Origin of the sequence: Rheinheimera sp. EpRS3, from assembly GCF_001513785.1 — a bacterium.
Taxonomy (GTDB): Bacteria; Pseudomonadota; Gammaproteobacteria; order Enterobacterales; family Alteromonadaceae; genus Alishewanella.
Genome location: NZ_LNQS01000001.1, coordinates 1,495,314 through 1,552,984, shown reverse-complemented (window position 1 = coordinate 1,552,984; position 57,671 = coordinate 1,495,314). Strand labels below are relative to the sequence as shown.

The following is a 57,671-nucleotide window of genomic DNA, read 5'->3' as shown; positions in this document are numbered from 1 at the left end:
AGCAGTATGTCAGTGAGCGTTATGCCACAGCCTATCCACGAACAGCAAAACTGGCAGGATTTGCCGCAATGGCGCCAGTTACTGTATTGGTGGCAGCGTCAACCGGCACAGCGCCTGCAACAGCTGTATAGCGAATTGCAGCACCAGTTGCGGGAAAACGGCACAACCTTTGATCCCTGGCACCAGCAACAACGTCAGCTGGATTTAATGCCCTGGCTGATTAGTGAAGCCCAGTGGCAGCAACTTGAAGCCGGCATTGCCCAGCGCCATCAGTTGTTAAATGCAATTCTGCACGATTTATACGGCCCGCAGCAGTTATTACAGCAACAGGTTATTCCGCCAGAAGTAATTTTTTTAAATAAAGACTACCTGCTACCCTGCGCCAATTTAATTGATACCGCATCCTGGCTGCCTATGCTGGCCACTGATATTGGCCGCAACAGCGATGGCCAGTTTTGTGCCTACAGTGACAACACCCAGTTGCCGGCCGGTTTAGGTTATGTGCTGGAGCACCGACTGGCGTTTAACAACACCACAACGGAGCTGAACTCCAGCGTTAAAAAAAGCCAGCTGGCGGGGTTTTTCCGCCAGTTGCAACAGTTGTTGCAACAAGGCTGCCAAAGCGACAATGAACACAAACTGGCAGGCTTAATGACCCACAATAAGCGTGACGCAGCCTATTTTGAGCATGCCTTTTTAGCCAACTACCTTGATATTGCGCTGGTGCACGGTGCTGATCTGATGTTTAAAGACAGCAAGCTGTGGTTAAAAACCCTTAGCGGCCTGCAGCCCCTGCAAAGTTTGCTGCGCTATCTGCCAGACAGCAGCTGTGATCCGCTGGAGCTGGAACCCGGCAGCAGTGGCAGTGCAGGCTTACTGCAAAGCATCCGGCAAAACCAGTTGTTATGTGTTAACCCACCCGGCAGTGCCCTGCTCGACTCGGGTGCGCTGTTGCCGTTTTTATCCCGCTGCTGCGAATTTTTGCTGCAACAGCCCTTGCTATTGCCCACCGTACCGGCACTGTGGTGCGGTAACGCCGCTCAGCTAACACAAGTACAAACAGCCCGCCACGACTATTGCCTGCAGCATCTGTTAAGCGCCCAGCAATGGCAACTGGCCGACCTGGCCCCTGCTGAGCTAACAGCGTTATGGCAACAGGTAGCACAGCAACCCACGGCCTATATTGCCCGCCAACTGCTGCCGCTAAGCCAGTTGCCCTGTTGCGATAAAAAAGGCGAATTACAACCGCAGGCCGGTGTGCTGCGTATTTTCAGCCTGCTGACTGATCGCGACGGCGGCCAGGCCGACGTCGCGGTTATGCCGGGCGCTCTGGGCCGGGTAAGTACAAATAGCCAAACGCTGCAACGTTCTGACCGGGCAGGTTTTAGCGCCGGCTTTACCGCCAAAGACGTTTGGGTACTAGCTAATAAAGCTCAGGCAGTCAGCTTACTGCAAAGCGCTAAACATCAGGTGACGCTGTCGCGCCAATCCGGTTTGTTACCCAGCCGGGTGGCCGACCATTTATTCTGGCTTGGCCGTTATAACGAGCGGCTTAACCTGATTTGCCGCGCACTACGGGCCGCGTTGACACTGCTCAATAATAGCGATACCAGCGACACCGGCCAGCAGGATGCACGCTGTCTGTTGAGTTTTTGCTTGCGCGCCAACAGCAGCATGGATGACGGCGCAGAACAATCGTTACCAGGCTTGCAACCGGCGCTGGACAAACTCTTCAGTGCCGATAATGCCACCGGCGTGGTGGCAATACTGAAAAACCTGCTGTATAACGCCCAGTCGGTACGCGAATATTTCGGTGAAGACACCTGGTATGTGCTGGATAAACTGCAAAGCGCTATCTACCAGTGGCCAGCTCGGCCGCAGTGGCAGCAACCAGCAGCCTTATTACGCACCCTGGATGAAATAGTACTGTTGCAAACTGCCATTTACGGCCTGAACAACGAAACCATGAGCCGCACCCAAACGCTACGTTTTATGGATCTTGGCCAGCATTTAGAACGTGCCCAGCAAAGCTGCAGCCTGCTGCAGGCGGTGTTTGCCAATACCCCGCCAACCGATGCTCTGATGGAAGCCCTGCTGCGCCTGGCCGATACATTAATGACTTACCGGCGGCGCTATCACACCGAATTGCACCCGTTGGCGATTATGGATTTGCTGCTACTGGACGACAGCACGCCACGTTCAGTTAGCTATCAGTGTGCCCGCTTACTACGCCAGACCGAAAAACTGCCAGCGTTACATAATGACGCCAGCGTAAGCCTGAGCCGCGAGCAGCGCCTGGCTATGGAACTGGTCGCGTTGCTACAGCAAATTGACCTGCAACAGCTGTTTGACGCTCAGCAGCATGCACTGCCCGGCCTGAATTTGCTGTTGCACCAATTGCAACAAACGCTGCGCCAGCTGTCCGACAGCGTAACCTTGTCATACTTTAATCATGCTGATTTAAGCAGCCAGTGGCAGAGTTTTTAATGAAATATCAGCTTATTCACCAAACCGAATATCGTTACGCCCAGACAGTGGCAAACAGCTATAACCTGGCCTGGTTAACCCCGCGCCAGTTGCCTTACCAGCAGGTAGAACACAGCAGCTTAAGCGTAACCCCCGCGCCTTCGTCAATACAGCAACGCACCGACAGCTTTGGTAATACCCAGCACTTTATTCATGTACAGCCGCCACATAAACTACTCAGTGTCACGTCCCGCAGCACACTGCAGGTTGTGCCTCGGCATAATATTTTAAAAATACGTGATGCTACCGACAGCAACGGGCTATTTGCCCATTTACGCCAGCATACCGATGCAACAACCTTAGACGCCTTATTGTGTCAGCATGCCAGCCGGATGATCCCGCTGCTGCCCGCTGCTAAAGCGTTAATAACGCCATTAATGCAACCCGGGCAGAATATACTGCAGTTGGCACAGGCATTAAACCAGCTTATATTTACCGAATTTCAGTACGATCCGGAATTCAGTACCGTAGTCACGCCTTTATCTGAAGTGTTAGCGCATAAAAGAGGCGTATGTCAGGATTTTGCCCAACTGGCGATCAGCTGCCTGCGCTGTGTCGGTATACCGGCGCGTTACGTTAGTGGCTATCTGGAAACCCGGCCACCAGAGGGCCAACCGCGTCTGGTTGGCGCCGATGCCTCGCACGCCTGGTTTGCCGTGTTTGAGCCCACGCTGGGCTGGATAGACTTTGACCCGACCAATAATATTCTGGCCGACGAGCAGCACCTGACACTGGCCTGGGGCCGCGATTACGCCGATGTAGTGCCGCTAAAAGGCATACTACACGGCAACGGCGAGCATCAGCTTAGCGTAGCGGTAGATGTGGTACCGCTGGCTGACTAATATCAGCCGGCATCATTATTTGCCGCCACACTGCGCAGCCAGCGATAACCCAGCCAGGCCGCAGCCAGTATATAAGGCAGTGCGCCGGGTACCCACATCAGCAAACCGGCCAATTGCTGATCGCTGAGCTGATGTGTCGGGTAATACAGTAAGCTGTCGGCAAAGGTCAGAATCGCACCGAGAAAGCCGGTATGCATCAGCGTAAACAACAGCGCCAGCAACGCCCAGGAGCGGTTACGCTCGTTGCACTGCAACACCGCCCACCACAACATTGCCGCGGTGAACATAAAGCAAATATGCTCAACCAGATGCCACCACGGCTGTTCCAGCGCCAGCACATAAAAGTGTGGTGTATGCCAAAACCAGACAACGGCAGCATGCAAATAAGCCAGGCTAAGCGGATAATGGCTCAGCTTTAGCAAAGGTTGCCAGACTAGCCGGCCCCAACTGCCGGTGATAGCAGCAAACTGAGCTAACGGCTGGCTTAGTGCCCATAGCGGTGCTATTACCACCATAAACAGCATATGTTGCACCATATGGGCGCTGGCGCTGATTTCTGCCCAGTCATCCAGCGGCCCGGTCACGGCAAAAGCACACAAGATACAGCCAAGATGAAACAACAATGCCTGCCACAGCGCTGGCCGGCGCTTTACACTGCCAAGCAGATATAGCAGCCAAAATACTGCTAACAGCAGTATCGCAATCAGCGCAGCCCAGAATGATTCGCCGTCACTTTGTAGCACACTGTGCGCCTGTAACGGCAGGCTAAGGCTGCTAAGCGCCAACAGCCACACTAAACGCCAGCTATGTAAGCGCAGGCTTAAATACATGGCGGTAATACCAGCACAGGTAATGCACCGGCCAGTGTCGCCAGTGCAGCCATTAAATATAAAACGGTGCTAACGTAAGCAATAAAACGTTGCGGGCGGCTGTCTTGCTGCACGCTCTGGCAATAGCGCCAGCCCCGCCCTGCCAGCAGCAATAACAGTGTTATAACAATCAATGTTAAGCCGAAAAGTGCATAATTCAGCCAGTTGGCAGCGCCATCTTGCGGCGCAGGTGCTACAAACTGACACACTACCGATAACCCGGCATACATAGCAATAAACCAGATCCCCCAGAGATTAAGCCCCAGCACCAACTGGGCCGGGTGGCCCGGTTTACACCAGCGCCGCCAGCTCATAACAGCGGCCCCCAGCCAAGCGGTAAAATAAAAAACAGCCCAATGCTAAGCCAGTAAACACTCAGATAATAAAACCAGAAGGGTTTTACCACCTGAGGCTCGTAAGGCCGTTGCTTACTAACATAACCCCGCGCCACCCTTAGCGCCTGTAACATTGTTAATATTACAGCCAGGCCGGCATGGCCGAGCAAATACAGTAAAATAACCATAATCACTGCATCATGTGCGCTGCTGGTATAGGCCAGGGGCGCCATAATAAATAAGCTCAGTAACAATATAAAATGCGCGCTGCCGGTTAAAACACAAAGCCATAACTGCCTGTGTAAATGGCTGTCTTGGCCATCAGCCAGTTGCACACTCAACCGGTTAAACTGCCATACCGCAACACTTGCCAGGGCACCACACAGCAGCAATAGTGTTACCGGCAGTGGCCCATCCGCAGGCGCCGACCATTGCGGTGCCGCTGTCCACAGGTAAAACCAGCCAAACAGCAATGCCATAAACAGTGCGCCATTTGCCAGTAAGGTTACTACCATGCCCCAGCGGCCGGGCCCGTCTGTGCTTTGGCTCTCTAATGGCAAAGCCAGCTCAGCATCGCCAGGCGATGCTGTGGGTTGTAGATTGGCACCGTTGTCCCAGCTCCAGCACAGCAGCAATACCAATGCGCCGGCAGCAGCAAGCAATGCCAGCGGATACCAGCGGCATAGCAAGCTGATACAAACCATTGCCAGCGCCAGGGCACTGTACAGCGGCCACCACGAGTTGCCGGGCAGATGCAGTGTTTGCACTACGCGGGCGCTTACGGCCGACGTGCCCCAGTTTTCCCGGCGGCCGCTGGCGGCGTCTGCCATACCACCTTCTCCGGCGGCAATACGTTGCGGTAATGTCGGGTCGTGCCACAGTGGCTGACGGCTGGTGACTACCGGCAACGAGGCAAAATTATACTGTGCCGGTGGCATATCCAGCGCCCATTCCAGCGTATCAGCATGCCAGGGGTTAGCACTGGCGCGCTTGCCAAACCAAAAATGCAGCAGTAAATCCAGCAGCACCATCGCCACGCCAATTGCCATAATAAAGCTGCCGACCGACGACAGCAGATTAAGCCAGTCCCAGCCCAGCCCAGCTTCATAGGTATAAACCCGTCGCGGCATACCCAGCAGGCCGGTCAGATGCATCAGCAAAAAGGTTAGGTTAAAACCGGTGAATGTCAGCCAAAATCCCCAGCGGCCAATCTTCTCAGACGGCATACGGCCAGACACCAATGGCAGCCAATAATACAAGCCGGCAATCAACGGGAAAAACATGCCGCCCACCAACACATAGTGCATATGCGCCACCACAAAGTGCGTGTCATGTACCTGCCAGTTAAATGGTACCAGTGCCAGCATAACGCCGGTCAGGCCGCCACAAACAAAAATCAGCAGAAAACCACAGATCCACAGCATCGGCAAACGAAACACTACCTTGCCGTACCACAGCGTTGCCAGCCAGGCAAATACCTGAATAGCAGTAGGCACCGCCACCAACATACTGGCAACGGAAAAAAATGCCTGCGCCAGCTGCGGAATACCCACCGTGAACATATGGTGTACCCAAAGGCCAAAACTGATAAAGCCGGTTAAAATAATGCCGATTACCACCCAGCGATAACCGACAATCGGTCGGCCGCTGAATACCGGGATCAGGGTTGAGACAATACCGGCCGCCGGCAGAAAAATGATGTACACCTCAGGGTGGCCAAACAACCAGAACAAGTGCTGCCACAACAGCGGATCGCCCCCTGCCGCCACAGTAAAGAACGGCATACCGGCAGCACGCTCCAGCTCAAGCAGAATACTGGCAAGAATAAGCGGCGGAAAACCAAATACGATCATCAGCGCCATCACCAGAATATACCAGCAAAACAACGGCATCCGGCTTAGTGTCATGCCTTTGGCCCGGCTGCATAAAATAGACACTGTCAGTTCAATACCGGCTGCCATGGCAGAAATTTCGACAAAAGTAATACCCAGTAACCAGAAATCTGAGCCCGGCCCAGGCGAAAATTCGCTACTGCTAAGTGGCGTATACATAAACCAGCCGGAAGCCGGCGCAATGCCCAGCACCAGGCTGAACATAATAATAATGCCGCCAAACAGATAGCAGTAGTAACCCAGCGCGCTGAGACGCGGGAACAGTAAGTCACGGCTGCCGGTCATCTTCGGGATCAGATATATGGCTAAACCTTCCAGTACCGGTATAGCAAACAAAAACATCATTACACTGCCATGCATGCTAAACAGCTGGCCGTAAACATCAGCACTAAGGATGCTTTGTTCCGGTAACGCTAACTGCGTGCGGATCAACATCGCCAGCACACCGCCGATCAGAAAGAACACCATGCCGGTAACCATAAAGCGCAAGCCAATAGTGCTGTGGTTTACCGCCGCCAGGCTGCCCCAACCAGGTAAGTTAGCCCAGATCTGCGCCAGCTTATTAATATCGGCCGCTGACGCTGTCGCTTTTTTCATATCAGTCATCAGCGCTATGCTCCTTTAACCAGATGGCAAATGTCGCTTGCTCGTGTGCAATAACGCTAAACTGCATATGGGCATGGCCCAAACCACAGTATTCAGCGCACTGGCCGCGGTAAATGCCGGCCTCAGAGGCTTGCAGCCGTAACACATTAGTGCGCCCCGGCAGCATATCCAGCTTTACCCCCAGCCTGGGCACCCAAAAAGAATGGATCACATCGGCACTGGTCAGCTGCAGGTACACCGGTGTATTAACCGGAATATGCAGCTCATCAGTCAGTTCAATAGCATGGCCGGGATAATGCACCTGCCAGTACCACTGATGACCTGTTACTTCAATCTTTAGCGCGTTAGCGTCGGGCAATGGCAACATACGCTGGCCAACCGGAATACCGATAAGCAGCAGTACGGCAATACTGAGCAGCGGCAAGGCCAGCCCGCCCCAGCACAACCAGGCATTTGGCCGAATGGTCGGGCTATCATCGCTGCGGCGCTTTATCGCGTAAAACCACAGTGCCGCCACCAGCAGCAATATCAGCGTGGCAACACCGAACATCCCCCACCATAACAGCGCCACTTCAGCAGCCGCCGGGCCTTTAGGATCCAGGCTGGAAAAGGGGCCAGAACAGCCTGTCAGGCTTAATAACAAGCCAGTTGTACCAACAGCTGCTAGACTGGGTTGGTGCCGTTTTTGTTTATTAATCTTTAACTTCAGCCGAGATGTATTATGTCGATGCAGCCCATTACCAGCCAGATTATGATATTTGGCCACCCTCTGCACCCCGGTCTTATTCACTTTCCGGTGGCGGCCCTGATCGGGCTGATTGCCACAGATCTGGCCTTTTTGTACAGCGGCGATCTGTTCTGGGCCAGAGCAAGCCTGTGGTTGGCTGGGGTTGGCGCTATTGGTGGCTGGATTGCCGGTTTGGCCGGCTTGATGGATATGCTGCTGGTAAGCCAGATCAGACGACTGATCACCGCCTGGTGCCATGCCATACTGGCAGTGATGTTGCTGTCGCTGGCAACGCTGAACTGGCTGTTGCGTTTGCCGGACCCGGCCAGCGTAATTATGCCACAGGGACTTTATTTGTCGGTACTCAGTGGTTTGCTGATCACCGTAACCGGCTATCTCGGTGGCAGATTGGTGTATGAATACGCCGTTGGTGTCAATATCGACGACATGTTGCAGCAAGACGCTAACCCCTGAGCCTGCAGGTTGATATGTCATAGAAACCATAACAAGCTGTCCTGGCTGGGTTTAACCAGCACTAACACAATAATACCCAGCAACAACAGCAGAATAGCGGCAAACAGGCTGCTACATTTTGCGCCGATAGCCGTGGCGTGTTCTCGCTTTCGATACAGGATTAGTAAGCCAGCCAGCACATGGCAAACTACCAGAGCGGTAACCAGCGTAAGCTTTACCAGCAACCAGCTGTCAAAGTTACGGCTGACGGCAAAAATAGCCGTGCCTGACACTATAGCCAGTAACGCTACCGGGCTGGCCAGACGGGTAAACCATAAACGGTCTACCGCATCGCCCTTACCGGCAGCATCAGCCAACTGCGTTTGTGAATGATGGATCAGCAACGGTAAGATCAGTAATGCAGCAGCCCAGATCACCAGGGCACAAATATGCATAAACAACAACCACACCATCAACAGGTACCCACAACAGCAGGTCTGACAAAAAAAATCATAAGCAAATTGTTAACTAATTAGTTTTTAAGCAACAAAGTTAACCCTAGCAGATTATTGCAAATCTGCCGCTTATTCGCCGATTTTGTCGGTATACGTAAAATTTACACCCGGTACTCAGACAAAATAGTTACCAGCGTTTCGCATTGTTGCATTAGTGCAGCGCTGGTTTGTTGTGTCAGCTCAGACTGCTGTGCGCTGTCTTGTGCCAACTGCCGAATTTGCCGGGTTTTCTGGTTAATATTTTCTGCCACTGTACTTTGCTGCTCGGCGGCACTGGCGATACCGGCATTCTGGCTTTTTATCTGATCAACTGCCGATTGCACAGCATGCAGTGCATTACGTGCACCTTCGGCAAATTTAACGTTGTCATCGACAGTCAGCTTATAGCGGCTGTTGATTTGCGCAACCGACACCACACCGCTTTCCAGGCCGGAGATCATCTGTTTTATTTCACCGGTAGAGGCCTGTGTTCTGCCGGCTAATGACCTTACTTCGTCGGCTACCACACTAAAGCCACGGCCCTGCTCACCGGCTCTGGCCGCTTCAATGGCAGCATTAAGTGCCAGCAAGTTAGTTTGCTCGGCAATACTGTTAATCACTTCCAGCACCTTGGCAATATCCTGACTGGCTTTGGTCAGTGAGTTTATCGCCTGCTCCGACTCTGCCACAGCACGCATTTGCTGTTGCGAGTTTGCTACGGTATTTTCAATAACCGTCATCACCTGCTGCGCCAGCGTAGCCACTTCCTGCGCGGCAGTTTCTGCATCCAGCGCGCCGGTGGCCACAGCATGCGAGGTGGTGGTCATTTCTTCTATGGCATTAGCAATAGCTGAGGTGTCATGGGTTTGCTGGGTAATTTTGTGCAACACCTGCTTTGCTGCCTGATCCATTGTTGCCGCCGAGTGCTTCAGCCCGCCGGACACCTGCTGCACATCAACAATAGTGCGCCGCACTCTGTCCAGCAACGCATCAAAGCCACTGGCCATAGTGCCTATTTCATCATTGCGGTCAAAGTTAAGGCGGGCGGTTAAATCACCTTCGCCTTCAACAATATTGGCTAACGAGGCATTTACTTTATTCAGTGGCTGAATAACAACGTAGCGCGTAAGGAAAAACACCATCGCAATCAGCAGAATGCCAAACACTATCACCAACACAATAAGTGAGCGCAAGGTTTGCCACACCAGGCCGTTTCTTTCAGTTTCTGAATACACCAGGTGCACTTTATAACCCCAGGGAGCAAACTCCAGCGTTTGTTGCTGCCAGCCGTCGCTTTGCCCGGCCAGAATTTGCTGTACCGCATCAACGGCGATATTGTCAGAATTTACCCGCACCTTGCCGCTGCGATCTTCAATAGCCACAAAGCCCTGCGACAACAAGCGGCTTTGCATCACTATGCGGTTTAACGCTTCTAAGTCAGCACGGTAGCCCACATAGCTGATACCAATAACATTGTTGCTGCCATCCGTTACCGGCTCATACCCGGTAACAAAAGGGTTGCCCAGAATATCGACCACGCCATAAAACGCCGTCCCCCGGCGGATGGCGGCAATCGCCAGGCCGTTAGGATCCAGTACTGTGCCAATTGCTCTGTTATTATTGGTAATCACATTGGTGGAAATACGTACAAAGTCGTTATTGTCACGGCTAAATAAGGTGGCCGTACCGCCCATAATATCGGTAACGGCATCAACCAGTTCAAAACGGTTAGCCTGGCCTGTGCCATTAAATACTAAATCGTTTACCCTGCGCCCCGCGACATCGACCGGCGGGCCAACACTTACTGCACCACTTTGGGCGATACGTTGATTCAACAAGCGCATACTGCTTTTTACCTGTGCCTGCATCAGATTATCGGTCAGCGTTAGCAGTGCCACTATCTCACCGCCCAGTTGCTGGCGCTCGCGCTCAAGCTGCTGCGTTAACTTGCTGGCCTCGCGCCCGGAGATAAGTGCGATGACAATAGCAGCTATGACAACAACTAAGCCGGTCAGCCAAACAATAAAGGTTTTTTGCAATGTCATAATTTATCTCTTTTAGTGCTGTAGCGTGTTGTCAGGGTTGTATCAGCACCGGATATTTCAGGTACTGATTGTCGTAAAACGGCATTTGGCGGTAAAACCAGTTATAGCGCTCGCGCGGGTTATTGCGCAGTGCTTCATCTTTAGCCAGTGCCTGCTCAAACTGTTGCTGCAGTTCGGGTTGCTGCGCCAGCATCCGCTCAATCAATGGCTCTATGGCGTAAGGTTCAAAATACTCGGTGCGCTCAAACATGCCGGGGAAAAAGCCCCAGCTAAAAAATGAATCCGGTGCAGTTGGCTCCAGTAAAGCGACCACCAGCCGGCCTAACTGTTGGTCGGTGTCTACTTTTACCCAGCCGGCACCAAGCGTACGGCTGATGTTACTGCGGCTAAAACTGGCGTCCTGCAGCATAAAGCGGCTTTCAAAAGGCTTTGCAGCAAAGGTGTGCGCCGTCACACTAAGCTGTTGCAGTATAACTTTTTGCGCTTTATCCAGCACCGTCACCTCAATTCCATGCAGTTTTAGCCGCTGTATCACCGTATGCTGCTCCGGTGGCAGCCAATAGGCTTTGGGTATGACAATTTCGTTTTGGGCTACTTTGTCCCAGTAAACCGGCAGTTTTTCATACAGTTTGGGTTGCCCTGTCCAGGCAACGTAGTTATCTCCGCTGATAGCAGATGGCTTTAGCTGATAGCTGATACCTTTAAAATCGATATAGTCTGGTTGCTCGCTGGCAGCATAGCTTAGTGCCATACTCCGTGGCCTGGCTTGCAAATCGGCCTGGCGGGCCAGAATAAGCGCCTTACCCTGTTCATTGAGCAGTTTCAGGCTTTGCTCCAGCAATACGTAGGTGCCCAACACCCGCTGACGGTAAGGTTTTAAACTGTGGTTTTCTACCAGCACGGTGGGCAAATGCCGTACGTCACCATAGCCGTTGGAATAGCGCGGGCTGGCAGTCCAGCCGCTTATACCTTTGCTGAAATCTTTACTGTCGACACCAAACACCAGCGGGCCGGGAATATGCCCGGCCTGTTCCAGCGCGGCGTTCACAGCCGGGCGATATAATTTAGCCAGCCAGCTGGCACCGTTCGGGCTTACCGCAGCAAAAGGCTCGTTAAAACCATAGGTAATGTCGTACTGATAATCTTCACCGTCGGTTACATGAACATCAATATATAAATCGGGCTGAAAGCGGTTTATTACCCCCAGCAAGGCCTGCATTTCCGGCGCATCGGCTTTGGCATAATCACGGTTTAAATTCAGGTTTTGTGCCGTAGCACGCCAGCCTTGCTGTAACGGGCCACGCTGGTTCATCCGGTTGTATAACGAGCGCCGCTCATGGCCATCAGCTGACAACACCGGAATAAATAACAGGTCGGCATTGGCCAGTAAATGAGTTTTCTCGCCCTGCGCAATGTCGCGCAGCAACATTAAGCCGGCATCTTTACCGTCAATTTCACCACTGTGAATGCCTGCCTGTACCAACAGCAAAGGCCGGGCCGGGTTTTGTGCAATTTTATGCAATGCTTTACTGGCTTTAACCAGATACAAGGGCCGCCCTTGCGCACTTACGCCAAACTGCTCCAGCTCCAGCAGCTCTGAGCTGTCAACCAGTTTACGCAGGTAAACCAGTGTGGCGTTATAGTCGGGGCTGTCTGTCAGGCCGGTAAGTTCTGCGGGCGTCACCCAGGGGGCATTCTTGGCTTTTATTAAACTTTCGCTTGCGCCACTCCAGGCGGGTAACGGCGGTAACCAGTCTGCCGCCGGTAACTGAAATGGCAGTACAACACCGCCGGCAAGTACTAAGGCTAAAAACCTGTTCATATTATTCCTGTATCGTTTTTATTTTAAATACGCTGCAGTACAGCACAGGTAAAAACAGCAATGTCAGTATGGTGGCAAAACCCAGGCCAAACATAATCACTACTGCCAGACTGGCAAAAAAATCATCGCCCAACAGCGGCAACATGCCCAAAATAGTAGTAATAGCCGCCATAGATACCGGCCGAACCCGGCTTACTGCGCTGTCAAATACCGCATTAAATGCTGCTTTGCCTTCTTCCAGCTCCAGCTTTATCTGCTCAACCAGCACAATGCAGTTTTTGATCAACATGCCGGATAAGCTTAAAAAGCCCAGCAGCGCAATAAAACCAAAAGGCGCGCCCAGCAGCAATAAGCCAAAACTCACACCGATAATGGCCAGTGGCACACAAGCCCAAATTACCAGCGCACTGCGCAATGAATTAAACAGCAGTACGGTGATAATAAACATCATCAGATAACCCAGTGGCAAGGAGCTAAACAAGGCTGTTTGCGCTTTTTGCTGAGCCTCATACTCACCGCCCCAACTGAGGAAATAACCGGTTGGCAAGTCAATCGCTTCAATGTCGGCTTTTACCCGCGCCAGCAAGGCTGAGGCAGTATCGTCAGATAAGTTGTCATGATCGGCCATTACCGTTACTGTACGTTTACGGTCGCGGCGCTGAATTTGCGCTTCTTCCCAGACCAGCTCAAAACCGGTAACAACCTGGGTTATCGGCACATAACGCTGCAGTTTATTGCTGTAAACCTGTAAGTCGTATAAAGCATCGAGGTTATCCCGCTCAGCTAGCGGTGAACGGGCCACTATTGGCAACAGGTGGGTACCGTCCCGGTAGATGCCGACAGTGCGCCCCGACATACTGCTTAACAACACCTCATCAATATCCTGCTTACTGATACCCACGCGGCGCGCCATGGCTTCATTAAAGCGCGGCCGGATCACTTTGGTGCGCTCACGCCAGTTGTCACGCACACTAACGGCGCGGCCATCTGCCAGCAGAATACTTTGCGCTTGTGCCGCCAACTGGCGCAGCACATCAGGATCAGCACCGCTAAAGCGGGCTTCTATTTTCGCCGGTGTCGAGGGCCCCACTTCAAGCCGCAGTAACTTGTACTGCAGCCGGGGTAACTGCCCGGTAATATAATTGCGGGTTTGTTGCATCAGTGCCGGTAACTGCTCCCGATCCTCTGCTCTGACAATCAGTTGGCTGTAGGCAGCAAAGCTCTTTTCCGGCTGATAGGTCAGCATAAAGCGATCGGCACCACGGCCACTGGTGCTGGTAACATGGCTAACGCCTTCAAGGCTACTGACATACTTCATCAGTGTCACAGCATCTTGTGCAGAATGACGAATATCAGTGCCTTCGGGTTGCCATAAATCCACCAGAAAAATAGGCGTATTCGACGGCGGAAAAAACACCTGTTTTACCTTGCCAAAACCAATAACCGCTACCACCAGTAAAGTGAGTGTCAATGCATAGGTTGCCAGCCGGTAACGTAAAGCTATATGTAATACCTTACGGTACAGCGTAAAAATAAATCCCTGATACAGCGCCTCGGGCTCGCTGCTTTGTTGCAGTTTGTCTTTAAACAGCATGCTGGCGAAAAATGGCGTCAGGGTAATTGCCGTTACCCAGCTTAATAATAACGACACCAATAATACCCAAAACAAACTGCCGGCAAATTCGCCGGTGGCATCACTGGACAGCCCTATAGGCGCAAAGGCCGCAATGGCAATAACGGTGGCGCCCAGCAACGGCCACTGCGTTTGTTTCACAATTAAACTGGCGGCATCGGCCAGCTTAAGCCGGCGCTGCATACCAATTAAAATGCCTTCGGTAATCACAATAGCGTTATCAACCAACATACCCAGCGCAATAACCAAAGCGCCCAGCGAAACACGTTGCAGCTCAATATTCATCTGGCGCATAAAAATAAAGGTGCCAAGCACTGTCAGCAGCAAAATCAAGCCAATTAAAATACCGCTGCGCAGCCCCATAAACACCAGCAGTACCACAATAACAATGGCAACAGCCTCTGCCAGATTAATAATAAAACTGCTGACCGAGCCGGCCACTTCGTTTGGCTGGTTATAAATGGTATGCAGCTCTATGCCTACCGGCTTGTTATATTCCAGCTGTGTCAGGCGTTGCTGAATTTGCTCTCCGGCTTCAACGACGTTAACCCCGCCCGAAAACGACACACCCAGTGTCAGGGCATTCTGGCCGCCAAAACGGATCAGCTGGCTGGGTACCTCAGCGTTTTCACGATACACACGGGCCACATCGCCTAAATAAATCAGCTCTTTTGAATCCGGGCTGCTGATAATCAGGTTTTCCAGCTCGGCCACCGACTGAAACTCACCGGTAGGATAAATACGCAGCCGATCCGGCCCGACTTTAATTGAACCGGCATTAGCCACCATATTCTGGCTTTGCAGCAAGGCCGATAAGGTTTGCGGTGCTATGCCAAGCGCTGTTAAGCGCGGGCGGGAAATTTCGACTATAACCTGCTCCTGCTGCACGCCGCCTACCGCTACTTTGCCTACACTAGGTACCAGCACCAACTCGCGGCGCAAAAAATCAACATAGTCGCGCAGTTCATCATCGCCGTAGCCGTCACCGGTAATGGCAAATAAAATGCCGTACACATCACCAAAATCATCTTTTACCTGTGGTGTTTGTACTCCGGGTGGCAGTTGCGGCTGCAAATCATTGACTTTATGGCGCAGCTCATCCCAGATTTGTTTTAGCTCTTTGGCGCGGTAGGTGTCTTTCATTTCTACCATCAGCTGCGATAAGCCAGCGGTAGAAACCGAGGTAACATGATTTACATAGGGTAGCTGCTGAATGGCATTTTCCAGCGGGTAAGTCACCTCTTCTTCTACCTGTAACGGCGAAGCACCGGGGTACTGGGTAATAATTAACGCCTGCTTTAAGGTAAACTGCGGGTCTTCCAGCCGCCCAAGCCCAAGATACGACACTATACCGCCAAACAATAAAATGGCAGCAAACAGCCAGGATGATGTGCGGTAGTGAATAAAATAGCGCGCCAGATCCATGCTTACAGCCCCCGCTCACGCACCCAGGGCCTGACCTGCTGGCCTTCAGTTAACTGTTGCACACCAGCACTCACCACCTGCTCACCCGCTGCCAGGCCAGACGTAATCGCCGCACCGGCACTGGTTAAACTGCTGACAGCAACCGCACGCTTGCTAACCACACCACTGTTATTATCGTATACCCACACATAGCTTTGCTGGGTTGCCAGCGGATCATCGGCAGGCATAAAAATGGCCGTCGCCGGAATAAACAAAGCATCAATATACACATTGCTGATTTTACTGACCTCAGCAATAACATTGGCCGTCATACCCGACAGCACGTTAAATTCGCTAGGCGTTGGCATGCTAAACACCACTTTAAAGCTATTCGTGGCCGGATCGGCCTGCGTATCCCATTCCCGGATACGGGCACGGTAGCGATAAAGCGGGTGTGAGTCGAACACCACCTCGGGCTGGTAGTCGAAATCTTTGCGCACATTGGATATCACATCTTCCGGCACCTGGATCACCACATCTACCTGATCACGCACCTGCAGCTCCATAATCGCCTGCTGCGCAGCAACATTCTCGTGGTTCTCAACCAGTAAGCGGGAAATATTACCGGCAAAAGGTGCTTCCAGCCGGGTGTAACTCAGGGCCGTTTCTGCAGTGGATAAATCTGCCTGCGCCACTTGCATCTGGGCTTTAGCTTCATCAAATACGGCTTGCGACACCAGCTTCTGGCTTATTAGCTGCTCAGAGCGGGTAAATTGGGTTTGAGACAATTCAAAGCGGGCACGGGCCTGATCCAGTTTTAGTTTAAAGTCAGTGTCATCCAGCCTGGCCAGCAACTGGCCTTTATCCACCGCCTGCCCGGGGCGGGCGATCAACTGCACCAATTTACCACTGACACGAAAAGTTAAACTGGCGCGCTCTGTCGGTTCTACCACCGCCGGAAACTGCCGCACGGCGCCGGTAGAATCAGCACTTACCTGATGTAACTTTACCGGCCTTATCAGTTGTGGGGTTGATTCTGGTTCAGGTTTTGAACAAGCGCTAAGCAGAAATACAGTGGATATTGACAGAAAAACAAGCGGCCGAAAGTGCAGCATAGGTATCATCCTGAAACAGTAATAAAACGAAGGTGCTGTTAAAGCGTAGTCAAATATGACCAGAACGCTGTATTTAACATCAAAATCATGCGACTAACAGTAATTATTATACCCGGCAACGCCGGGCTGGCTAAATTTCAAGCAGTGCTTGTTTTAACATATGCACCTTGTCACGTAGCTGGGCAGCCTGCTCAAATTCAAGATCACGGGCATGCTGCAGCATTTTTTGCTCCAGTTGCTTAATCTCAGCCTCTACCTGATACGACGTTTTACCTTTAATCATTCTGACTCTTTCCGCCACCATCGGCAGTGCCGGGCTGGCATCCTGGCCTAAGTCCATGACATCGGCAATTTTCTTCTTAATAGCAGTAGGTGAAATACCATGCTCAAGGTTAAATTGCTGCTGCTTGGCACGGCGCCGGTCCGTTTCGTCTATCGCCCGTTGCATCGAGCCGGTAATGCGATCGGCATAAAGTATGGCCCGGCCTTCGAGGTTACGCGCCGCACGGCCGATAGTTTGAATAAGCGAGCGCTCTGAGCGTAAAAAGCCTTCTTTATCGGCGTCCAGTATCGCCACCAGCGATACTTCCGGAATATCTAAGCCTTCGCGCAGCAGGTTAATACCGACCAGCACATCGAATACGCCTAAGCGTAAATCGCGGATAATCTCCATCCGTTCAACGGTATCAATATCCGAGTGCAGGTAACGCACTCTGACGCCATGCTCATTCAGATAATCGGTTAAATCCTCGGCCATTTTTTTCGTTAGCGTGGTAACCAGCACCCGCTCTTTACGATCGGCGCGGATAAAGGCTTCTGACAGCAAATCATCTACCTGTGTTGCCACCGGACGGATCTCAATCAGCGGATCGACCAAGCCGGTGGGCCGCACTACCTGCTCGACCACTTCACCGGCCGACTGTTCCAGCTCATACACGGCCGGTGTTGCTGACACATAAATACGCTGCGGCGCTATGGCTTCAAATTCATCAAACTTCAGCGGCCGGTTATCCAACGCAGAGGGTAAACGAAAGCCATAATTAACCAGGTTTTCTTTACGTGAGCGGTCACCTTTATACATAGCGCCAATTTGCGACACCGTAACGTGCGACTCATCAATAAACATCAGGCCGTCGGCCGGAAAGTAATCCAGTAAAGTTGGCGGCGGCTCGCCGTTGGCACGGCCGGATAAATAGCGCGAGTAGTTTTCGATGCCCGAGCAGTAACCCAGCTCTACCATCATTTCTATATCAAATAAGGTACGCTGGCTTAAACGCTGCTCTTCTACCAGCTTATTGTTGGCCAGTAGCTCATCGCGGCGCTGTTTCAGCTCAACTTTAATTTCATCTACCGCAGCGAGTATTTTTTCGCGCGGCGTAACATAGTGCGTTTTCGGATAAACGGTATAGCGGGTTACTACTTTTTCTACCGAGCCGGTTAACGGGTCAAAAATACTGATGCGCTCAATTTCTTCGTCAAACAGCTCTACCCTGACAGCAATATCGTCAGACTCCGCCGGAAAAATATCAATCACATCGCCACGTACACGATACGTAGCACGCTGAAACTCGATATCATTACGGCTGTATTGCAGCTCGGCCAGGCGGCGTAAAATAAAGCGCTGATCAACAATGTCACCTACTTTTAAATGCAGCAGCATTTTCATGTAGGATTCCGGATCGCCAAGGCCGTAAATCGCGGAAACTGAAGCAATAATCACAACATCACGCCGCTCCATCAGCGCTTTGGTTGCCGATAAACGCATTTGCTCGATATGCTCATTAATAGAGGCATCTTTTTCAATAAAGGTATCGGTTGACGGCACATAGGCTTCTGGCTGGTAGTAGTCGTAGTAAGAAACAAAGTACTCCACGGCATTATTCGGGAAGAACTCTTTCATCTCACCATACAGCTGCGCCGCCAGCGTTTTATTATGCGCCATGATCAGTGTGGGCCGGTCTACCCGCGCGATAACATTGGCCATGGTAAAGGTTTTACCTGAGCCGGTAACCCCCAGCAGCGTCTGGTGTGCCAGGCCGGCTTCTAAGCCTTCTACCAGTTTATTAATGGCTTCGGGTTGGTCTCCGGCTGGCTGGTAATGCGATACCAGTTCAAATGCACGTGTCATGTTGTGATCTCCTGCTGTGAACGCTGTATAGCCCTGTTAAACCAGTACCAGGCCACTGCGGCAGTAAATATATTTGCGACTACGCAGCCAATAAACAAGCCGGTAACACCATAGAGTTTGCCACCAAGCCAGGCCAGCGGTACATAAAACACAAATAAGCGTATCAAACTTAACAACAGTGCACTGCCCGGCTGATGTAACGCATTAAAAGAGGAATTGGTTAAAATGGTAATGCCCTGCAGGCCGTATGCCAGCGGCACTATCCACAGAAACTGGCAGATAATACGCACTACTTCCGGCTCGCTGCTGAATAATCTGGCCAGAGGTACAGCCAGTATTGCCAGCAACAGGTAAATAGCCAACTGCCATACCAACACAAAACGGCCACACAAACGGTAAGCCTGCTGCACCCGGCCTAACAAACCAGCACCATAATTCTGGCTGACAAAAGGCGGTAACGTCATCGACAGTGCCAGCACAACCAGACAGGCAATACTTTCAATCCGGGCACCAACGCCAAATGCCGCCACAGCCGAAGCGCCATAATTGGCCAGTATTGCCGTTAGCACCGCCATTGCCAGTGGCGTTAACATATTGGCACCAGCGGCCGGTAAGCCGATACGCAAAATTTTGCGGCACACCTGATTTAACTGGCTGGCATGAATCCAACTGGTGCTGATCAGGTCGCGCTTAACCAGCAAATAAATAATTAGTACCGAACCAAATACCCAGGAAATTAACGTGGCTATTGCCGCGCCCTGCATACCCAGCGCCGGTATTGGCCCAAAGCCAAAAATCAGCATCGGATCAAGCACTGCATTAACCAGCCCCGAGCATGCCATAATAATGCTGGGTGTTTTGGTGTCGCCTGCGGCCCGCAACACCGCATTGCCAACCATTGGCAACGCCAGCAGCACGGCGCCGGCAAACCAGACATCCATATACTGGCGGATATACACCAAAATGGTGTCATTGGCGCCGAGCAAACCGAACAAAGTATCGGTAAACAGATAACCCGGTATCGCCAGCTGCGCCACCAAAATGCCGGATAACCACAAAGCTACCTGGCCATCGGTGCGGGCTTCGGTTAAACGCCCGGCGCCCAGTGCTTTGGCAATAACGGCAGAAGTACCAATGCTAAGGCCAATGACCAGGCTGATCAGGGCAAAAGAAATCGGGAATGTAAAACTGATCGCCGCCAGTTGCTCAGTGCCGAGCATACTGATAAAAAACGTATCGACCAGGCTGAATGTCATTAAGGTGATCATCCCCACCAGCATCGGTAATGTCATCGATACCAGCGTTGCCTTAATATCATCATGAATTAATGAAGGTTTAACACGGGAAGAGGTAGTCATAATTACTGCTGTTAACCGGCATAGCGCTATTGTAGAGAAAAGCCGGCGCTACAGCCATGTTAATTTCCCTGTTTTTGCTGCCAGCGCAAGCATATTTTGCTGCAATTATCTGCTAAATAGTAAAATAGTTCACAATTCCGCCGTGCTTATTTCGTGCCAGTTATTTATTTTCTGACAGATCATCAATTTGCAACAATAATATCTATCTCATTGTTTTTATTGAATTAAAAAATTCATCGCAACTTGCTTGACCTGCTTGTATCTCAACAGAATCAAGCCTTCCCCGACGAAACCACCGTACAACTCACAGACTTATCCACAGCTTCTGTGGGTAAGTGCTGGCAGCACCCGACAACACTGGGTCGGCAGTAGCCAGATAGCAGCCGGTTAATGACTAAAGTATTGCGCCATTACTGCGGCTAAAAGCAGCGCTTTGTTTAAACATTATGCAAGTGATACAAGATGGCGAAAATCCCTGTGGCAAAGTGTTGACAGAGGGTATAGCTGGCATTAGTATTGCGCCCCGTTGAATGCTGTTCCCTAGTAGCTCAGTTGGTTAGAGCGGCGGACTGTTAATCCGTAGGTCACTGGTTCGAGTCCAGTCTGGGGAGCCAACAGCACACAACATACCAAGTTATACCCTTCCCTAGTAGCTCAGTTGGTTAGAGCGGCGGACTGTTAATCCGTAGGTCACTGGTTCGAGTCCAGTCTGGGGAGCCACGGGGCAGCGTTTATTCTTCTATTCCCTAGTAGCTCAGTTGGTTAGAGCGGCGGACTGTTAATCCGTAGGTCACTGGTTCGAGTCCAGTCTGGGGAGCCAAACTTAACTACTGTTTTCCCTGCGTCTGTCGCTATTTGTTTATTTCCCACTATTTTTTTGATTTAATTAGCTTTCTATTGCGCCTGCCTAAACCTATATTAAGCGTTAGGACAAGGAAACAGTTTATCTGGTGGTCATTGCTTATGAGAATATTCCGTACTTTGCTTATCAGCCAACTGCTGTCTGCGTTTTTGTTAGCTGCTATCGCACTGACCGCACTGGTGCTGTATACCCAACAACAGCTGGATAACGATCAACAACACGCCAGCGTCGCCATTGAGCAAATTCTCAGCCATCACCTTAGCGGCGACGGCAAAATACTCAGCCGCCAGCTTGATCGTAGCTTCGCCTTAAAAAGCTTACGTATCAGCCAGTTGGATGGCACGGTATTGCATGAACAAAACCAGAATAACAATTATGCGGCTGTTGCTACTGCGGTACTGGAACTGTTTGGCAGTGAGTTTAAACAGCAAACTGTGCGTAATCAGGATCAGAATATCCAAATCAGCTATCAGCTGGATCTCAGCCAGCGCTTACAAGCATTTTTGCAATTAGTGTTACTACTGATATTAGCGCCTTTTGTTATCGGCTGGTTGCCGGTGCTGATGAGCAAAAGCAGCATTAACCGCAGCTATAAGCGCACCACTGCTGCAGTTAACGATTTAATTGACCGCTTTATTGTTGATCCACAAAAAAGCGAGCCCGACTGGAATAAAATTCCGCCGGAATTTGCCGATATTAATGTCGCTTTACAAAAGCTGGCACATTACACCCGCAGCCAGTACAACGAAATGACCAGCAATGCGCATCAGATTGCTGAAGAAGCCTATAAAGATCCGGTTACTGATTTACCAAACCGCAACCGCTTTGTGCAATATTATGAAGAAAACATCCGCCAGAACGAGCAAAACGATTTTGGTGTTTTTGCTATTACCCGCTGTACCGAGCTGCAGGCATTAAACCAAACCCGCGGCTATCAGGAAGGTGACAGCTATATTCGTGAAGTAGCCACTATCGTTAAAAAACTGGCCGACAATTATAAAGACAACCGCGTTTACCGGCTAAATAGCTCAGACTTTGGTATTTTGCTGCCTAGAGTCACGCCCAAAGAAGCAGAAAACTTTGCCCTGCAATTGCAAAGCAGGCTGAATGAATATCAAAAAATGGCTGAGCTGGATTCAGTTGCTTACACAGGCCTGGTCAGTTATGAATCCGGTAAAGCCCTGGGTGAATTGCTGGCCGTGGCCGATACCTCTATCAGCCTGGCACAAACCAAGCAACCTAATGCCTGGCATCTGCAAAAAGAATCGTCCGGTTTAGATATGACCAATGGCAGTTACGGTAACCAAAACTGGCGCAATGTTATTGATGACGTGCTGACCAACCACCGCATCGCCCTGCTGGTGCAGCTTATTCAACCGGCTAACCGTTCAGCCAAAGCTTACTCAGAAATTCTGGTGCGGTTTAAAACGCAGGAAAACCAGGTGCTGCCTACCGCCTCGTTTTTAGCCATGGCAGAAAAGCTGGACCGCATAGTACAGGTTGACCGGCTGATCATTGAAACGGCATTAACCACTATTAAAAATAAAAACCTGCAGGATCAATATTTTGGTTTAAACCTGTCTGCCCGTTGTGTGCACGACGACCAGTTTATTATCTGGCTGGAGCGGCGTTTATTAAAAGATGCCCATATCGCTGCCAAACTGATATTTGAAGTCACTGAGTTTGGTTTGCAGCAGAACCTGAAAACCAGCAAACGCTTTATTGATATGGTGCACCGGGCCGGCGCGCGCGTCACCGTAGAGAAATTTGGCGTCGGTATTACCTCATTTAAATTTTTCCGCGATCTGAAACCTGATTACGTCAAAATGGACGGCAGCTACACCCGCCATATTAATGATGATAAAAACAACCAATACTTTATGCGCCTGATGATAGATTTAGCCCATCGTATTGGTGTTGGTGTTTTTGCTGAAAGCGTTGAAACACAAGAAGAAAAACATATGTTGGAATCACTGTTTATCGACGGTAATCAGGGTTATTACATCGGTAAACCCGCGCCTATTTAATACCACGATGGCGGCTATGCTTAAATACCAGCCGCCAAGCCCCTACGCTTTGTCTGGTTGTGTCACAAGCCGCTTAATTGCATAATATGCGCCTGATTTTTGCCTGAGCGATACGATGACTGAATTTCTGCTGTTGTTAATCAGTACTGTGTTGGTAAATAACTTTGTACTGGTAAAGTTTCTTGGCCTGTGCCCCTTTATGGGTGTGTCCGGCAAACTGGAAACAGCCATTGGTATGTCGCTGGCTACTACCTTTGTGCTTACCTTAGCCTCACTATGCAGTTATCTGGTTGATCACTATCTGTTAGCGCCGCTGGATTTACTTTATCTGCGTACGCTGGCGTTTATTCTGGTTATCGCGGTAGTCGTGCAGTTTACTGAAATGGTGGTGCACAAAACCAGCCCTACTTTGTATCGTTTATTAGGTATTTTCCTGCCGCTTATTACCACCAACTGCGCCGTGCTTGGTGTGGCACTGTTAAACGTAAATGAACGGCATAACTTTATTAATTCCGTTGTTTACGGCTTTGGCGCTGCAGTGGGTTTCTCTTTGGTATTAATCCTGTTTGCCGCCATGCGTGAACGGCTGGCGGCTGCCGATGTACCCTTACCGTTTAAAGGCGCGGCTATTGCCATGATCACTGCCGGTTTAATGTCGCTGGCCTTTATGGGCTTTACCGGCCTGGTAAAAGCCTGATGACTTTACTCACTGCCCTGATTGCTTTAGGTACGCTGGCGCTGATATTTGGTGCTGTGCTGGGTTACGCCGCTATTCGCTTTAAAGTAGATAGCGATCCGCTGGTAGAACAAATTGACGACATACTGCCGCAAACCCAGTGCGGCCAGTGCGGATATCCCGGTTGCCGGCCTTATGCGCAAGCCATCGCCAATGGCGATGATATTAATAAGTGCCCACCGGGCGGTGAAGCCACTATTCGTAAACTGGCCGATTTAATGGGCGTTGAAGCCAAACCCCTGAACGAAGCGCAAACCGAAAACGTAAAACGTGTTGCTTATATTCGTGAAGATGAGTGTATAGGTTGTACCAAATGTATTCAGGCGTGCCCGGTTGATGCCATTGTCGGCGCATCCAAACTGATGCACACAGTGCTGGCAGACGAATGCACAGGTTGCGATCTCTGTGTTGAACCCTGCCCGGTAGATTGTATTGATATGATACCGGTTGCCACCACGCCAGAGCGCTGGAAGTGGGATTTAGCGGCAATTCCGGTTCGGATGGTGGAGTAACGCCATGCCAGGTTTATTTCAGCAAATTCAGGCCGGTAAGCTATGGGATTTCCATGGCGGCATTCACCCACCGGGCCGCAAAGAGCAAACAAATCAAAAACCGATCGCCGTATTACCGATACCCGACCGGCTGTATTTACCGTTGCGTCAGCATATTGGTGTGGCTGGCCAGTTACTGGTAAAGGTCGGTGAAAGAGTATTAAAAGGCCAGCAACTCACCGGCGCAGATAACTCTATGGCGGTGCCGATACATGCGCCCACTTCAGGCACAGTATTGAGTATAACGCCGCACACCAGCCCGCACCCTTCGGCATTGCCGGAACTCACCCTGGTGCTGGAACCCGATGGCCTGGACGAATGGCGCCAGCGCGAGCCGTTGAATTTTTTAACCTGCGACAATCTCACCCTGCTCAGCCGTATTCAGGACAGCGGTATAGCCGGTATGGGCGGTGCCGGTTTTCCTACCCATATTAAAGCCGGCCTTACGCAACCGGTCGATTATCTGATTATTAACGCGGTTGAATGCGAACCCTACATCAGCGCCGATGATTTACTGATGCAGGAAGCTGCCACCACCATCGTTAAAGGCATTGATATTCTGTGCCGCTTGCTTAACCCCAAAGCGGTATTAATTGGTATTGAAGATGACAAACCTATAGCCGCTGCGGCAATGATGGCCGCCTGCAGCCAGCGTGAGCACTATTATGTGCGCGTAGTGCCAACTAAATATCCGTCTGGTGGTGAAAAACAGCTTATTCAGCTGTTAACCAATAAAGAAGTGCCCAATGGCCGCCGCCCGGCCGATATTGGCATCGTTATGCAAAACGTCGGCACCGCCTTTGCTATTGCCCAGGCCGTGCTGGACGATCACCCGTTGCTGTCACGCATTGTTACCGTTGCCGGCGACACCTTAAACCAGCCACAAAATGTGCTGGCATTACTGGGTACGCCGGTATCGGCACTGCTCGATGCCTGTGGCTTTCAAAGCCAGCCACAACAGCGGGTTATAATGGGCGGGCCTATGATGGGCTTTACCCTGCCCGATTTAAGCGTGCCGGTAGTTAAAACCACCAACTGTGTACTGGCCCCCACTGCACAAGAGTTACCGGCAGCCAGCACAGAAATGGACTGTATCCGCTGCAGTGCCTGCGCCGATGCCTGCCCGGCCAGCTTATTGCCGCAGCAATTGCTGTGGTACAGCAAAGCCAAAGACAGCGATAAACTTAACGAATATAACCTGGCCGACTGCATTGAATGTGGTGCCTGTGCTTATGTCTGCCCGAGTGAAATTCCACTGGTGCAGTATTACCGTGTTGCCAAAGCCGATATTCGCGAGCAGCAGCGCGAAGCGTTAAAAGCCGAACAGGCCAAAGCCCGCTTTGAAGCCCGTAACGCCAGGTTAGAGCAAGAGAAGCAAGAACGGCAGCAACGTAACCAACAGCTGGCAGCTGCCCGGCAGCAACAGCAACTGGCCAGTGGCGCCAATACCGCTGTGGCCGACGCCCTGGCACGTATTAAAGCGAAACAGGCCCAGGCGGCACCAGCAGATGAGCGCAATAAAGAGCAGATTCTGGCCGAGCGCGAGCTGAAAAAACAGCAGGCGCGGGACTATCAACAACAAAAAGCCCAGCAGCAAGCCACTGAGCCACCCAGCGGGCAGCCAGAGCCAACGCCAGCTGCAACTAATAATACCGACAGCAAAGCAGCCGCCGTAGCTGCAGCTATTGCCCGCGCCCAGGCCAAAAAAGCCGCCCAGGCAACAGAGCAACATGCGACAAAACAGCAAGTAATGCCGGCGCCAAACACTGAAAAAATCAACGAGGCACTGGCACCAGCAGAGGCCGACCCACGCAAAGCGGCTATTGCTGCCGCTATCGCCCGGGCTAAAGCTAAGCAACAGGCGCAAACTGAAAATGAAACCAGTGCACCACCCGCTAGCGCCGGTGCAGTAAATAAACCAACCGCAGCATCTGATGCAGCTGTAGCAGCAGAAGATCCGCGTAAGGCTGCTGTCGCCGCAGCGCTGGCCCGTGCCAAAGCTAAAAAACAAGCCAGTGCTGAAGCCACAGAGCAAACCGCCCCCGTTGCAACAGAGGCTGTTATAGCAGATCAGGCGGAGACGGTTGTAGCAGATGCGGTTGTAAAAGAAGATCCGCGCAAAGCTGCCATTGCTGCAGCCATTGCCCGCGCCAAAGCACGTAAACAAGCCGATAGTGAGAACTCATGAGTTTTAAAATAGCCAGCTCGCCACATCAGCATAACCAACGCAGCACAGCGCATATCATGCGACTGGTGGCACTGGCGTGTTTACCCGGTATTGCCGTGCAGGCGGTATTATTTGGCTATGGTGTACTTATCCAGTTAGTACTGGCAATCGTTACCGCCTGGCTAAGCGAAGCGCTGATCTTAAAATTACGTGGCAAGCCGGTATTGTCCCGCTTAAAAGACAACAGTGCCTTGCTTACCGCCGTATTACTGGCGATAGCCATACCGCCCTATGCGCCCTGGTGGATCATTGTTATTGGCACCGCTTTTGCCATTATTATGGTTAAACAACTTTACGGCGGCCTGGGCAATAATCTGTTTAACCCGGCGATGGCGGCTTATGTATTGCTGCTGGTGTCATTCCCGCTGCAAATGACGCAATGGCTGCCGCCACTGTCTTTGCAAAGTGTTGATTTAACCCCGCTGGACGCTGTCTGTAGTATCTTCACGCACTACAGCTGCAGTGGTTTTAGCCTGCCACAGCTGCAAGCCAATATAGATGGTATTACCATGGCCACGCCGCTGGACACCTTACGCACTGATCTCAGCCGGGGCCTGACGCTGGATGAAAGCCTGAACCGGCCGGTGTTTTTTGCCTTTGCCGGTACCGGCTGGTTGTGGCTCAACCTGGCTTATCTGGCCGGTGGTTTACTGCTTATTCAGCAGAAAATTATCAGTTGGCGTATTCCACTGGCCGTTATTGCCAGCCTGTTTGTGTTATCTGCCATTGCCACTCTGGCAGCGCCGGATACCATTGCCGGGCCGCTATTTCATCTGTTTAGTGGCGGCACTATGCTGGCGGCGTTTTTTATTGCTACCGATCCTGTGTCGGCCTCCACCACCAACAAAGGCCGTTTGGTCTACGGCGCCCTGATTGGCCTGCTGGTATTTTTAATCCGCAATTTTGGTGGCTACCCCGACGCCTATGCCTTTGCCGTATTACTGGCCAATATGGCGGTGCCGTTAATTGATTACTACACCCGGCCCCGTACTTATGGCCACCGGCCGCGGAGCGAACTAAAATGATTCGAGCCATCAGAAAAAATGCCCTGGCGCTTGGCGCTGCAGCTGTATTTTGTGTCGCAATACTCAGCCTGGTAAACCAGCAAACTGCCCCCCGTATCAGTGAGCAACTGCTGGCCAGTAAGCTGGCTATTTTGTCTGAAGTACTGCCCGGCGTAGACGCCAGCCAGTCATTACTGCAGGATTGTCTGCTGGTAACCAATGAAGCACTGTTGGGCCGCACCACCGCGCAAGCGGTGTATCGCTGGCGCCAGAACGGCGAACTGGCAGGTTTTATTGTTGAAACCACAGCACCAAATGGCTACAGCGGTAATATTGATTTAATAGTCGCCTTAACCCCGGACGGCACTATTTTAGGCAGCCGGGTACTGGATCATAAAGAAACACCGGGCCTGGGTGACAAAATAGAAGCCCGCCGCTCGCCATGGATTTTCAGCTTTAGCGGTAAAACGGTAACAGACGACAATGCCAGTAAATGGGCAGTGCGCAAAGATGGCGGCGATTTTGATCAGTTTACCGGCGCCACTATTACACCTCGGGCAGTAATACAGGCAGTGCGCAATGCCGCCCTGCTGATACAGCAACAGCCTGAACTTGCCGATATCCCGGCCAATTGCGCCCTATAACGAGGCCACAATGAGTCAGTTTAAAGAATTAACCCTGCAGGGTTTATGGAAAAACAACCCAGGGCTGGTGCAGTTGCTGGGCCTGTGCCCGCTATTGGCCGTTACCGCCACGGTTACCAATGCGCTGGGGCTTGGCGCCGCGACTTTATTAGTACTGCTCGGTTCCAATATCGCGGTGTCTTTAGTGCGTAACCATGTTGCCAGCGAAATTCGTATTCCGGTGTTTGTGTTAATTATTGCCAGCCTGGTTACCGCCGTACAACTGCTGATGAATGCTTATACCTATGACTTGTACCTGTCTCTGGGTATTTTTATTCCATTAATTGTCACTAACTGCGCTATTATCGGCCGGGCTGAGGCCTTTGCCTCAAAAAACCCGGTGCTGCCCTCTGCCATCGACGCCATTATGATGGGCTTAGGTTTTATGCTGGTATTACTGGTACTGGGCGCCATGCGTGAAGTACTTGGCCAGGGCACTTTGTTTGACGGTGCTGACTTATTACTGGGTGACTGGGCCAAAGCATTACGGGTAGAAGTATTCCACGCCGACAGCCATTTTTTGCTGGCCATGCTGCCACCCGGTGCATTCCTTGGTATGGGGCTGCTGATCGCGCTGAAAAACGTTATTGATAATAAACTTAAACAACGCCAGGCAGTGGAAAAAGGCAGTATTGCCCGTGCCCGCGTTACCGGCGCTGCGCAGTAAAAAACAGATGAATAAACAAAAACGTATTGAAATACTCAGCCGCCTGCGCGCAGCTAATCCAACACCCACCACCGAGCTGGAATACAGCTCACCGTTTGAGCTGCTGATAGCGGTGCTGTTATCCGCCCAGGCCACCGATGTGGGGGTGAATAAAGCTACCAAACATTTTTTTCCGGCAGCGCGTACCCCGCAAGCGATGCTGGACTTGGGTGTAGACGGGGTAAAGCACTACATTAAAACCATTGGTTTGTTTAATACCAAAGCCGAAAATGTGATTAAAACCTGCCGCATACTGGTCGAGCAACACGGCGGCGAAGTGCCGGAAAACCGCGAAGCACTCGAAGCCCTACCCGGCGTTGGCCGTAAAACCGCCAATGTGGTACTGAACACCGCCTTTGGCTGGCCTACTATAGCGGTAGACACCCACATTTTCCGTGTATCTAACCGCACTAAACTGGCGCCGGGTAAAAATGTCGACGAGGTTGAACACAAATTGCTTAAAGTGGTGCCCGCCGAGTTTAAGCTCGACGTGCACCACTGGCTAATCCTGCACGGCCGCTACACCTGCGTAGCGCGTAAACCGCGTTGTGGCAGCTGCCTTATTGAGGATTTGTGTGAATTTAAAGAGAAAACTGACTAGTTCAGCACCTCCGTCACGCTATAACTCCGGGCTTGCAGCTCCAATACACTTAACCAACTTTCCCCATGGTGAGCTGAAATGGAAAGGCGCCCCACCTGTCATGGCCTCAATTTGCTTTACAGATTTTTCCGGAAGAAGTCCGTCAGCTTGTCAAACGGGATTTTGTCCACTTGGTCATACAAATCAACGTGGCTGGCACCTTCGATAATCATTAGTTCTTTCGGTTGTGCCGCTGCTGCATAAGCTGTTTCGGCAAAATAACGCGAATGCGCCTTTTCACCATGGACAAATAAGATCGGGCGAGGCGATATTTCATCGATGTAGCTCAGGATCGGCATATTCATAAACGACAACGGCGTAGTGAGCGTCCAGGCATTGCCGGAATTGACCGCCCGCTTATGATAGCCGCGCGGCGTTCCATAGTAGTCGTGGTAGTCGACCATGAACTGCGGTGCACCATCCTCCGGAGGGGTGTTGTAGTCCGGCTGATAGGCCGGCTTCACGTTTGCAGCATCTTCCCAACGCTGCCGGCTCAGTTGCTCTAAAGTTTGTGCACGTTGCTCAGGGGTCACGCTGTCGTTGTAGCCTCTGGACATAACGCGGGTCATATCGTACATGGTGCTGGCGACGACGGCTTTGACGCGCTTGTCGGCCGCTACGGCATTTAATGCCATACCACCCCAACCGCAAATACCAATGATGCCAATACGCTCACGATCAACATTTTGTAACAGGCCTATAAAGTCAACGGCGGCACTAAAATCTTCAGTATTGATATCGGGTGAGGCCACATTGCGCGGTTCGCCGCCACTTTCACCGGTGTAAGACGGATCAAACGCCAATGTTATAAAGCCGCGTTCTGCCATAATTTGCGCATATAAACCTGATGATTGCTCTTTTACCGCGCCAAAAGGGCCACCAACAACAATGGCAGCCTGTTTACCGCTGCTGTTTTTCGGCACATAAAGATCTGCGGCCAAAGTAATGCCATAGCGGTTTTTAAAGGTCACTTTTCTGTGGTCAACCTTGTCGCTTTTGGCAAAGGTTTTGTCCCACTCGCTAACAAGTTGCAACTGTGCCGAAGGTTCGGCATTTACCGGTGTAGCTAATGTTATAGCGGATAAAACACTAGTCACGGCTATACCCAGGACGGTCATTTTTAATAACGTGCGGCGGCTATTATTGGTTACGGGTTCTGCATAGGTGTTCATGCGATGTTCCTCATTTGTCAGTTAGTGTGGATAAGTTCAATAGTCGCCTGTTTGGCACCACTAAACTTAAGGTGTGCCATGCCACTGGTGATCTCACCCAGTTTGATCAGGCCAGGCGAGTAACCAAAATCTTTGTAGTAAATAGCAATATTGCCCCAGGGGGCGTAGTAGGCGATGTCACCAATAGCTGGATCAACGCCGGCCGGTGCGCCCTCAGTGTTCAGCTTATGGGGCAGATAAGTAATTTTTTCCGTTGCGGCGTAATCTTCAAGTTTTACCGTCATTGGCAACCGGGCGATAAAATCCCGCACGGTCGGGGTGTCATCAAGACTGGCCGTAATGACGGCATCATCCAATGTAATGTTTATTTGATACATGTTATTCCCCTTATGCTTAGCAGGAGTAGCGCCAGCCTGCGCCACGGTCAGCGCCACGGTCAGCGCGACCGAACCCAATGCCAACATAAACGTAAACCACTTTCTGTTGCTCATGAAATTATCCCTCAGCCGTTTATTGCAAAGTGACAGCTCTGCGCGCAGTTAGCGCAGCCAGTACAGCAGCGAGCAGTAATAGCAGTGCACTTGCCACAAATGCGATTTGATAACCACCGGCATCAAAAAGCACCCCACCCATAGTTGAACCCACAGCAATGGCTAATTGGATCACGGCAACCATCAGGCCGCCGCCTGCTTCGGCGTTTTGTGGCACCGATTTAGCCAACCAGGCCCACCACCCGACAGGTGCGGCGGTGGCGACCAAGCCCCAAAATCCCAGCAGGACGAACACTGCAGCCACTGAGCTTCCAAAAGCGATCAGCGCTAAGGCGGTTACTGCCATTAATAACGGCATCACGATCAACATCCGGTACAGATTGCGCTGCAGCAATCCACCGATAAACACGGTGCCAATTAAGCCTGCAATACCCAGCACGAAGAACATAGCTGAAAGTGTTGGCACAGCCACTGCGGTAACCGTTTCCAGAAAGGGACGAATAAAAGTGAACAAAGCAAACTGGCCCATAAAGAACATGCCAACCGCCAGCATACCAAGCAGATGCAAAGGCTGTTTCAACAGCCTAAATACATTAGCAGGACCGCGAACAGCTGATGCTACCGGCATGGCTGGTAAACTAAGCCATTGCCAGACAAAAGCGATGGCCGCAACCGGCACCAGACAGAGAAAGGCACCGCGCCAGCCTATCACCGCGCCTAAATAGGCTCCCAACGGCACAGCAATTACGGCGGCTAACGCATTACCACTGTTAAAAATCGCCAGAGCGCGGGGCACTTTTTCAGACGGCACCAGCCGGATAGCAATAGCCGCAGACATCGACCAAAATCCGCCTATCACAACGCCAAGCAGTGCACGCCCCAACATGTAAATGCCATAACCCGGAGCCAGGGCAACAATGGCTCCGGATGCCCCCATTAACGCCGTCAGCGCCAGCAGCAGGGTTTTGCGATCTAAATTGCCTGCCAACAGCGGAATAAACAGGCTGGTTAATACAGCAAAAGCGCCGGAAATAGCGATACCCTGTCCGGCCATGCCTTCGGTTACGCTTAAGTCGGCTGCCAATGGCGTAAGCAAGCTAACCGGCAGAAACTCTGAGGCAATCAGCGCGAACACACATAATGTCATAGCAAATACACCACTCCAGTAAGCGGGTTTTACGTTATCTCGTGGCATATCAGTTACAGCAACTGTCATCGAATTACACTTTTCAAGGCTAAAAACACCTTGTTATATTGACAGACAGGCGACTATTTGATTAGTAGGCATAATATTGATGTAGTTGTGAGAAAAATTCAGCAATGGCAAACAGCAAAATGAATGACCTGCAGGCTTTTCTGGCCGTAGCACAACACCAGAGCTTTACCAAAGCGGCGGCCGGGTTGCGCGTTACCCCATCTGCACTAAGCCACACCATCCGTAACCTGGAAGAAAAACTCGGGGTTCGGTTATTAACCCGAACTACACGTAATGTGTCTATGACAGAAGCTGGTGTGCGTTTGTTTGAATCGGTAGCACCGCTGTTTGAACAAATTGATGCTGAACTGGATGCCTTGGGTGAATTACGCGATAAACCTAAAGGAACACTGCGCATTAGCTGCACTGATGATCAGATAGAACTGCATCTGCGCCCGAAGCTAACAGCATTTTTGCAGGACTACCCGGATATCAAACTTGAGCTGTACGTCGACTACGGCTTTACCAATGTGGTTGAAGCGCGTTTTGATGCCGGTATTCGTTTAGGGGAAGATATCAGCAAAGATATGATTGCTGTGCGCATTGGCCCGGACTGGCGGCTTATCGTAGTTGGCTCGCCGGCTTACTTTGCGCGACAATCAGCACCCGCCACTCCTTATGAGCTAACAGAGCATTCGTGTATTAATATTCGTCACCGCATAGCAGGTGCAATTTATGCGTGGGAATTTGAAAAGCAAGGGCGAGCCTTTACAGTTAAAGTTGAAGGCCAACTCGTATTCAATAGCATTATGCATGTACTCAATGCGGCACTGGATGGCATCGGACTGGCTTATGTGCCAGAACCTTTGGCAGCACCTTATCTGGCCGATGGCAGACTTAAAGCGGTAGTAACAGATTGGAGCCCCTATTTTCAGGGTTTCCATTTGTATTATCCCAACCGCAGGCAAGCTTCACCGGCTTTTATGGCGTTCGTAGAAGCCATAAGATATCGTGACAATCACCAAAGCTAATTTACGGCTCGCGCAGTAACCTTTTACGATTGTTGATTGGCCTACCATAGCGGTAGATACGCATATTTTTCGCGTATCAAACCGCACTAAGCTGGCACCGGGTAAAAATGTCGGCGAGGTAGAACACAAATTACTTAAGGTGGTGCCAAGTGAGTTTAAACTCGACCTGCACCATTGGCTAATCCTACACGGCCGCTACACCTGCGTAGCGCGCAAACCGCGCTGCGGCAACTGCCTTATTGAAGATTTGTGTGAGTTTAAAGAGAAGACTGAATAATAAAACCGCTACTATGATCAAATCGCGGACGTAAACGCGCTGCTTTAGGGATGGACTTAGCAGTGTAACCACGAAAAGGCAGTTTCCGCAAACAAGGAGCGATAGCAGCCGCCTGTTTGAGATTAAATAGCGCGATTCATATCAAGTTCAATCCCACCAGCTTTCAGCTCAGCTGCAAGCTTCAATTTCCATGCACCTTCTGCATCAATTCGAAGGTATTCTACTCCATGATAGTCAGATGGAAGTTCAACCGATGGATCATATAACACTGCCACTTTCGAGCGGGACAACCTCCCCAAAAAATAGCCCAGCTCGAGCACTACATTTTGCCTAGCTCGTGGCTTATGAGCGACCGAACCATCAGCGGCTTTTCCGCCGGTATCATCAGGGGTGAAGAGAACGATTGCGAAGCTTACATTTGAATTGGATTCTAGTTTTTCAATGATTGTTTGGCCTTTGCCTGGCTGTTCAAACAGTATTACAGGTTCAATTTGAAGTTTCTCCAGGTATCGGGCGACTTGGTTGAGCAGTGTTTCGTCATGCCCATGAACCACGAAAACTTTGTTTGACGAAGTCTCTTGGCCATCAGATTTCAAAACCCGAGTTGCTTTCCTTGATTCTTGCCGAAGTAACAACGCTTTAGCTGCTGATAACGCACCAAGGAGTTGGGAAACAGATTTATTGTAGAAATACGGACTGTGGTTATCTTGCTCGATTTCTCGAAGGGCTTGATTCGTAGATGGGCCACATTCCCGAAGTGCTTCTAGGGACTGCAATCTCCATGCTAGATACTCAGATTGCATATCACTGTTATAACCTTCAAAAGTGGAATTGCCATGAGGTTCTAACCGCTTGCCTTCGGTTATTAGTTCATCGATATGCTGCCCTGTTTCATTCATTGGTTTGGTTGACCTCTAACGAGCCTGTATAAAAACCTGCTTCCCACACAGCATTTCCATCCCGGCTATTCTGTTTATGATTTGTTAGCAACTCTGCATGTTTCTGACAGAAATTTCAAGACAAGATATCTTTGGTGCTATTTAAGTAAAACCAGCTGTTTATCAGACGCCTCTGAGTGATATTCGCATCTTTCTAATTTACCGTACCGGCTTACCTTCGCCATATTTTGCACTATACAATACAGCTGCCATTACCTGCACCTTGGTTTTACCATACAAGCTAAACTGCTCAAGCCCTATATTCGTACCAATATTGCCTAACACCATCATTACTACTGACATACGGGGGCTGTATATTTGTTTACCTGCTTCGCTGTCTAGAAAAAGGGGGCAGAGACAATTACAGACATATTCTGACTAATGATTTACATTTCAGTTGCTTGAAGTAAAATTGCGATTATTAGCTCCCCCCTTTTTTCCGTCTGTTCTAATGAACGTGTAGATTGCTTACCTCTGCGCTTGACTACTGTAATATCAACCACTGTGTTGGCTTTATCAATTTTAAATTATTTATTCAGAGCGCTTGTTTTCAAATTCAGATTTCACCCAACTCTTTGCAAAAGAGTGTGGTTCCTCGTTTCTCTCCAACCATTTATAGTTCTCCATGATGTAAAGAATGTCTACAAGTTCACATTTGGAGTCGTTTTCAGATGCAGGTAGACCAGGATTTCGAAGCGAGTAGCATCGTTTGTATTCTTTTCCAAAAATGTCAAAATACTCAAGACTAATGAAATGCGATAAACTACCTGCTGATGGATAGCCATCTTTAGTCATATCTACTGCAAATTGAAGCCATTGGCCATCTTGAACCTCATGCGATCTTGCACTAGCGGATTGCAAGATCACTTGCATTTCCGGGCTGTTCAACATTTTAGGGCGACTAAAATATGCCGGAACATAGAACATTCCCTGAGAAGGGACTGGTGATAGGTTAGCCTGGACTTGGAGAAATGTTGCGACTTTACCAACGACATTGAATGCTTCTCCGCCCCGGTTCACGACTTCAATGTAATCTCCAGATAAGTCACTACGCCTAAAAATTTCTATTTGGGGAATACTTTTAATTTCGTCATACCTATTTTTCTTAACAGTTGAAAGCAATTGTGTAATTGAAAAAATTGCTGTCATCAGACCTACACAGTACACATTTACAAGAGTCGCATTTTTTCTTAAGCAGTTATGGATACCTCTCAATCTCATTGATTTTACCTATTAGTTAAGACGTTAGATGGCCGAGTTACCCATGATCAGTAGACACCTTCTATAGTTAGGTATCGTGCCTGACAGTGAGGTGCAATCATAAGTGTGAAATCATGCCAGGGCCAAGCGGCTGTTTTGATTAAGCTGGTCGAAAAATATCCCGACATGAGTCAAAGGCTGGCATCTGTTTAAACAACAGGGTAATTTTACAAAACCAAAATGTGGCTTTTGCATCATCAAGGATTTGTGCGAATTCAGCTTACCATCTCAATCGCTTTGCGAGCCACGCGATACATTGCTTCCAGTGTTATCTTAAACACCCATCGAATAAAGCGGACAGTAAGCTCAGTAACCGCTGTGGTCACTTTACCGGCAAATACCAACATATGGCCCAGCAAGCCTTTAACTTGCTCAGCAAACTGGCTGCTTAAGTTCGCAATTTTTTCTACTGCTAAAGCCAGAACATCATAAAAGGTCATGATTCCGCCAATAGTCATTTGCACAGATATCGCAGTTAACATGCCCGCATCTTTTAACAAAGTAATCAGAGCGTGACTTAGCCTCTCTTGCCAGTGAGTGCTGAAGCTGCATTCAAATCGGCGGTCGTAAAACAGACGTACAGCTTTAACTACATCGCCCCGTCGTTGCAAATTTTCCCATTGACCCCGCGATGTTATGACATAACCTGGATTTTCCATCATCGAGTGCGACGAAACCTTAATACCCGTTGCCGCCGTTAGCAGTACGCTACTACCATTTAGCGGAGCATGATAGAACGGCCATACCGGCACCATCGGTACAGGATCATCGCCATGCAAACAGCGATAAATACTGTCAATACTGCCCGAAGACTTGAGCGCAAAGTCGTTTAAACCTACCCTTGGTGCGCCATAGGTGTAAAGGGCAACGCGATTCCCGAAACGTTGCTTAATCCAAATGGCTGCAAGGCTTGCCAGAGCCCCGCCTAAGCTATGGCCGGCACAGTGCACTATACCGTTACTGTTGGTATTGAGTAACGGAGCAAGTTGCTTCTCCAACGCCGGTTGCATACTTTTGAATACTTTTTGAAACCCCGAATGCACCGCGCTTTTATTGTCAGCTATGGCTAAACTAGCGTTCGCATTACTGAACCAGTCTCGGCCACTTGTCATATCGGTGCCGCGAATTCCTAATGCAACATCACCAGCAAAGTGATTTTTACCCTTACCGACAATAGCGAAGCCTGTAGTATTGTTAAATATCTTAGAAATCACGCTGCCTGAAGTGCCGTGGATTACACCGCCTGTTTGGTCAAAATCAAAATACTGTGTTACAGGTTTGTGGGTAGGTGTAAAGTGTTGCCCAGCTTTCAGTTTTTGTGCTTCGTAAGGTGATCTTGCAAGCCATACTGCAGTTTGTGGTGGTAAAGATCTTTGCATTTCAGAATCCTTCCTGTTTTTCAATCATTTGATCAAGCTCTTTCAGCTTTGCTTCTATTTCCTCATCTGACCACAGTGCACCTTTGGCGCTTGGAAAAGAGCATTTAGTGTGAAAATGTTCGTCGAATGCGTCGTGTATGTCGTGCGTTTTTAGCTCATGATATTTTCTCTCCGCTGGAAGTTCACAGCGCATATCCGCCATGACTCTATCAAGACTTTCCCAGCCTAAGTGGTTCAGAGTTCGAATATCAAAAATGGAATCTGTGTTATCAGTTTCTGGATGCTTGACTATTAGCTCCAAACCTATCGCTGCATCAAATAGAACCCGCCTAACCTTTAATGTTTTTTTGGTGAAGAAAAATTGTCCGTCAGCGTTGGTTGTGGCGGTATCAGAATATTTCTTATCTTGGTAATACAGTTCGCGTGTTACCCGCATATTTACGACTGGTCGACCTTGTTCGGTTATAACCCCGTGTATTTCAGGCGACCACTGAATTTCTGTTCTTTTTAACCAACCAAACACACCTGCCTCCACGTTCGTTGCTAATACAGAAAGTATCAGGCCTAAGCCAACGGCTATCGCCTTAAGATTAAGAGGCTGCCATCCCAGCATTACGACCATCCTGTAAAGAAAATAGTGGTTAGCATTATAAATAGCCAACCTGTATCGTCAATATTTTTTTACAAATAACACAAAATAGTTAACACATTTTATTGATGATAATTTAGATTAAGGGTGTAGTGAGAAAGGGGTCTGAAAGAGGGGCGGAGCTAATAACCGCATTTTTCAAGCAACTGAAATATATTGGATTAGCTCGATATACCTTTAATTTTCTCTGCCCCCCTTTTTCCAGCGAGAGAGGCGAATTGTCATATTTATTTTGAAGACACACTGACTTTCGTAGGTGAGGATTTTGCCAACTCTAAAACCTCGTAGTAATTTAGACCATCAATTTTTTTACCAATGATGAAATAATTAATTTCGTCAGTCATTGTAGGGTCACCTAATATATCTTGGACACTAGTAACATCTGAAAACTGTATTGCCATTAGTGCCATTAAGAACTGCAATTGCTCTGCAGGCTTTAAACGTTTGGTAACATCAGTAACACCCTGCTTCGTTGATTCAATTGTCGAACCATCAAATACATAATCCCTTTTTGTGCTAGCGCACCCGACCACAAGAGTCACTAATAAAGCAAATAATACAAGTTTCATTGAATCTCCTTATAAAGATAGACGTCCGGCCCCGGGGAGGCATTGTAGCCGTACAGTAACGGAAAGGCAGTCCAAGCCCTGCCACGATTGTTAGAGGACTGCAAGCGCACGGAGCTTTTCACCTAGCCTTTGCATCTCTTCACGCGTATAGCCAACCAGAGTTGGCATTTCCCAATCGTAAAATTTCTCATCCGAGGTTGCTTGGAAAACCAGGTTACTGAGCGCCGCTAACTCTTGTGTTGTAAATACACCTGCATAAGCTGCCTTAATGGCCTCGGCAAGAGGTTCTGTGACGTTATCAATAACGCTTGTGGTAATGACAATATCACCGCCCGCTTCGACCTTTACCAAAGCTTGCGCCAATGCTTGCTTGATGTTGTCACTGTCATTCGACATTGCCACCTCTAACGAATATTCAGCAGGTTGACCCGTTTTTAAACACGGGTTAACCTGCCCTTGTAAATTTAATGTACAGAACATTACACCGCATCTTTCAAACTTACAATGACTTACAGGTACAACTGGTATTTGTGCCGGCGAAAAATACGGGTTAACCCGCTTAACAAAGCACGAACCGGGCTTGGGCATTCTATGCATACAAATAAAGCGATTTTCAGACGTTAAATACCAACACCAATATCTGCTTTTGGTACTCTGCTGTCCTTCCGGGACGGCAGAATATGTTACCATTACCGCCTGCACTGCGAGTTTAAAGACCAAATCGGATAGGAGTTTGTATGAGAATGCTACATACCATGCTGCGCGTGGGTAACCTGGAAAAATCACTGGCGTTTTACACTGAATTACTGGGCATGAAACTGCTGCGCCAGTCAGAAAATACTGAGTATAAATATACGCTGGCGTTTGTGGGCTACGGTGACGAGAGCGAAAATACCGTGTTAGAGCTGACTTATAACTGGGGTACCGACAGCTACGACTTAGGCAATGCCTATGGCCATATCGCACTGGAAGTAGAAAACGTATACGACGCATGCGATAAAATACGCGCTAAAGGTGGCGTAATAAGCCGTGAACCCGGCCCGGTAAAAGGCGGCACCACTGAAATTGCCTTTGTGCGCGATCCGGATAACTACGCTATAGAACTGATCCAGAAAAAAGACAGTTACGACACGCTCTGATTATCTATTACACCTAAAATCAATAAGGCCTGCTGATACGGGCCTTATTGATTTGCAAAACTATAATGCAATATCACATCTAACGGGCAACATAACCTTTAGTCCCGTCCGTATACAGAATAATTTCATCCCATATTTCGCCATTTAACTCGACAACACCAGATTTAGTAAGCTGATAACCCTTTTCCAGAGTATCCAGCACCGGGGCCGATAAATCAGGGTGTGAACGTATTTGCAGTGGCTTATCTGCAACCAGGTTACCTGAGCTGCGTTTAACCTGAAATGATAATAATGCCAATCTTGCTGTCAGTTCATCCTGAATATAAGCTTTAGGCCCACGATCACCCCAAGGAGCAACTTCAATCCACGGGCTGTTAGCAACGATACCGGTTACCGGCATTTCAAAGCCTTGTGCCAGTAGATCAAGTTGCGGCGCACGAAGATCGGGCGCAGCAAATACCTTAGCGGATGTGCTGTTGAGGTTAACATACGCAGATAAACGCGGGCTTTTATGTACCACAATAGGCTCAGCTGTAAGCTCAACGGCTGCAGGTTGCAACCCAGCTTTACCTGGCTGGGTAAGTACTTCCTGTTGCAGCACATCAATACTTGGGGGATTACCGGAAATCACCTTTACGCCATCAGCTGTCTGATAAATCAGCGTGGGAAAGGCAAAGCTGTTGTCAGCGTAGTAAGGTTTAAACTGAAAAGACAAACTGTTCATTACTGCATAATTGTAATCAACCCCACGCTTAGCCAGCGCTTTATCAGGGGCACTGCCAAACTGCCCGGCAAAGGCTGCAGCGACGCTTGCACCGCTACGCTCAGTAACTACAGTATCAGCGCCGCGAGCGGCCACTGGTATCCACCGTAGCTGCAGCTTATCGCCTAACTGACGGCTTTGCTCATAAAGGCGTTTACTCCAGCCACATTCAGTGCTGTATACGATATAAACCGGCTTTTCAGCAATGCTGCCATCACTTGCCCAAAGTGCATTTTCAACCGTGCTTAAAATGCTGTCTGCAACGGCCTGCTCTGTAATCAGTAGCTGGCGCCCCCGTTCCAGAGCAGCAACTGTGCTTGATAACGTCAGGGCTAACAAGGCAATGCACGAACGCCAAACTGAAATTCTGACCACAATCAGACTCCTTCATTAGGTTTACGCCAGTAAAGTACAAGAATTAAAAAATACAAGAAATAGTATAGTAAATAATCAGCCAGCGTTTACATATGGCTAAGCAATGATTTTTCAGTTTTTCTGTTGTTGATTAGCAGCAAAGTTTTCTAACCGCCGGATAATCTGCTCGCTATACACGGGCTGATATAGCTTGCGCATGGTGCCATCGCTGTAGCTTTGCTCCAGTGCCGCCTGCCAGCGGGCAATACGCTCGTCTGACACATTGCGGGAAAACGCCAGGTAGCGTTTACGCTCGCTAAGGTATTTCACCATTACCAGCTGACTGCCTGCTTCCTCGGCATTAGCTGAAAACCCTGGCACCGACAGCTCGCTAACCGCCATTAAGTCGGCCCGGCCTAACAGCAACATATCCAGACAATCGCCTGATTTACTGGTGAGTATCAGGTTTTTTCCTTCGGTAAAACCCAGCGCTTTAATTTCACCTACGGTGGCAGAATTACGGTAATTACAGGCGGTATAGTTTCTTGGCAGCGCGGCCAGTGACGGCGTATCACCTACCCGGTGTTTTAAACCGTATAAAGCTATCTGATAATGCTTCAGCGGCCCAACCCACTTAAACCAGCCTTCGCGATCGGCTGTGCGTACCGTTTCAAACAACACTATATCCGGCTCAGCTCTGGCAATACTCAGCGCCCTGCCCCAGGGCATCAGCTCAATATCACCGGGTTCGTTCAGCTGTTGTTGCAGTATACGCACCAGGCTGGCTGTTACGCCGCTAACCTCGCCTTGCTCGTTCAGGTACTCTCCCGGCGGGTTATGCTCGGTAAGAAAACGCAGCGGCTGTGCTTTTACAACACTACCTGACACCACCAACCCTATGCTGAACAACCAGATAACGCAGCTTAATTTAGCGTTCATTCGGCACCCTTGACATAACCAGACTGAATCATTGACAACAGTTTAATAACACAGCAATTGCCAAAAGAAAACCTAAATAATCATCATGATACAGATGTCAGACCCAGCCACGTTACTCCAGTGTAATAACAACTTTTTCATTTAATGACATCGCCAGATTATTGTCGTAATAAGCGGCTTCGTTAATAAAGGTTGGGTAAACCGTTACGTCACCGTCGTAATGAATCTCGCTGCCATCAAACAGGGTAAAGATCGGATCGCCGGGGTTAATCGGCTGATAATCTTTGTCCTGCACATTTTTATGCACCATACCCAGGCGCTCACCTTTTTCATTCATTGGCAGTTTAATGCTGTGCAAATAACGAAAGGCTTCTGTCTGTTTTGGCAATGCCGGCAAGGTATTGCTGTTGTACAGCTGAACAAAATCAAGAATATGCCGCGTCATGGTGTCCATCAGTTCCAGCACATCCTGGCGTAATACTGATTGCGGCTGCGGCCCTACTTCTACCAGCACTCCGTAACGGCCAACAGTACACATCAGCGCGTGATCTTCGGCGGCAAAGTGATCTTCATCACGGGAAATAATGGCTTCGGGCATCAGCATTTTTACGTAAGCGGCCAGCTTATTATAAAACGGCCCGGCCTGGGTCAGTATTAAGCAGGCGCCCATATTGCTGGTGGTGTTATGTAAATCAATCAGTAAGTCAGTTTTAGCGTTGCCCTTAGGGCCAAGCTGGGCATTAAGCACCTTGGCGCGGCTTTGTTCGTAATTGGCAAGCTCGGGGTTGGCTAAATCGGTATTTTTAAACTGGCGGTTTAAATCACTGTGCAGATAACGTTTATTGGCATAATGAGCTTCGGGGTTGGCCCATACCAGCTCGGTATTAAAACTGGCGCGGCTGACTAAATCTGGTTTAGCCTTATATTGTTTAACTAAATAAATACCTGAAAATTCATTGCCATGCACACCACCAACGATGGCAACCTGATTAATTTTATCCATAGTTTTTCCATAACTGCTGCGGTTACACCAAGCCTGAGCTTAGCCTAAATCAATAGCGTTATTATGACCAGTACAGAGCGGAAAAAGAATAGATACAGAATTTAAATGCCTGAAATAAGCATATAAATGCAGATTAAGCGGCAGGTTGTGCCAGTTCTAAAGAAGAGTCGGAAATACGTACCAGTTCGTTATGCAGAATTTGCTGCGCCTGACAGGTGCACTTACCACATTGGCTGCCCACACCGGTGCACATTTTTAGTTCACGCATGGTGGATACACCTTCAGCCACTTTTTGTTTAATGGCTTTATCGGTAACAGCTTTACACAGGCACACGTACATAACAGTACTCCGCTAACTAAACGCCGCCATTTTAATATTATTAAGAACCATTATCAATAGTATTTGTAAAATGGAATCTGTCGTAATAACAACGCCGGCAAAAGCCGGCGTTGTACGGGTGCTAAAGCGTTGGCAGTATTAGCGAAACAGCACTTTTTCCTGTTGGAACCAGTGCACGCAAAAGCCGATAGCAATACTGGCTAACACCAGAGTAGAGCCAAAAATTAACGCCAACAAGCCATAATCGGCAGTGCCTTTAATCAGCTCTTTGATCGCCAGCGCTACGTTCATTATTGGCACCAGGGCGGTTTTGGTAGTTAACTCAACACCCGGCATCATAGCGGCCACCAATGGCAGGAAAATCATGATCGACAGCGGGCTGATATAGTTTTGTGCTTCTTTAAAGGTACGGGCGTATATCGATATCGCCAGTAACAAGGCCGCAAACACTGCAGAGATGGGCAGCAGCAAAGAGAAAATCAGAATAAGCTCGGTAATAGCGATAGCCGACATTGCTTCCTGCACTACCGCCATGCCAGCGAAAGAACCGATAATGGCGCCCCAGATGCCAAAACTGCCTACGGTGATCAATGCGCCTATCAGACCGGTTGTCAGTACCGTAAAAAACTTACCCAGCACTATGCTAACGCGGCTTATCGGGCAAATTAGCAGGGTTTCCAACGTACCACGCTCTTTTTCGCCAGCGCCCATATCTATCGCCGGATAAGATGCGCCCAGCAAACATAACGGGACTAAAATATAGGCAATCACGGCACCGAATTTTTCACCGATATTTTCCCGCTTAGCTGCGGTATCCACCTTTTGCACATCAACCGGTTTAATAATGGCGGCCAGTTTTGCCGGGTCGACATTCAGCTGCGTTAACGTATCACGCTGTAACTGTTCATTAAAATTGGTCATCAGCTCAGAGAAGTAGCGGTACATAAAATCAAATTGTGATGACTGGTTATAAATAATCTGCCACTGAGATTGCTCTGCAGCCTGGCGTTTAGCAGAGAAATCGGCCGGGATCACTATCGCTACATCAAACTCATCATTGCGGATAGCCGCAACTAAATCTGCTTCAGCAGTTTTATCCGTTTTAATCTGTTTAAAGTTTTTATGATAAAACAGCGCATCAGCAAACTGCGGTGCCTGCTCTGCGTTAATGATGACATAGCGGTGCTCTGCCTGCATGGCAGTGTTGGTGGTGCTGGATAACACCAACCCCATTACACCAAAGATCACCGGGAAAATAAAAATCGGCAGTAAAATAACAAAAATCAGCGTTTTCTTATCGCGCATTAACTCAGTAAGTTCTTTAAAATAGACCTGCCACATTTATGCTGCTCCCTGCTGGTTGGTTACTACATTAAGCACGCTTAAAAACGCCTCACGTAAATCACCGTTGGCAGATAACGCCCTGAACTGGCTGATATCACCGGAAAAAGCGCTGATGCCTTTATCAATAACCACCACTCTGTCGCAAAGTGATGCCACTTCATCCAGATGGTGGGTAGAAAAAATCACTGGCGTACCGGCTTGCTTTAAGCCTTTGATAAAATCCAGCACCGTTTGCACGGTCATAATATCCAGCCCGGTGGTGGGCTCATCCAGAATCACTACTTTAGGGCTGTGCACTACAGCGCGGGCAATAGCGGTTTTTTGCTTCATACCGGTCGACATATTGTCCGCACGGCGGTTGGCAAAGTCGTGCATATTTAACAGCGTAAACAGCTCGTCGATACGCTGTTTTAAGACACTCTCTTTCATGCCGTGCAAACGGCCAAAATAGGCGATATTTTCAAACGCGGTTAGTTTGCCGTACAGGCCGGTGTCAGCCGATAAAAAGCCGATTTGCTGGCGGGCTTTTACCGGTTGTTTTAATACATCGACGCCATTTAACAGCACTGAGCCGGCATCGGGTTTTAAAGCGGTAGACAGCATACGTAATGTGGTGGTTTTACCGGCACCATTTGGCCCCAGCAGCCCCAGCACTTCACCCGCGCCGCAGCTAAAGCTGACATTGCGCACCGAGTGAAACGCCTCTTTGCTGTAACGCACATCTTGTTTTTCGGTATCCGATAACTTGCTGTTTTTACCAAGTGCAAACGCCTTGGCTAAATCCTGAATATCAATCATGCAACTGTCCTGTTGTCGGGGCCTTAGCGCTGACGCGGCGGCCGGAAATAGTCAGTATTGTGGTAAAACCCCGCTGTTTCATTGTCGTTATACCAGCGCGGCACGCCCAGCAATGGCAAAGGCGTTAGCTGTTGATTATCAAGAAGTACTGCCTCATTAGCAATTTGTTCGTGTAATTTTGCATCAACAAAACTGTAAGCAGCTGTTAAAGGCCACTGGCTAAAACCATCCGGTACGTTAACAAATAACGCTTTGGCCGTTAAACCAATAAAAGGTGCCGTAGCCATTTCATACATAGCATGGCCAAACATCATTGGCCGTATGCCCTGCCACCAGTCGCTACGCTGCTGCACAAAGCTTTGCTGCCACTGATGTTGCCGCAGCAGTTCAGCATGTTCAAATGCAGCAGGTTCAAGGCAAATGACCAGGCCGCATTCATCGAACAGCGTGAGTTTATTACGCAGTTTGCTACGCTGTTTCAGGCCGTGCTGAGCAATTTCTGCCATATGCAGCTGATTTAACAGCGCTTTGGTTTTTGGGAATAAACACCAGATCAGCGCACCAAAAAAGTCGTGCCAGTTGTCCTTGCGGGTAGGTATGCACTGAGTGACATAAATATATTCTTCATAGTAGCGGCCATCGGCGCTAAGCGTGTCATTATCGACAAAGCTCACGCCCGACAACGCTAGGCACTGATTAAGCCAGCCAATATCAGGGTAATCTGTTAACTGGTCAAAGCGAAAACGCTGACATAAATCAGCAAATATCGGGTTGCCAAGCAGCAACGCTGTATTCCAGTCTGCCGGGGGCGTAAAGCGGATTTTTACTTCAGTTTTTTGCATAGGCCGTCTTGTCTGTTGCTGTAGCTGAAAACCCTCAGCATGAATTACTTACAAAAAGCGCGAAAAAGCGCTTGCAATTTTAGCATGGCATGGCACATTCAAGGGGTACGTATAGACGTACATACTGCCAAAATTACCCATGTAGGTTGAAATCTACAGGGTACAAAATGTGTTTACACAAAACTAATTAATAGAGGTTATCATGTGTTCGATATTCGGGGTGCTTGACATCAAAACTGATGTTAAAGCCTTGCGCCAGCAGGCGCTACAGTTATCCAAGTTATTACGTCACCGCGGGCCAGACTGGTCTGGCGTGTGGAATAACGACAATGCCATTTTAGTGCACGAGCGCCTGGCGATTGTAGATACTGAAAATGGCGCCCAGCCCCTGATTAATGATAATCGAAATCACATTCTGGCAGTGAATGGTGAGATCTACAATCATAAGCAGCTCGAAAAAGAGCTGGCAAGCCCTTATGCATTCAAAACCAAGTCAGACTGTGAAGTGATATTACCGTTATACCTGGAGCACGGCAGCGATTTTATTGATCAGCTGCAAGGCATGTTTGCCTTTATTTTGTACGATGCCGAGCAAAACCGTTACCTGATTGCACGTGACCATATTGGTATTATTCCGCTGTACTATGGTTACGACGAGCACGGCCAGCTGTTTGTCGCGTCAGAGCTAAAAGCACTGGTACCGGTGTGTAAACAAATTAAAGAGTTTCCGCCGGGCCATTACTTTGACAGTAAAATTGGCGAACTGCGCCAGTACTATCAGCGTGACTGGCAAAGCTATGATGCAGTAAAAGATAACCCTGCCAGTTTAACTGAGCTAAAGGCCGCGCTGGAGCACAGCGTAAAAAGCCACTTAATGTCTGACGTGCCCTACGGCGTGTTACTGTCAGGCGGGCTGGATTCGTCACTTATTTCAGCTATCGCCCAGCAATTTGCCAAACGCCGCGTCGAAGATAACGACGAGTCTGAAGCCTGGTGGCCACGCCTGCACTCTTTTGCTGTCGGCCTGGCTGGTTCACCGGATTTAATAGCCGCGCAAAAAGTGGCCGATGCTATCGGTACTGTGCATCACACGGTGCACTTTACGGTGCAGGAAGGCCTGGACGCACTGCGGGACGTAGTGTATTTCCTTGAAACCTATGATGTCACTACCATTCGCGCCTCAACACCAATGTATTTGATGGCGCGTAAAATTAAAGCCACCGGCATTAAAATGGTGCTGTCGGGTGAAGGCTCAGATGAGCTGTTTGGCGGCTATTTATATTTCCATAAAGCCCCCAACGCCAAAGAGTTTCATGAAGAAACCTTACGTAAACTCGACCGGCTGCATATGTTTGACTGTAACCGTGCCAACAAAGCTATGTCGGCCTGGGGTATTGAAGCGCGCGTGCCGTTTCTCGACAAAGACTTTATGGATGTTGCCATGCGCTTAAACCCACAACAAAAAATGTGTGGCGGCGGCAAAATGGAAAAGCACATTCTGCGCCAGGCGTTTGATGGCTTGCTGCCAAATGAAATTTTATGGCGTCAGAAAGAGCAATTCTCAGACGGTGTGGGTTACAGCTGGATTGACAGCTTAAAAGCCCACGCCGAAAAAGAAGTCACCGATCAGCAAATGGCCACCGCCAGTTTCCGCTTCCCGGTCAATACGCCAGACAGCAAAGAAGCCTACTACTACCGCGTGATCTTTGAAGAACACTTCCCGCATGCCGGCGCTATTGCCTGTGTACCGGGTGGTAAATCTGTTGCTTGCTCTACACCGGAAGCACTGGCCTGGGATGCCAAAATGGCGCAAATGACTGATCCGTCCGGCCGTGCTGTACGCGATGTGCATACGCAAGCTTATTAAGCTGTAAGCTAAAACAACAAGGCCACGCAATTGCGTGGCCTTTTTTATGCACTATCGTATACAGAAAACTATTTCTGAAACTGTTCCTGTTGTGCCTGCGGTGCGACACGGGTGTCAATTTTATTATCTTTACTACGAAACAGGTTTTTCACATCTTCCAGTATTACATATAGTGCCGGTATTAATAGCAGTGTAATAATGGTGGCAAATAAAATACCAAACGCCAGCGACACCGCCATCGGCACGACAATTTTCGCCTGCAAGCTCTTTTCCAGCACTATCGGAGCCAGGCCGACAAAGGTGGTAAGTGAGGTGAGCAATATCGCCCGAAAACGCTGTGCACCGGCTTGCGATACCGCCTGGCGGATGGATAACCCCTCTTCGCGGGCACGGTTAACAAAGTCGACCATGACCAGCGAGTCATTTACTACCACCCCGGCCAGTGCGACCAAACCGAAGATCGACATAATGCTCATACTCAGGCCAAGTACCATATGCCCCAGTACAGCACCAACCAAACCAAACGGGATCACGCTCATAATAATCAGCGGCTGGCTGTAAGATTTAAGCGGTACGGCCATCAGTGCATAAATACAGAACAGCGCAAATACCCCGGCTTTCATCAAATCAACCTGAGCATCCATTTCATCCTGGCTGGCACCGTCAAGCTCACCGGTTACACCCTCATATTTAGCCGTCACCTCTGCGATCACCTTGCTGCGCATTTCGCCTACGACTTTGCCAGGTTCAATGGTCGATTTATCAGCCGCGGCGGTAATAGTAACCGCACGCTCACCATTTACCCGGTTTATAGCGCTGAAACTGGCTTGCATGGTATAGCTGGCCACCTGATTAAACGGCACTTCGCCACCATCGGCTGTGCGAATACGGATATTTTCCAGGCTGCCAACAGAGCTGCGCTCAGTACGCGGATAGCGCACCATCACTTTTACTTCTTCACCATCGCGCTGCACCCGCTGCGCTTCTGCGCCATAAAAGCCATAACGTACCTGGCGGGCGACATCAGCCAGGGTTAAACCGAGTAAATGCGCTTCAGGTTTTAACTGCAGTACAATTTCGTCATTGCCGCCGAGCAAATTATCTTCTATATCATAAACACCGGCGTATTCGGCTAAACGGCCTTTTAGCTCTTCGGTAGCCAGCTTCAGGTTCTCCAGGTTGGTACCCCGTAATTGCAATGCAATGTCGGCACCACCGCCACCAGCTGTTGAGGCATTAATCTTAAAGGACTTTACACCGGGAATATCCGGCATTTCGGCGCGCCAGCGGTTTGCAATTTCAAAACCGTCAATCTCGCGACCTTCGCTTTTTTCCAACTCAACAACCAGTTGGCCGGCAGTATCGCTGTTTAAAAATACTAAGCGGTGCTTGATAATACTGTCGTTGAATTCTGCATTGAGTTTGTCATTTGCCCGCACCAGCGCGGCTTCAGCTTCGCGTAACGCATTTACCGTAGCCTGATTTGACGAGCCTTCCTGCATGGTTAAATTGGCGTTGATAAAGTCACTGGGGATATCCGGGAAAAATACCCAGCGCACAAAGCCGCCACCGAGTACACCAAACATCAGGATCAACATAGCCATAAAGGCAGCCATAGTGACATAACGGTAGTGAATACAGCGCTCAACAAACGGCTGATACCATTTGTATATAAAGTGGTTCAGGCCCGACATCACCTTCATCCGCACCGCTTTTAGTGCATTACTGCAAGCGCGGCCACAGCTGTAAAAAATGCCTTTTCTATCCGGGTCCCAAGGCTTGGTATCCATATTAATAATATGCGATGGCAAAATTAACTTGGATTCTACCAGCGAGAAAATCAGACAAAGCACCACTACCCAGGCAATGGAGCCCCAAATAGGCGCCTGAGCACCACCTACCATTAGCATAGGCACAAATGCTGCTATCGTGGTTAACACACCAAAGGTTGCCGGCATGGCCACTTTTTTTGCCCCGGCAATAACAGAATCTACAGACTTACCACGCTTTTCAATTTCACTATAAGCACTTTCACCAATAATAATGGCATCGTCGACCACTATCCCCAGTACCAGGATAAAGCCGAATAAGCTGATCATGTTGATTGACACATTAAACATGGGTAGCGGCAACATCGCCATAGCACCGAGGAAACACACCGGAATACCCACCATTACCCAGAATGCAATGCGGAATTCCAGAAACAGGGTTAGTGCCAGTAACACCAAAAAGGCACCCATCACCAGATTGTTGCTCATTAAATCGAGCCGGCCTTGCAGGTAGTAACTGGAATCGCCCCAATGCGCGATAGAAACAGAAGACGGTAGTTGCGTTTGTTTGCGCTCAACATAAGCCTTTACCTGATCGGCAATTTTCAGCGTGTTGTCATCACCCACTGCAGCCACCCGGATAGACACTGAGTTTTTACCGTCGAAGGTCGATAAGTCTTCCCGCTCGATAAAGCCATCGTTGATAGTGGCGATATCTTTTAACGATAAGCGCGTACCATCAGCAAAGGTCAGCAGCACAATATCTTCAAAGTCTTGTAAAAAGTAGGCCTGGCCTTTGGTACGCAGTAATATATTGCCGCTATCAGATTTAATAGAGCCGCCGGGTAAATCGACAGAACTGCCGCGAATAGCGCTGACCACCTGATCAAAGGTAAGACCGTATTCTTTTAACTTTAACTCAGACAGTTCGATAGACACTTCATAGTCGCGCGCGCCCACCACTTCCACTTTACTGACACCCGGCAATTTGCGCAGCTCATCACGGATATCTTTAGACAGCTCTTTTAACGTGCGCTCAGTGGCATCACCATATAACGACAGCCACATGACATCGCTTTCAAACCGCACCCGGTACACTACCGGCTTTTCGGTTTGCTCCGGCAAGGATGAAATGGCAGAAACCTGGGTTTTAATTTCATCCATAACCTCCTGCACGTTGTAGTTATTGGCAATCTCAGCGCGCACTGTCGCCAGGCCTTCAACCGCTGTAGAGCGAATGCGCTTAATACCGTTTACACCACGCAGGCTCTCTTCAATTTTATCGATAACACCACTTTCTACTTCCTGTGGTGCCGCGCCAAGATAGGGCACGCGGATGTTGACCTGCTCCAATACTATTTCAGGAAACATCTGCTTTTTAATGGTAAAAACCGAGGCTACACCGGCAACCAGAATAATCGCCATCAGTAAGTTAGCCGCTACGCTGTTGCGGGCAAACCAAGAGATTAAGCCTTTGTTAGTATCCATACCTTACTCCTTGCCCTGGCTTGCAGCTATTGCAGCTTCAGGCTTAGCGACGCTCTCTGCCACCTGTTCTTCTACGTCAGATGCAACCCGCACTGCAGTGCCGGCCAGCGGATTAGCAATTGCCGACGTTGCCAGACGATCACCGTCAATAAAACCAGAGCGGATATAAGCCGAATGCTCATCAGAGCGCTCGACAATTACCGGCCGAAATTGCAGTTGGCTGTCTTTATCTACCACCAATACCTGTTGTTGTGCCAACAATAAATGCCGTGGAATAACCACCACTTGCTCAGTAGCGTCACCTAAAATTTGCGCCTGCACAAAACGGCCAAACCGCAACGGTGCCTGCTTGCGGCTAACCCGCTGATAAGGGTCGGTAACTTCAGCAACGGCGTAAATTACCCTGCTGCGTTCATCCAGTACACCTTCGGTGCGTACCAACCGGGCAGGCCATTGCATAATTTGGCCGGCCACGGCAGCGGTCAGCACAACTTCAGGCTCATTGCTGTTTTGCGTAAAATCAGGGATTTCTAAAAAGGCTAAATCGTTATCAGTCAGTGGTAACCTGATTTCAGCGATGTCAGTGCCGTAAATCATACCAACACTGGTACCACGGCTGATAAACTGCCCCAGGTTAGCATCGCGGCTTTTAACCATACCAGAGTATGGCGCGCGGATTTCTGTACGGGCCAGATCGCGGTTAGCGCGCTCAAGTTCTGCTTCTGCCGAGCGCACTGTTGCCAGCGCTCCTGCCAGCTGCGGCCGGCGCAACCCCAACTCAGGTGCTTTACCGGCAGTAAAAGAGCGCCATTCTTCTTCAGCTACCCGGCCGCGGGCTTTTTCTTCTTCCAGTGCCGACTGGGCATTGGCTAAACTGGCTTCTGCCGCTTTAACGTTAGTCAAATAGTCGGCTTGTTCAACCCGCACCAGTAAATCGCCCTGATTAAAAAAGCCACCTTCAACGAAGTTTTCTGCCACTTCAACAATACGGCCATTTACTTCAGAACTTAAATTGGTTTCCAGTTTCGGCCGCACTGTACCTTGCGACTGAATACGGTAAATCAGGTCTTGCGAGTCTATTTGCTGCGCATTAACTAAGATGCCCGGACGTTGCTCTTCTTTTTTCTCAGGCGGTTTTCGCATACTTGCCAGACCTATTGCCGCAACGACCGCCAGTACGATAACGGCCACCGGAACAATGATTTTTATAATTTTTGCTGCCATGTTGTTTCCCACGATGCTGTTTTACTAACGCCATACTAAAACGCCAGCACAATAAAGTAACCTTGCGAATGTTACGCTTTGTATCAGTAGCCGCAATGTCAGACTACAGCAGATAAATTATTCTGTAACCTGGCTACATTGGATCTCATGCCAAAGCCTTATACATTGTGGTATTGCGGCCAATTTTAGCCATATCGATACTGCCAGCTCAGGCAAATCACACCCGCCACAGTGTAATATCTTGTTACAACTGCGGTGCTTTACTGCTGTATGGGCAGAAGTAAAAAAATAGTTATAACAACCTGCAAAATGGTTATTTGCCGTAGCACGAAAAATTTTCTATGTTGGTGCTATCGCTGTTCTGATCATTAATTAACCATAAAGCTGGCAACACTAAATAACACTGGCCGGCTACAACAGTTTTAGTTAAGCATAATCCGTCACAATTTGAGGGCAATCTATGAGCATCAGTAAGCAATATTTAAAAACCAAACCACTGTGCAAAGTTACTTTTACGTTACCGGCTCATCGCGGTATTTCGGCTGAACAAGTGGCACTGCTGGGAGAGTTTAATGACTGGGACCCGGCAGCGCTGCCGATGAAAAAAAGTAAAAGTGGTGATTTTACTGCAACAGTCAATCTGGAGAAAAATAAGGAATATCAGTTCCGCTACCTGGTTAATGGCGGCACCTGGCTAAATGATGAAGCCGCAGACTGCTATCAGCCTTCGCCGGTGTCTTATGACAATAATTCGGTGGTAAGGCTGTAATTTATTGCTTAGATGATGTCAGGCCGCCATGCGGCCTGTGTCATTTTTGCCCTCAGCGCTTTTTAATGCTCAGCACTTTTGTAATAGCAAACAGCCTACTGAATAACCTGCACCAAACGAGCATAAAATAGCGTGGTCGCCTTGCTGCAAGCCCTGCTTGTATTTATGAAACGCAATAACTGAACCCGCTGACGCTGTGTTGGCGTAAGTATCCAGCACCAGCGGCGCTTCCTCCGGCAACGGATCGCGGCCAAGAATTTTCTTTGCGGCAAAGATATTCATATTAATATTGGCCTGATGCAGCCATAAACGCTTTAACTGCTCTGGCGCTACCTGTTGTGCGGCCATTTCTGCCAGTATTACATCCGCGACTATCGGTAGTAGTTCTTTAAATACTTTGCGCCCTTGCTGTTTAAAAAACGGCGCCAGCGGGTCTGGTGGCAAACAGTGTTCGGTATAACCGACATCGCAACGGATATTGTTAGAGAATTCAGTTTTAAGCCGCATACCATTAATGCGCCAGGCATTATCGCTGCTGCAACTGTCTTCGGCTTCAATAATAGTGGCGGTGCAAACGTCACCAAAAATAAAGTGGCTGTCGCGGCTGCGATAATTTACCTGCGGCGAAGCAAATTCCGGGTTAACCACCAGCACTACTTTGGCAGTACCGCCGCGAATAGCGTTTACCGCATTGCTGATAGCAAAAGTCGCGGAAGAGCACGCCACATTCATATCAAAAGCATAACCGGCAGCACCCAGTTGTTGTTGCAACTCAATCGACAACGCCGGATAAGAGCGTTGCATATTCGAAGCGGCGCAAATAATCAGGTCAATATCGGCGGCGGTTTTGTTCGCTTGCGCCATCGCTTCACGGGCGGCAACAACGGCCATTTCTACCATTTCCGGCAATTGATCTTCGCCACGCCTTGGCAGCACCGGCTGCATAATGGCAGGGTCTAAAATACCATCTTTGTACAACACATGGCGCGCTTTAATACCAGAGGCTTTCTCAATAAACTCGCAACTGGAATGCTCCAGCGCGGCAACGTCGCCGTTGGCGATAGCAACAGACTGCTGCGCATTAAATTGGTCAACATACTGGTTATAACTGGCGACGAGTTCTTCGTTAGTAATAACCTGCTCTGGCGTAAACAAGCCAGAGCCACTGATAACAACACTTTTCATAGTACTAACCTTGTCTGATAACGGTTTTACTACCGTTTTAAAAGTGCCGTCAGTATAACTGAAGTTAGGCTCCCAGTTGTACCCTGGCGTTATATTACCGGCTTATTCAGTCGCGATTTATGCAGCGCGGTGTACATTGACAATGACTGTAAGCCATAATAGCGCCAGTATTCACATATCTTTCATTATTTTACTTATTTTACTACGGGATTTCTCAAGGCGGATGCAAAACCCAGGTTTACTGATCACCGCAGTGCTGGCAGCCACGCTAGGCATTAATTCAACCGCTTACGCGGAGTCATCATATCAATTTAAAATTAACGGCATTAGCGGTTCTTTACACGATAATGTGGCCATTTACCTGCAAAAATACAGCGACGCAGACAATATGCCCGGCGTGCGCTTTCAGGCTACCGTAGAGCAGGAAGTGCATACCGCTTTGCAAGCGCTGGGTTATTACGACAGTCAGGTTACCGTTACTCATAACGCCGACAAACCCAGATTATTGCAAGTGAATGTCAAAACCGGTGAACCGGTGCGTATTGCAAAAAGTGATATTCAACTGTCTGGCGACGCCACAACAGATGCAGACTTTAAAGCCCTGCTGGCGGCGCAGGGCCCCAAGCAAGGCCAGATATTGCACCATGGTGCTTATGATGGTTTTAAAAACGCGTTAAAAAGCCTGGCGATGCGTAAAGGCTACTTTGATGCCGATTTTGAACTGGCGCGGCTTGAGGTTGCACCAGAGTTAAAGCAAGCCTTTGTGCATCTGCATTTTAATGCCGGTAAGCGCTACAAATTTGGTGAAGTTAGTTTTAGTGGTAATCAGATAGACGAACCGAGGTTGCAATCTTTAGTGCCCTTTGCCGAAAATGACTACTATCTGGCCAGTGAGCTGGGTGAGTTTAACCAGGCACTGGCGGCTACCGGCTGGTTTTCTTCCATATTGGTGGAAGGCGATACCTCGCAGATGCAGGATTTCACCCTGCCAATTAATGTGGCGCTGGAACCTGAGCGGCGCAATATTATAGAGACCGGTATTGGTTATTCCACCGATGTAAAAACCCGGCTGAAATTAAACTGGAATAAGCCCTGGCTTAACCGCGCTGGCCACAGCCTGAGCAGCAAGCTGGCGTTATCTGAAATAGAACAAAGTGTAGAAGCCGCATACAAATTGCCGCTGGCCAGTGTTGCCGAGGATTTTTATCAGGTACAACTTGGTTTTCGTAACCGTGATAATCAGGATACCAAAAGCCGTGAATCAAACCTGGTGCTGGAGCGCCACTGGTTGCTGGGCAGTGATTGGTACCGCATCGCTTCTGTACGCTGGCTATATGAAGACTTTGTTCAGGCTGATCAAAATGACGCTATCAGCCTGATTATGCCGGGTTTAAGCTACAGCCGCACCAAACAGTCGGCAGGCTCGATGCCCTCCTCTGCCAACCGCTTATTATTGGGTGTTGAAGTATCAGATGAAACCTGGGGCTCGGATGCCAGTTTTGTCCGTTTGCGTGGCCGTGCCGGCTGGATAGGCAGTGCCGGCAATAACCACCGTTTTGTTACCCGTGTTGATGCCGGTGCCATTCTGATGGAAAGCTTGTCGCAGCTGCCACCATCACTGCGTTTTTTTGCTGGCGGTGATAATAGTATCCGTGGTTATGGTTATGAAACCGTATCACCGCGCAACAATGAAGATGAGCTGACCGGTGGCCGCTACATGGTAACCAGTACACTGGAATACCAGTACCGCGTTAAAGGCAACTGGTGGCTGGCAGCATTCAGTGATTATGGCAGTGCCTGGGATGATAGCCCCGATTGGGTGCAGGGCGTGGGTATCGGGGTGCGCTGGGCATCGCCGGTAGGCCCTATTCGTATTGATCTTGCCTGGGGCCTGGATGACCCGGGCAAGGGTTTCCAGCTGCATTTTGCATTAGGGCCTGAATTATGAGCCGGCAAACAACGAAGCGTTGGGCAAAACGCGGCTTAAAATGGCTGAACTGGACACTGTTAATCCCGTGTGCTGTATTAACCATGTTACTTTTTACTTTGCTTTACACCTCTGCCGGTTTAAGTTTTAACCTCTGGCTGGCGCAGCATTTTGTTAGTGGCTTCAGTGTAGAGCGTAGCGAAGGCAGCATACTGGGCGGCAACACTTTGCATGGCCTGCGCTGGCAAGATGACACCACGACAATGACACTGGAACACAGCACGCTGAAAATTAACAACGGCTGCTTTTTGCGCTTAACGCTCTGTGTCGAACAACTGGCGTTGCAAGGCATGCAGCTTGAGATCAGTGCTACCGACACGCCCGCGCCAGCAGAAGAACCCGCCCCCACCAGCGGTTTTTGGCTGCCGTTTGCTATTGAGGTTACGCAGTTAAAACTGACCAACGCCAGCGTGGCCGTAGGTGATACAAGATTAAACTGGCAACAATTTAGCACCGGCGCACAGCTGTGGGGCAATAAAGTACAACTTAACCAGCCACACTGGCATAAGGTCACACTGTCACTGCCACAAACTGCCGATACAGCAACAAGTGAACCTTTTGCTTATCAGGCGCCTGAACTCAGTGATATTACGCTGCCACTGAGTTTGTTTGTTGACCGTTTTCGCCTGACGGATTTCACGCTGCAGCAGCCAGAACCGCAAACCATTAGCGAGTTGGCGTTCAGCCTGCAAGTATCACCTGAGCAAATAAACCTGACCCAACTGGATATCCACCACCCGCTGGCCACACTCAATGCGTCTGCCAGCTTGCAACCAAGCGGCAATTATCCGCTCAAAGCCGATATCAGGCTGCGACTACTGGATACACAACTGGCCGGACAACGGCTGCGCGTAACACTGGATGGCACGCTGGCCGATTTGCAGTTGCAAGCCTATGCCACTGAGCTGCTTGAGGCTGACTTATCTTTATGGTTTAACCTGTTGGACAACACCCTGCCGCTGCGCGCCAGCTTAAATGCCGCACAGTTACAATGGCCGTTGTCGGGGGAAGCAGATATACAGTTAAGCCAACTGGAAATGACGGCAAACGGTAGCCTGGAGCAACTGCTGTTTTCCAGCCAGTTAGCATTAAACGGTAAGCAGCTACCACAAACTACAGTGCAATTAAACGGCCACAGCAGCTTAACTGGCGCGACGCTGGAAAACCTGGCTGTTAATACTCTTGGCGGTGAGATTCGCGCTACGGCAGTGCTT

Annotated in this window: 47 protein-coding genes, 3 tRNA genes and 2 pseudogenes (1 of these 52 only partly in view); 21 read left to right on the top strand and 31 right to left on the bottom strand. The window is 49.5% G+C overall.

Features of this window, described 5'->3' with window-relative positions; all coding sequences use genetic code 11:
* Nucleotides 1-6 precede the first annotated feature (6 nt).
* On the top strand, nucleotides 7-2,487 hold the full coding sequence (locus AR688_RS06985) for a circularly permuted type 2 ATP-grasp protein (protein WP_068230932.1): 2,481 nt from the start codon (nucleotides 7-9) through the stop codon (nucleotides 2,485-2,487).
* A complete protein-coding gene (locus AR688_RS06980) occupies nucleotides 2,487-3,368 on the top strand; it encodes a transglutaminase family protein (protein ID WP_068230929.1) in 882 nt (293 codons plus the stop codon). Before AR688_RS06985 ends, AR688_RS06980 begins: the two co-directional genes overlap by 1 nt.
* A gap of 2 nt (nucleotides 3,369-3,370) precedes the next feature.
* Here the strand turns inward: AR688_RS06980 and AR688_RS06975 are convergent, their stop codons facing one another.
* The 4 genes from AR688_RS06975 to coxB are packed head-to-tail and all read right to left on the bottom strand — an operon-like array spanning nucleotide 3,371 to nucleotide 7,713.
* Entirely contained in the window at nucleotides 3,371-4,198 is an 828-nt protein-coding gene (locus AR688_RS06975) for a cytochrome c oxidase assembly protein (protein ID WP_068230926.1), read from the bottom strand.
* Nucleotides 4,189-4,551 carry a hypothetical protein gene (locus AR688_RS06970; RefSeq protein WP_068230923.1) on the bottom strand — a complete coding sequence of 121 codons (363 nt, stop codon included), beginning with the start codon at nucleotides 4,549-4,551 and terminating at the stop codon, nucleotides 4,189-4,191. Before AR688_RS06970 ends, AR688_RS06975 begins: the two co-directional genes overlap by 10 nt.
* The gene (gene ctaD / locus AR688_RS06965) at nucleotides 4,548-7,070 is read right to left on the bottom strand and encodes a cytochrome c oxidase subunit I (RefSeq protein ID WP_068230920.1); all 2,523 of its coding nucleotides are present in this window, start codon (nucleotides 7,068-7,070) and stop codon (nucleotides 4,548-4,550) included. Before ctaD ends, AR688_RS06970 begins: the two co-directional genes overlap by 4 nt.
* A complete protein-coding gene (gene coxB, locus AR688_RS06960; protein WP_231731998.1) occupies nucleotides 7,063-7,713 on the bottom strand; it encodes a cytochrome c oxidase subunit II in 651 nt (216 codons plus the stop codon). The genes ctaD and coxB overlap by 8 nt, the downstream gene beginning before the upstream one ends.
* 78 nt (nucleotides 7,714-7,791) lie before the next feature.
* On the opposite strand from coxB, the gene AR688_RS06955 reads away from it, so the two are divergent.
* Nucleotides 7,792-8,271, top strand: a complete 480-nt coding sequence (locus tag AR688_RS06955; protein WP_068230917.1) for a DUF2231 domain-containing protein — start codon at nucleotides 7,792-7,794, stop codon at nucleotides 8,269-8,271.
* 17 nt (nucleotides 8,272-8,288) lie between these two features.
* Here AR688_RS06955 and AR688_RS06950 read toward each other — a convergent pair whose 3' ends face one another.
* The 7 genes from AR688_RS06950 to AR688_RS06920 all read right to left on the bottom strand — a co-directional run bounded on the left by AR688_RS06950 (nucleotide 8,289) and on the right by AR688_RS06920 (nucleotide 20,249).
* Nucleotides 8,289-8,723 (bottom strand): CopD family protein, encoded by a 435-nt coding sequence (locus tag AR688_RS06950; RefSeq protein ID WP_068230913.1) that lies wholly within the window; start codon nucleotides 8,721-8,723, stop codon nucleotides 8,289-8,291.
* 143 nt (nucleotides 8,724-8,866) lie between these two features.
* Nucleotides 8,867-10,789, bottom strand: coding sequence for a methyl-accepting chemotaxis protein (locus AR688_RS06945; RefSeq protein WP_068230911.1), 1,923 nt, complete (start codon nucleotides 10,787-10,789; stop codon nucleotides 8,867-8,869).
* 31 nt (nucleotides 10,790-10,820) lie between these two features.
* Complete coding sequence (locus AR688_RS06940; RefSeq protein ID WP_068230908.1) at nucleotides 10,821-12,611, bottom strand: M14 family metallopeptidase; 1,791 nt, start codon at nucleotides 12,609-12,611, stop codon at nucleotides 10,821-10,823.
* A gap of 1 nt (nucleotide 12,612) precedes the next feature.
* Nucleotides 12,613-15,669 (bottom strand): efflux RND transporter permease subunit, encoded by a 3,057-nt coding sequence (locus AR688_RS06935; RefSeq protein WP_068230905.1) that lies wholly within the window; start codon nucleotides 15,667-15,669, stop codon nucleotides 12,613-12,615.
* A 2-nt stretch (nucleotides 15,670-15,671) separates the two neighbouring features.
* Nucleotides 15,672-16,763, bottom strand: a complete 1,092-nt coding sequence (locus tag AR688_RS06930) for an efflux RND transporter periplasmic adaptor subunit (RefSeq protein WP_068230902.1) — start codon at nucleotides 16,761-16,763, stop codon at nucleotides 15,672-15,674.
* A gap of 130 nt (nucleotides 16,764-16,893) precedes the next feature.
* Nucleotides 16,894-18,891 (bottom strand): excinuclease ABC subunit UvrB, encoded by a 1,998-nt coding sequence (gene uvrB, locus AR688_RS06925; protein WP_068230899.1) that lies wholly within the window; start codon nucleotides 18,889-18,891, stop codon nucleotides 16,894-16,896.
* Nucleotides 18,888-20,249, bottom strand: a complete 1,362-nt coding sequence (locus AR688_RS06920) for an MATE family efflux transporter (protein ID WP_068230897.1) — start codon at nucleotides 20,247-20,249, stop codon at nucleotides 18,888-18,890. Before AR688_RS06920 ends, uvrB begins: the two co-directional genes overlap by 4 nt.
* 537 nt (nucleotides 20,250-20,786) lie before the next feature.
* On the opposite strand from AR688_RS06920, the gene AR688_RS06915 reads away from it, so the two are divergent.
* The 11 genes from AR688_RS06915 to nth all read left to right on the top strand — a co-directional run bounded on the left by AR688_RS06915 (nucleotide 20,787) and on the right by nth (nucleotide 29,646).
* Nucleotides 20,787-20,863, top strand: a tRNA-Asn gene (locus AR688_RS06915).
* A gap of 29 nt (nucleotides 20,864-20,892) precedes the next feature.
* Nucleotides 20,893-20,969: transfer RNA gene (locus AR688_RS06910), tRNA-Asn, on the top strand.
* A 23-nt stretch (nucleotides 20,970-20,992) separates the two neighbouring features.
* Nucleotides 20,993-21,069: transfer RNA gene (locus AR688_RS06905), tRNA-Asn, on the top strand.
* 143 nt (nucleotides 21,070-21,212) lie between these two features.
* Nucleotides 21,213-23,138 (top strand): EAL domain-containing protein, encoded by a 1,926-nt coding sequence (locus tag AR688_RS06900; RefSeq protein ID WP_068230895.1) that lies wholly within the window; start codon nucleotides 21,213-21,215, stop codon nucleotides 23,136-23,138.
* 115 nt (nucleotides 23,139-23,253) lie between these two features.
* A complete protein-coding gene (rsxA, locus tag AR688_RS06895; RefSeq protein WP_068230892.1) occupies nucleotides 23,254-23,835 on the top strand; it encodes an electron transport complex subunit RsxA in 582 nt (193 codons plus the stop codon).
* On the top strand, nucleotides 23,835-24,386 hold the full coding sequence (gene rsxB, locus AR688_RS06890) for an electron transport complex subunit RsxB (protein WP_068230889.1): 552 nt from the start codon (nucleotides 23,835-23,837) through the stop codon (nucleotides 24,384-24,386). Before rsxA ends, rsxB begins: the two co-directional genes overlap by 1 nt.
* Nucleotides 24,387-24,390: 4 nt before the next feature.
* The gene (gene rsxC / locus AR688_RS06885; protein ID WP_068230887.1) at nucleotides 24,391-26,613 is read left to right on the top strand and encodes an electron transport complex subunit RsxC; all 2,223 of its coding nucleotides are present in this window, start codon (nucleotides 24,391-24,393) and stop codon (nucleotides 26,611-26,613) included.
* Nucleotides 26,610-27,677 (top strand): electron transport complex subunit RsxD, encoded by a 1,068-nt coding sequence (rsxD, locus tag AR688_RS06880; RefSeq protein ID WP_068230884.1) that lies wholly within the window; start codon nucleotides 26,610-26,612, stop codon nucleotides 27,675-27,677. Before rsxC ends, rsxD begins: the two co-directional genes overlap by 4 nt.
* Nucleotides 27,674-28,300: an electron transport complex subunit RsxG gene (rsxG, locus tag AR688_RS06875; protein ID WP_068230881.1), complete on the top strand. Its 627-nt coding sequence runs from the start codon at nucleotides 27,674-27,676 to the stop codon at nucleotides 28,298-28,300. The genes rsxD and rsxG overlap by 4 nt, the downstream gene beginning before the upstream one ends.
* A gap of 10 nt (nucleotides 28,301-28,310) precedes the next feature.
* Nucleotides 28,311-29,006, top strand: coding sequence for an electron transport complex subunit E (locus AR688_RS06870; protein WP_068230879.1), 696 nt, complete (start codon nucleotides 28,311-28,313; stop codon nucleotides 29,004-29,006).
* Nucleotides 29,007-29,013: 7 nt separating this feature from the next.
* Complete coding sequence (nth, locus tag AR688_RS06865) at nucleotides 29,014-29,646, top strand: endonuclease III (protein ID WP_068231297.1); 633 nt, start codon at nucleotides 29,014-29,016, stop codon at nucleotides 29,644-29,646.
* 116 nt (nucleotides 29,647-29,762) lie between these two features.
* On the opposite strand, the gene AR688_RS06860 is transcribed toward nth, so the two are convergent.
* Genes AR688_RS06860 through AR688_RS06850 form a run of 3 tightly spaced genes read right to left on the bottom strand, consistent with a single transcriptional unit; the run spans nucleotide 29,763 to nucleotide 32,564 of the window.
* Nucleotides 29,763-30,857 carry an alpha/beta hydrolase gene (locus AR688_RS06860; RefSeq protein ID WP_068230876.1) on the bottom strand — a complete coding sequence of 365 codons (1,095 nt, stop codon included), beginning with the start codon at nucleotides 30,855-30,857 and terminating at the stop codon, nucleotides 29,763-29,765.
* A gap of 17 nt (nucleotides 30,858-30,874) precedes the next feature.
* Nucleotides 30,875-31,348, bottom strand: coding sequence for a cyclophilin-like fold protein (locus tag AR688_RS06855; protein WP_231731994.1), 474 nt, complete (start codon nucleotides 31,346-31,348; stop codon nucleotides 30,875-30,877).
* A 19-nt stretch (nucleotides 31,349-31,367) separates the two neighbouring features.
* Nucleotides 31,368-32,564 carry an MFS transporter gene (locus AR688_RS06850; RefSeq protein ID WP_068230873.1) on the bottom strand — a complete coding sequence of 399 codons (1,197 nt, stop codon included), beginning with the start codon at nucleotides 32,562-32,564 and terminating at the stop codon, nucleotides 31,368-31,370.
* A 104-nt stretch (nucleotides 32,565-32,668) separates the two neighbouring features.
* Here AR688_RS06850 and AR688_RS06845 point away from each other — a divergent pair, with 104 nt between their 5' ends.
* Both AR688_RS06845 and AR688_RS19870 read left to right on the top strand, forming a co-directional pair.
* Complete coding sequence (locus AR688_RS06845) at nucleotides 32,669-33,574, top strand: LysR family transcriptional regulator (protein ID WP_068230871.1); 906 nt, start codon at nucleotides 32,669-32,671, stop codon at nucleotides 33,572-33,574.
* A gap of 40 nt (nucleotides 33,575-33,614) precedes the next feature.
* A pseudogene (locus AR688_RS19870) lies at nucleotides 33,615-33,851 on the top strand (endonuclease III); the annotation flags it as partial.
* Between the two features lie 122 nt (nucleotides 33,852-33,973).
* On the opposite strand, the gene AR688_RS06840 reads toward AR688_RS19870, so the two are convergent.
* The 7 genes and pseudogenes from AR688_RS06840 to AR688_RS06815 form a co-directional block, all read right to left on the bottom strand.
* A complete protein-coding gene (locus tag AR688_RS06840; protein ID WP_068230868.1) occupies nucleotides 33,974-34,750 on the bottom strand; it encodes a TIR domain-containing protein in 777 nt (258 codons plus the stop codon).
* A 137-nt stretch (nucleotides 34,751-34,887) separates the two neighbouring features.
* Nucleotides 34,888-35,131, bottom strand: a pseudogene (locus tag AR688_RS20710) (transposase); the annotation flags it as partial.
* Nucleotides 35,132-35,320: 189 nt separating this feature from the next.
* Complete coding sequence (locus tag AR688_RS06835; RefSeq protein WP_156420222.1) at nucleotides 35,321-35,938, bottom strand: hypothetical protein; 618 nt, start codon at nucleotides 35,936-35,938, stop codon at nucleotides 35,321-35,323.
* Nucleotides 35,939-36,264: 326 nt separating this feature from the next.
* Nucleotides 36,265-37,428 (bottom strand): lipase family protein, encoded by a 1,164-nt coding sequence (locus tag AR688_RS06830; RefSeq protein WP_068230862.1) that lies wholly within the window; start codon nucleotides 37,426-37,428, stop codon nucleotides 36,265-36,267.
* Between the two features lies 1 nt (nucleotide 37,429).
* A complete protein-coding gene (locus AR688_RS06825; protein ID WP_068230859.1) occupies nucleotides 37,430-38,041 on the bottom strand; it encodes a DUF6795 domain-containing protein in 612 nt (203 codons plus the stop codon).
* Nucleotides 38,042-38,304: 263 nt separating this feature from the next.
* The gene (locus tag AR688_RS06820) at nucleotides 38,305-38,646 is read right to left on the bottom strand and encodes a hypothetical protein (RefSeq protein ID WP_068230857.1); all 342 of its coding nucleotides are present in this window, start codon (nucleotides 38,644-38,646) and stop codon (nucleotides 38,305-38,307) included.
* Between the two features lie 90 nt (nucleotides 38,647-38,736).
* The gene (locus AR688_RS06815) at nucleotides 38,737-39,126 is read right to left on the bottom strand and encodes a hypothetical protein (protein ID WP_068230854.1); all 390 of its coding nucleotides are present in this window, start codon (nucleotides 39,124-39,126) and stop codon (nucleotides 38,737-38,739) included.
* A gap of 257 nt (nucleotides 39,127-39,383) precedes the next feature.
* On the opposite strand from AR688_RS06815, the gene gloA reads away from it, so the two are divergent.
* Nucleotides 39,384-39,785, top strand: coding sequence for a lactoylglutathione lyase (gloA, locus tag AR688_RS06810; protein WP_068230851.1), 402 nt, complete (start codon nucleotides 39,384-39,386; stop codon nucleotides 39,783-39,785).
* A 79-nt stretch (nucleotides 39,786-39,864) separates the two neighbouring features.
* Here gloA and AR688_RS06805 read toward each other — a convergent pair whose 3' ends face one another.
* The 7 genes from AR688_RS06805 to AR688_RS06775 form a co-directional block, all read right to left on the bottom strand.
* Entirely contained in the window at nucleotides 39,865-40,923 is a 1,059-nt protein-coding gene (locus tag AR688_RS06805) for a hypothetical protein (RefSeq protein ID WP_068230849.1), read from the bottom strand.
* A 111-nt stretch (nucleotides 40,924-41,034) separates the two neighbouring features.
* Nucleotides 41,035-41,841 carry a substrate-binding periplasmic protein gene (locus AR688_RS06800; RefSeq protein WP_068230847.1) on the bottom strand — a complete coding sequence of 269 codons (807 nt, stop codon included), beginning with the start codon at nucleotides 41,839-41,841 and terminating at the stop codon, nucleotides 41,035-41,037.
* A gap of 112 nt (nucleotides 41,842-41,953) precedes the next feature.
* Nucleotides 41,954-42,844 carry an aspartoacylase gene (locus AR688_RS06795; RefSeq protein ID WP_068230844.1) on the bottom strand — a complete coding sequence of 297 codons (891 nt, stop codon included), beginning with the start codon at nucleotides 42,842-42,844 and terminating at the stop codon, nucleotides 41,954-41,956.
* A 133-nt stretch (nucleotides 42,845-42,977) separates the two neighbouring features.
* Nucleotides 42,978-43,184 (bottom strand): bacterioferritin-associated ferredoxin, encoded by a 207-nt coding sequence (locus tag AR688_RS06790; protein ID WP_068230841.1) that lies wholly within the window; start codon nucleotides 43,182-43,184, stop codon nucleotides 42,978-42,980.
* 138 nt (nucleotides 43,185-43,322) lie between these two features.
* Nucleotides 43,323-44,525 (bottom strand): ABC transporter permease, encoded by a 1,203-nt coding sequence (locus AR688_RS06785; protein ID WP_068230838.1) that lies wholly within the window; start codon nucleotides 44,523-44,525, stop codon nucleotides 43,323-43,325.
* Entirely contained in the window at nucleotides 44,526-45,326 is an 801-nt protein-coding gene (locus AR688_RS06780; RefSeq protein WP_068230835.1) for an ABC transporter ATP-binding protein, read from the bottom strand. It lies immediately after the preceding gene.
* Nucleotides 45,327-45,349: 23 nt separating this feature from the next.
* Complete coding sequence (locus AR688_RS06775) at nucleotides 45,350-46,168, bottom strand: DUF3025 domain-containing protein (RefSeq protein ID WP_068230832.1); 819 nt, start codon at nucleotides 46,166-46,168, stop codon at nucleotides 45,350-45,352.
* Between the two features lie 202 nt (nucleotides 46,169-46,370).
* Here AR688_RS06775 and asnB point away from each other — a divergent pair, with 202 nt between their 5' ends.
* The gene (gene asnB, locus AR688_RS06770) at nucleotides 46,371-48,035 is read left to right on the top strand and encodes an asparagine synthase B (RefSeq protein ID WP_068230830.1); all 1,665 of its coding nucleotides are present in this window, start codon (nucleotides 46,371-46,373) and stop codon (nucleotides 48,033-48,035) included.
* A gap of 68 nt (nucleotides 48,036-48,103) precedes the next feature.
* Here the strand turns inward: asnB and AR688_RS06765 are convergent, their stop codons facing one another.
* Together AR688_RS06765 and AR688_RS06760 are read right to left on the bottom strand one after the other, a co-directional pair.
* Nucleotides 48,104-51,292 carry an efflux RND transporter permease subunit gene (locus AR688_RS06765; protein ID WP_068230827.1) on the bottom strand — a complete coding sequence of 1,063 codons (3,189 nt, stop codon included), beginning with the start codon at nucleotides 51,290-51,292 and terminating at the stop codon, nucleotides 48,104-48,106.
* A gap of 3 nt (nucleotides 51,293-51,295) precedes the next feature.
* Nucleotides 51,296-52,516: an efflux RND transporter periplasmic adaptor subunit gene (locus AR688_RS06760; RefSeq protein ID WP_068230825.1), complete on the bottom strand. Its 1,221-nt coding sequence runs from the start codon at nucleotides 52,514-52,516 to the stop codon at nucleotides 51,296-51,298.
* 460 nt (nucleotides 52,517-52,976) lie between these two features.
* Here AR688_RS06760 and AR688_RS06755 point away from each other — a divergent pair, with 460 nt between their 5' ends.
* A complete protein-coding gene (locus AR688_RS06755) occupies nucleotides 52,977-53,285 on the top strand; it encodes an isoamylase early set domain-containing protein (protein WP_068230823.1) in 309 nt (102 codons plus the stop codon).
* Nucleotides 53,286-53,354: 69 nt separating this feature from the next.
* Here AR688_RS06755 and AR688_RS06750 read toward each other — a convergent pair whose 3' ends face one another.
* Nucleotides 53,355-54,470 carry a beta-ketoacyl-ACP synthase III gene (locus AR688_RS06750; RefSeq protein ID WP_068230820.1) on the bottom strand — a complete coding sequence of 372 codons (1,116 nt, stop codon included), beginning with the start codon at nucleotides 54,468-54,470 and terminating at the stop codon, nucleotides 53,355-53,357.
* Nucleotides 54,471-54,693: 223 nt separating this feature from the next.
* On the opposite strand from AR688_RS06750, the gene tamA reads away from it, so the two are divergent.
* Together tamA and tamB are read left to right on the top strand one after the other, a co-directional pair.
* A complete protein-coding gene (gene tamA / locus AR688_RS06745) occupies nucleotides 54,694-56,418 on the top strand; it encodes an autotransporter assembly complex protein TamA (RefSeq protein ID WP_068230818.1) in 1,725 nt (574 codons plus the stop codon).
* On the top strand, nucleotides 56,415-57,671 hold the start of the coding sequence (gene tamB / locus AR688_RS06740; protein WP_068230816.1) for an autotransporter assembly complex protein TamB. 2,496 nt of this gene lie beyond the right edge of the window; the window shows 1,257 of its 3,753 coding nt (coding positions 1-1,257); its start codon is at nucleotides 56,415-56,417; its stop codon lies off the right edge, out of view. Before tamA ends, tamB begins: the two co-directional genes overlap by 4 nt.

Coding starts and splice junctions, on each gene's coding strand:
- AR688_RS06985 (WP_068230932.1), top strand. CDS start 7: ATGTCAGTGAGCGTTATGCCACAGCCTATCCACGAACAGCAAAACTGG.
- AR688_RS06980 (WP_068230929.1), top strand. CDS start 2,487: ATGAAATATCAGCTTATTCACCAAACCGAATATCGTTACGCCCAGACA.
- AR688_RS06975 (WP_068230926.1), bottom strand. CDS start 4,198: ATGTATTTAAGCCTGCGCTTACATAGCTGGCGTTTAGTGTGGCTGTTG.
- AR688_RS06970 (WP_068230923.1), bottom strand. CDS start 4,551: ATGAGCTGGCGGCGCTGGTGTAAACCGGGCCACCCGGCCCAGTTGGTG.
- ctaD (WP_068230920.1), bottom strand. CDS start 7,070: ATGACTGATATGAAAAAAGCGACAGCGTCAGCGGCCGATATTAATAAG.
- AR688_RS06955 (WP_068230917.1), top strand. CDS start 7,792: ATGTCGATGCAGCCCATTACCAGCCAGATTATGATATTTGGCCACCCT.
- AR688_RS06950 (WP_068230913.1), bottom strand. CDS start 8,723: ATGGTGTGGTTGTTGTTTATGCATATTTGTGCCCTGGTGATCTGGGCT.
- AR688_RS06945 (WP_068230911.1), bottom strand. CDS start 10,789: ATGACATTGCAAAAAACCTTTATTGTTTGGCTGACCGGCTTAGTTGTT.
- AR688_RS06940 (WP_068230908.1), bottom strand. CDS start 12,611: ATGAACAGGTTTTTAGCCTTAGTACTTGCCGGCGGTGTTGTACTGCCA.
- AR688_RS06935 (WP_068230905.1), bottom strand. CDS start 15,669: ATGGATCTGGCGCGCTATTTTATTCACTACCGCACATCATCCTGGCTG.
- AR688_RS06930 (WP_068230902.1), bottom strand. CDS start 16,763: ATGCTGCACTTTCGGCCGCTTGTTTTTCTGTCAATATCCACTGTATTT.
- uvrB (WP_068230899.1), bottom strand. CDS start 18,891: ATGACACGTGCATTTGAACTGGTATCGCATTACCAGCCAGCCGGAGAC.
- AR688_RS06920 (WP_068230897.1), bottom strand. CDS start 20,249: ATGACTACCTCTTCCCGTGTTAAACCTTCATTAATTCATGATGATATT.
- AR688_RS06900 (WP_068230895.1), top strand. CDS start 21,213: ATGAGAATATTCCGTACTTTGCTTATCAGCCAACTGCTGTCTGCGTTT.
- rsxA (WP_068230892.1), top strand. CDS start 23,254: ATGACTGAATTTCTGCTGTTGTTAATCAGTACTGTGTTGGTAAATAAC.
- rsxB (WP_068230889.1), top strand. CDS start 23,835: ATGACTTTACTCACTGCCCTGATTGCTTTAGGTACGCTGGCGCTGATA.
- rsxC (WP_068230887.1), top strand. CDS start 24,391: ATGCCAGGTTTATTTCAGCAAATTCAGGCCGGTAAGCTATGGGATTTC.
- rsxD (WP_068230884.1), top strand. CDS start 26,610: ATGAGTTTTAAAATAGCCAGCTCGCCACATCAGCATAACCAACGCAGC.
- rsxG (WP_068230881.1), top strand. CDS start 27,674: ATGATTCGAGCCATCAGAAAAAATGCCCTGGCGCTTGGCGCTGCAGCT.
- AR688_RS06870 (WP_068230879.1), top strand. CDS start 28,311: ATGAGTCAGTTTAAAGAATTAACCCTGCAGGGTTTATGGAAAAACAAC.
- nth (WP_068231297.1), top strand. CDS start 29,014: ATGAATAAACAAAAACGTATTGAAATACTCAGCCGCCTGCGCGCAGCT.
- AR688_RS06860 (WP_068230876.1), bottom strand. CDS start 30,857: ATGAACACCTATGCAGAACCCGTAACCAATAATAGCCGCCGCACGTTA.
- AR688_RS06855 (WP_231731994.1), bottom strand. CDS start 31,348: ATGAGCAACAGAAAGTGGTTTACGTTTATGTTGGCATTGGGTTCGGTC.
- AR688_RS06850 (WP_068230873.1), bottom strand. CDS start 32,564: ATGACAGTTGCTGTAACTGATATGCCACGAGATAACGTAAAACCCGCT.
- AR688_RS06845 (WP_068230871.1), top strand. CDS start 32,669: ATGGCAAACAGCAAAATGAATGACCTGCAGGCTTTTCTGGCCGTAGCA.
- AR688_RS06840 (WP_068230868.1), bottom strand. CDS start 34,750: ATGAATGAAACAGGGCAGCATATCGATGAACTAATAACCGAAGGCAAG.
- AR688_RS06835 (WP_156420222.1), bottom strand. CDS start 35,938: ATGACAGCAATTTTTTCAATTACACAATTGCTTTCAACTGTTAAGAAA.
- AR688_RS06830 (WP_068230862.1), bottom strand. CDS start 37,428: ATGCAAAGATCTTTACCACCACAAACTGCAGTATGGCTTGCAAGATCA.
- AR688_RS06825 (WP_068230859.1), bottom strand. CDS start 38,041: ATGCTGGGATGGCAGCCTCTTAATCTTAAGGCGATAGCCGTTGGCTTA.
- AR688_RS06820 (WP_068230857.1), bottom strand. CDS start 38,646: ATGAAACTTGTATTATTTGCTTTATTAGTGACTCTTGTGGTCGGGTGC.
- AR688_RS06815 (WP_068230854.1), bottom strand. CDS start 39,126: ATGTTCTGTACATTAAATTTACAAGGGCAGGTTAACCCGTGTTTAAAA.
- gloA (WP_068230851.1), top strand. CDS start 39,384: ATGAGAATGCTACATACCATGCTGCGCGTGGGTAACCTGGAAAAATCA.
- AR688_RS06800 (WP_068230847.1), bottom strand. CDS start 41,841: ATGAACGCTAAATTAAGCTGCGTTATCTGGTTGTTCAGCATAGGGTTG.
- AR688_RS06795 (WP_068230844.1), bottom strand. CDS start 42,844: ATGGATAAAATTAATCAGGTTGCCATCGTTGGTGGTGTGCATGGCAAT.
- AR688_RS06790 (WP_068230841.1), bottom strand. CDS start 43,184: ATGTACGTGTGCCTGTGTAAAGCTGTTACCGATAAAGCCATTAAACAA.
- AR688_RS06785 (WP_068230838.1), bottom strand. CDS start 44,525: ATGTGGCAGGTCTATTTTAAAGAACTTACTGAGTTAATGCGCGATAAG.
- AR688_RS06780 (WP_068230835.1), bottom strand. CDS start 45,326: ATGATTGATATTCAGGATTTAGCCAAGGCGTTTGCACTTGGTAAAAAC.
- AR688_RS06775 (WP_068230832.1), bottom strand. CDS start 46,168: ATGCAAAAAACTGAAGTAAAAATCCGCTTTACGCCCCCGGCAGACTGG.
- asnB (WP_068230830.1), top strand. CDS start 46,371: ATGTGTTCGATATTCGGGGTGCTTGACATCAAAACTGATGTTAAAGCC.
- AR688_RS06765 (WP_068230827.1), bottom strand. CDS start 51,292: ATGGATACTAACAAAGGCTTAATCTCTTGGTTTGCCCGCAACAGCGTA.
- AR688_RS06760 (WP_068230825.1), bottom strand. CDS start 52,516: ATGGCAGCAAAAATTATAAAAATCATTGTTCCGGTGGCCGTTATCGTA.
- AR688_RS06755 (WP_068230823.1), top strand. CDS start 52,977: ATGAGCATCAGTAAGCAATATTTAAAAACCAAACCACTGTGCAAAGTT.
- AR688_RS06750 (WP_068230820.1), bottom strand. CDS start 54,470: ATGAAAAGTGTTGTTATCAGTGGCTCTGGCTTGTTTACGCCAGAGCAG.
- tamA (WP_068230818.1), top strand. CDS start 54,694: ATGCAAAACCCAGGTTTACTGATCACCGCAGTGCTGGCAGCCACGCTA.